A 57,671-nucleotide genomic window follows, 5' to 3' on the forward strand; every position below is an offset into this window, starting at 1 on the left:
CTCTACCAATCTTTTGAATGAATAAACCCTGTACTCCGGGTCAATATCAGAATTGTCCTGAAGAAATTTTTCCAATCTGAATGACAACAGATCGATCACACTCATGATCTCAGCTACGCCTATCTTCACTTTTCGTAAATCTTTGTTGTGCAACTTCAAAGCTGCGTTCAATGATTGATCGTACAAATCCATCATTTCCTGCCATGAATCGAACAAGCTTTTGCCGGCCTCTGTCAATTCCACTCGCTTGGTAGATCTGTCAAAAAGCCTGATGCCAATATCCTTTTCCAAATTATATATCTGTTTGCTGACAACTTGTTGCGAAATATTCATGGTACGTGCAGCTTCAGTAAAATTTAAATGTCTGGCAACCTCTAAAAAATATCTGATTTGAACAAATGTCATCCTGCTCATCCTCTCATAACATCATCCCGATTTAGTGTTCATTTTATTTAAATAACTTTATGTTGTCAAATAGTACCCACTTCTAGATTTTTAACCAATAAAACTCAGCAGACTTGAATCGAGAAATATATTTTGGAACAAATCCCTTTAGTTGATAAAATTTATTATACCTAGGTATATTTTTGTTGCTTTTTATACCTAGGTATAATACTATGGTTTTATAAATTATATTTTATGTCCAATTTATAAAACGCATTTAAACTAAAAAGGAGTGATTTATGTGATCGACAATACCGAGTTGTACAGCAAAAGAGTTAAAAGAATGAAAGATGCGATAGAGCTCAGGGAACCTGACAGAGTTCCCATATTTGGTCTGGTGGATAATTGGGCGCTGTCTTATAACGGCACTACCCTAAAAGAAGCTCTCGCAGACATCGAAATTGAATATCAAGCTTATTCTAAAGCGCTGACTGACTTTCCATTTGATGCTGCATTGGCACCTGGTGTAACATTTCCACTCAACTTCGTTTCTTCCCTGGGAGGAGGAATATACAACAATAATATGGAAACAGTTCAAATTGCCACAGGCAAATCTGAAATCATGAGTGTAGATGAATATGACGATTTAATTGAAGATCCCTTGAAATTTTTTCGAGATGTTATTATTCCAAGGAAGCACTCCATATTCCAATCCGGAACAACTGAAGAAAAATTTGGAAAATTTGCCAATTCCATTTCAAAATTTCTTGAATTTGGACAGAGCAGAGAAATGCTTATCGACCGTTATAAGGTTGAACACGGACTTCCAATAACTACAGGTGCCACATTATTTATGCCCGCCGATATAATAATGGATTATTTCCGAGACTTCAAAGGCATCACGAGTGACATAAAAAGACACCCAGACAAATTAGCTGAAGCATGCATGTCGATGCTGGATGTTTTGGTTCCTTATACTTTTGGTTCAATGATGGGAAAAGATCCTGATTCCACTTATATTCAACTCTTCTTGCACCTGCCGCAGTTCATAAGGCCAAAGGAGTTCGAAAAAATATATTGGCCATCATTTAAAAAGTACATAAATATCTTCGCAGCACAGGGATTCAAGATTTTGATCCTTTTTGAGAAAAATTGGGAGCATTTGCATGAGTATCTTCAGGAATTGCCAAAAGGCAGTGTAATAGCCTTTTTTGAAGAAGATGATTTGCGTGTGGCCAAAAAGAAATTAGGAGACAACATTTGCATTGCAGGTGGATTAAAGACAAACAACCTGTACTATTCTTCCAAAGAAGAATGCATCGACATTGCCAAAGGTTTGGTGGATGATCTAGCACCGGGCGGTGGATTCGTATTCTCTCCTGACAAGGTCTTGGTCAGTGCAAACGATGCCAGGCCTGAAAATCTTAAGGCGGTCACGGAATTCATAACTGAATACGGCATATACAAATAAATCAATGGGAGGTAATTTAAATGAATGAAATGGAACTACTGTTCAAATTGGCCAGGGAGAATATTTTTTCTCAATTCATCGAGTCTGAAGAGGGGCTTGACGGCATTGAAAAGGCTCTAATCTTATTGATGACCATAGCGTAAAAAAAGCCATTGCATTATCGATAAATTCGATTTTGCAATGGCTTTTAATCTAGAGGCAATATTTTCTTTTCCGAATCAAATATGTTCAATTTACTAAAATCAATTTTGTTTACGTACTTGTCAATATTTTTTAATGATTTTTCAATAGTGTCTTCATCGATGTTCAATAATTTCAAATTCAGTCTCGAATAATAATCTCTGACTTCATCATCGCTGATTTCAAAGATTTTGTTTCTTCTATAGTATTCCAATTGCTTTTCGCTGCTTAGGATCACCACCAGATCCATAAAATATTCCTTCTGCTTGATTTCAGACTTTTGTTCATCGGCCTTGGAATCTATCTTCGGATAAAGGTGTACAATAAAATCTTCAAATAAAACTTCAATTACCACATCTGTCGACTCATAAAACAATCTTTTGAATTTCTCGTCAATTTGTATGTTTTTCAAAACGATATAGACGTAAAACAGCAAGATTTCCGTGTCCGGCAATTCTATTTTCAGATTCATTACCTGGTCATGCAGGCATTTAAAGTAATTTCTAAATATTTCTTTTAAAATCGCCCTTTTGTTTGTAAAGTAATAAAAAATGTTCGAATGATGCATGGAGACTTCTTTTGCAATCATTCTAGCTGTTGTTTTTTCATAACCATTTTCATAAAAAAGATTTTTTGCTTCGTTTAAAATTGATTCTTTCAAATTGTTCTGAGCCATTTCGATCACCCTGTCCGATTAATAATATCATAAATCTTCATACTTCCAACACAACAATTCAATTATAAACCATTTTCAACAGAGTTTGAAGCTCAAACTTGAACGCCGCCCTTCGAATGTTTTTATTCAGACATCTGTTAAACCGTTCTGTTAACATTCATGACAAACAGGGTATAAAGAAATCAAGTTGATAAAAAGGGGCGATTATAGTGGCAACAGTTTACGTAAAACCTGGGGCTTGCGGGTTAAATTCAGTTATTACCGTCAAAAGAAAAAAAAGCGAAGAAAGCGACTATCTGGTTGAGATTCATATTGAAAGCGAATCGGATAATATTAAAAGGTTGGCCAAAGTTTTGACCGAAGTGGATGGTATGGAAGAATCCTTCAAAAATTTTGCAACTTCAGAGGTCTATAGACTTGGGGCAAAATCAGGATTGCACCTGGCTTGCCCAGTGCCAAGCGGCATTATAAAGGCCATTGAAGTCGAGTGCGGTCTTGCCCTACCAAGGGATGTGGAAATCAAAGTCGTCAGGGATTGAAATATTATAGATTGACACAACTTTTATGTAGTTGTGTCTTTTTTTTTTATTTCCGAGGACACAGTCAACCCGAATATTGTCCTTTTAATTCATTGTGTGCATATGTCAGATAAGAATATAATAATATTAAACTAGTTTACATTATCAATCCGCAATCTTCTATAGTGACTTAAAATAAGGAAATAGAGAAGAGGTAAAATATGAATTTAGAAATCACAGGAAGAATATATGACATCCAAGGATTTTCAGTACATGATGGACCTGGAATCAGAACAAGTGTCTTTTTAAGCGGCTGTCCGCTTAGTTGTCTATGGTGTCATAATCCAGAAGCGATTCCCTTTCAGTATGTACTTTCATATACTTCGATTAAATGTATTGGTATCGAAAAATGTGGCTCGTGTATGTCCGTTTGTAACTTCGGAGCTATTAAAAAAAGTAAGTTGTCCAATTCACAATTGCTGGAGGATAAAATCACTCATGTTGAAATAGATCGCACCAAATGTACAAACTGTTTGAAATGCACAACAGTTTGTAAGGCGAAAGCTCTAATTCCATCTGGGCAGGATATGAAACTCGGTGAGATTATGAATAAACTCATGAAAGACAAAGCCTATTTTAACGGTTCGGGTGGCGGCTTGACAGTGTCGGGAGGTGAAGCATTATCTCAAATTGAGTTCACCGTCGAACTTTTAAAAGCTGCCAAATCTGAAAATATTCATACTTGTCTTGATACTACTGGGTTTGCTTCTTGGGAAGATTTAAAAAAGACACTACCTTATGTCGACTTGTATCTATATGATCTTAAACATATGGATAGCAATAAGCACAAAGAGTTCACAGGTGTACCCAACGAAAAAATATTGTCAAATGCTACAAAACTGGCAAAAGAAGGCGCAAAAATCCAGTTTAGATTTCCAATAATCCCGGGAATAAATGATTCAGTCGATAATCTGAGAATGACTGGTGAATTTATAAAGGAAATTGAATATGCTGTGGAGTTGCTTCAAATTCTTCCATATCACAGATTGGGGCTCCCTAAATATGATCGACTTGGTAAAATCAACATTCTTAAAGACTTGGATTCCCCCAGCGATGCAGATATGGAAAAACACAAAAATTTTCTTGAAGCTTATTTCCCAAATATTCAAATACATTAAGACTTCAACACTTCAACTTAGTACACTCAATTTCAAAACTGAGTTAATGAGCTTAAATTGCTGCAACACATTATAATACGAGGAGTGATACCATGTTCAAATTTGCACCTGTGAGTCCCCGAATCAATACCCTTATGGAAAAACGCTTAGCCGCCAATAAAGGGCGTACTATCCTTGATGCTGAAAGGACCCAAATTTATACAGAATATTACAAAGTCCACGAATCCGAACCCATTATGCTGAAAAGAGCACATTGCCTCTATGAGTGGTGTTCACGAAAAACAATTCTAGTCGAAGATGAAGATATCTTTGTTGGACAAATTGGAAGGACTTATCGATCATTAAATAGTTTTGTAGAGTGGGATGCAACTTGGTTATATGAGGCAACACACGATGACGATACAAGTTTTAAAAAAGCATGGCAAGGAAGCGACAGTTTTGCTTACATGAGTGATTCAGACAGGGAAATTTTTCGTGAAGCTTCAGAGTACTGGCTGGACAAATCGTTATCTGCACGTTATGTAGAATCGATTCCACCTATTTTACAAAAATTCCAAGGGAATGGTTGCTCAGATTTTTTCGCACGAAAACCAAACTTGGGTGGTGTTCCACAAGGCCACTATTGCCCCAACTTTCAAAAAATTATTTCTATAGGTTTTGGCGGTATAAAAAAAGAGATCCAAAATAAAATGGACGATCTTCAAGGTAAAATCTATGGAAAAGATGCTTACAAGTTTTTATTTTATCAATCAGCAGATATAGTTTGCGATGCTGCAATTCTATTTTCCAAACGTTATGCCGAAGAATGTAACAAGCAAGCTCAAAATCACACTGACCCAGTGAGAAAAGCCGAATTGAAGCGGATGGCGAATTCCTTAAACTGGATTATGGAAAATCCCGCTCGAACAGCTTGGGAGGCGCTCCAAACTGTAATACTATACCAAATCATGCTTATAGCAGATGGTCAACAACACGGATTATCTCAGGGAAGGATCGATCAGTACGCCGGGTGGTTTGCAGAAGAAGAATTAAGTGCCGGCACACTAACTTTGGAAGAACTTCAAGATTACTCTGATGCTTTTTATCTCAAGCTTAATGACAATCTGATACAAGTCAGAATGAGTTCAAATGACATGCTTTCTAAAATGTACAGCGGAAAAGGTTATTCTTACAATTCAGGCGGGCATCATTTTACTTTGGGCGGGGTGAAAAAAGATGGAAGTGATGCCTCGAACGCTCTAACTCGCTGCATGTTAAATACCACCGGGAGAATGTTTTTGGCAGATCCTTCTGTAGATATACGAATCCACAAAAATACTCCTTCAGATGTATGGGAGCTGGCAATAGAATCCAGCAAGGCTTGTGGTGGTGTCCCCTCTTTTGAAAACGATGATTTAATTATACCTATGCTCGTTAAACGCGGCCGTTCATTAGAAGATGCAAGGGATTATTGCATTATAGGTTGTGTGGAACCATCTGGATCTGGAAACGAGTGGTCCGCCAGCGGTGGTCCTGGTTCTGAAGTTTTCTTTAACTTACTGGGTCCGGTAATTATGGCAATTCATAATGGCAAAAATCCATTAACAGGTTTTGATGGAGGTTTGAAGACCGGATATTTATACGATTATGTTACTTTCGAAGATTTCAAATCAGCTTTCGAAGCACAGTTGAAGTATTTTCTTGATTGGCAAATCACTGGCGGGAATTGTTTTGAGCTAATGTATTCTCAGTATTTTCCGGCTATTGTTGCCTCAACAACCATGGATAATTGTGTTGAAACCGGTAAAGATGCTTTACAGGGTGGTTGTAAATATAATTCAACCGGTTTGACTGGATGTGGCATCGGCAATGTTGCGGATAGTCTAATGGCTATTAAAAAGCTTTGTTTTGACGATAAAATAGTAACCACTCGAGAATTGTATGATGCTCTTATTGCGAACTGGGAAGGTTATGAAGATTTACACCAACAAATTACTTTTGATATTCCTCATTATGGAAATGACATCGATGAAGTGGACCAACTGGGCGTTTGGGCAATGAAACTTGCAAACGATCATGTTTCAGCTGCTACCAATCCCAGAGGTGGCAATTGGGCATTCGGTACTTTCACTATGACGGTCCATGTAGATTATGGTTCAAAAACAGATGCTACTCCTGATGGCCGAAAAAGAGGCGAAGCCCTTGCAGAAGCTATTTCTTCAAGACAGGGTTTCGATAGATCCGGTGTCATATCTTATTTGAACACGGTAACAAAATTACCACAAAATATATTAGGAAATGGAGACCAAATGAATCTAAGATTCAGTCCTTCATGCGTTTCTGGTAAAGAAGGAGTTGAAAAACTTCGTCACCTGATTTCTACATATTTTGATGAGGGGGGCATGGAGGTACAATTCAACGTTGTTGATACTCAAACCTTGTATAAAGCCCAAGAAAATCCAGATGATTATAGAAATTTAATAGTACGTATCGCAGGGTTTTCAGTCTATTTTGTCGAAATGCCCAAAGTCCTGCAAGATGACTTCATCTCAAGGACTGAACATATGGCTATATCCTAAAAACAGATGGGTTTTAGAAATTTCTAAAACCCATCTGTTTTATACTTTCAATCTAGAAAATTTTTCGCGATATTCACTCATGCTTATTCCTTCATTTTCTTTAAATTCTTTGTATAAAGTTCTTACCGAATTAAATCCTGTCAATTCTGAAATTTTTTCTATTGAATGGTCGCAATCTATAAGATATTTTTTGGCGTAACCAAGCCTGATTTCAATTAAAGTTCTGTTGAATGAGGTATTAAAATATTTTTTGAATATTCTATTTACATGTCTTGGTGTAGTGTGGAACATTTCAGCGATTTTATCCAAAGTTATTTTCTCTTGGAGATTGTAATGTATATACTTTGTCATCAGCAAAGCTCGATTTTCATATTCAAAATATTCATTGACCCCGTTGTCATTGCCATCCAAAATATTTTGGATCATCGTTACCAGAATAATGGACAGGAGACCTTGAAGTTTTATGTAGTAAAAGTGCACATTTTTTAAGAACTCATCGCAAAGACAATCTATCAAAGATATTACATCATTTGTATCTTTGACGATCCAGAATTTCTTATAGTCTTTCAAAATATTTATCAATTCTTCTATTTGGTATTCAATTGCAGTCGATTTACAATTATCGCATTTATTATTAATGATTTCAAATGTTATGATAAATCTTTCATTCTCCAATGAAGTATCTGTGATTACACTATGTTCAACGTTAGGCGATATATATAATATATCATCCTTAGCCAACTCAATTTCTTCACCATCAATATTCATGTTCATCTTACCATTTAATACGTAGTATAGTTCATGCAAATTATGGCTATGTAAAAACTCGATTTGTTCATGGCTCATAAATTGAGCATTGTGAATTACTATACTGTAGGAGTCATAATTTAAAGTCATGCAGGTACCCATTAAATCGTTGAATTTTCTGCGTTCTTGATAAGACAATGTCATTCAATCAACTCCTTGTTCTAGAATACATTTACGATTATCAATACTTTTTGAATTACCGATCTTAAAAACAAAAACATACTGCAATTTTTATAGCTGAGAAATTATTAACTATAATTATATACTCTACTGTAATAAAATTAAAGAATTTTGTATCTGCTTAATAATTTTTTATGTTTACTTAATTTTTAAAGAATATGATTAATAACATTCTAAAACAACCTAAAGTTTTGGTTTTCAGGTTGTTTTAGAATTCTTGTTTGATTTCAGTGGAGAAGCTTATTTTATCAGACTTCTATCTCATTTCGACTTATAACATCATTTTGCATCGCTTCACTCAATTCGTTGAAATACGCTGAATAACCTGCAATACGTACTACCAAATCTCTGTAAGAATCAGGATCTTTCTGAGCTGCTCTCATTACCTCTGTACTGACAACATTATATTGAACCTCCATGCCTTTATTATTAAAATAAGTCTTTGTCATATCTTTTAAAGATTCTTTAGATCTCTTCGTACTCAATGATGTAGGATGAATTTTTAAATTTAAAGCTATCCCGTCCATATACTTTCCATGATCGATACAACAAGCTGAATTATATATTGCAGTAGGCCCATTTTTATCTCGTCCTTGGCCGGGAGACATGGCATCCGCTAAAGGCTGACCTGTATTTCTACCGTCAGGAGTGGCATTAGTAACAGCTCCTTGGACCACATGTTGTGCCGCTCCATAAAGCCCTGCTTTATATATTTTTGATCTTTTACTAAAACATTCACTACAATTATCATAGTAAATATCTGTTACCCACTTCATAATCTCATCTGCATACGGGTCAGCATTACCATAGTGAGGAACTTCGTTTAAAATTTGCTGTTGTAAGGGTTCATATCCTTTCCAGTCAGTCATCATACCGTCGTATATTTCTCTGGCAGTGCATAATTTATTATCAAACACCATATATTTAATAGCTGATAGCGAATCTGCAACTGTAGCCAACCCTGTAGCTGTACCTCCATATGAATTATATTTTGCCCCTCCTATCGTACAGTCCACACCCGATTCCATGCAGCCCTCTATTGATATCGACAATGCCGCCGAAGGAGCATAGAAACCTGAAAGATTTTCCACATAATTTTGAATTGTAACAGACCACTTATGCAGGTAATCAAACTGTCTTTTATAAGCTTTTTTTACTTCTTCGAATGATTTCATATCGTACAGGAATCCAGTTTCCAATCCACCTGCCTTCCCATTCGAAGGGTTAATTCCGTTATTTAGTGCGGTTAGCAAAACATTGCCGTGACTGCCAAGACCTGCTTTACCATGCAAGCCATTACCTGCCGGATAATCGTTTCCTGAACCAACGATTTCTTGACATCCAATTATGCTATAATCTCTTGCATCCTCCAATTCCATTCCAAGTTCTTTGATCAATCCTGGAATTATTACATCATCATTTTGAAATAAAGGTAACCCTCCAACCAGTCTTGTTGTTTCTATAGCTAAATCCCAAAGTTTTTCGGGTGAATCCTTATTGATCCGCAATGAAACAGTCGGATCGTGCAGCGACAATCTCCCCAAGGTTTCTAAAACCATATATGTTACTGGATTTGTGGCATCTTTTCCAGTTTTTTTGTCAATTCCACCGATAGTTGTATGGTGGTATGTTACTCCTACACCAGTATATGCCGCAATCTTAGGATTGGATGCTCTGTAAAAACAATTAGATTTTAAAAAGAATGCATCGACTATCTCTTGCGCCTCATCCAGTGTCAACCTTCCTTCAGTAAGATCGGATTGCAAAAACGGCCATGTATATTGATCAAATCGCCCAAATGCCAATGCCGGATGTCTTGCTTCCATATATAATACCACCTGGTACATTATTGTTGCCTGACAGGCTTCCCAGAACGTCCTTGCAGGATTTTCAGAAATCCAGTTTAATCCTTCAGCCATCTGATTAAGCTCTTTTTTGCGCTCCAAATCAACACATAATTCAGCCTTTTTATAGCATTCCCTGGCATAATTTTTTATCATTTCACTGGCACCATCACATATTATTGTTGCCGCCTTGTAAAACATATATTTTTCTACATTATCCCCCATTAAATTTCCTTTATGTTCATCTATCCAATCTTGTGCTTCTTTTTTGATCGATGAGTAGCCTCTGTTAATAATTTTTTCATAACCGGCAACAAGATGACCCGTATGTATAGGCGCTCTCATCATTGATCCCATTTCCAGAATACCTAAATTTGCCACTTCTTCAAATCCATCTGGAGACCATGAATCAAAATATTGCGTGATAGTTTTATCTTTCCAAAAATCACGAAAACTCATGAACTTATCAATTTCCTCTTTGCTCATGCTCAGATGTACCCCTGATTTATCAGTCCTGTGGTATAACCCATCGTCCCAAAGCTCCCATAAAGCCATTTCTTCCAATTCCTTCCAAAGCCAACTTGCATCCCATTCGGGCCACATTCCAGATCCCAAGAAGTCTTTTCCAATATTTCCAACTATGATCTCAAAGTCTTCAACTCGACAAGTCATATTAGCGCATATCTCAGATGTGGCCAATGGTATTTTTATACTAGGTGGAACTTTTTCGTACTTCTTATAAGCCTGAGTAATCAATTCTACCCTCTCAGCATCTACCGATATCACCCTGTCTCTAACCAAACGTCTCATCAACTTTATTCTCTCTGTTACAGGTCTAAATTCGTACATTTTTACTCCCCCTCTATATTAATTAAATACAAATCGTATTTGTGACAAACCTCTATCCGACTTGTTTTTTATTCGATTATTTTGTAAGTTTTATAATTAATTCAAACTCAAACTTATACTACAATGATATTAGGGAAACAATCTTCTCAAATTTCTTTTTAAATCAATAAAAACAAGGGCATTCTAAAATCACGTCAAATGTCAGATTTTAAAATGCCGATATTCAGATCAATTACTTAGTGTTGTCAAAGTGAAGTATAATATCATGTCTTCAACATATTGCATGGTTTCGTTCACATCTTCTTTAGCTTCATTAGGAATATTATATTTTTCTAAAGTTTCATCCAGGTCTGTATAATATTCACTTTTTATTTTTTTATTCACAAAGATCTCCTCCTAATGTTTTCCATATTCATGTATCGTATCCAACAGCGGCTGAAAATTGTCCCAGTTGATTTGGGCAGCTCTTAGAATAGACTTATCAAAATTAAAAATATATTTCCCGTCGACGGCAAGGATGTCCAAATATTTTTTTGCTGCATCGCAAACCTCCTGTTTTGTTCCTTTTTTCATAAGATTAACTGGAAATAATCCCGAAATAATATGTTTTTCTCCCACTGTCTCTCTAATAATTTTTGGATCTCCATATTCGAATTGAAGCTCGCAACCAGGTGGCAATTCATTCAAGTAATCTAAAATATGCATCCAATTTTCTTCACAAAATATATTTATGCCAAATCCTTTTTCGTATATAGCCCAAACTGTTTCTTTAAAAGATGGCCACCAAAATTTTGCAAAAAATTTCTCGGTCATATATGTAGGCATATGAAGCGCAAAGAAAATTCTAGTTAATCTATTAGGATTTTCCACATGTCTTGGACAACCTGATTTAATCATCAATGGGGTGATTAGATTCACTGCTTCGAGAACTTCTTCAGGTCTTCTTCTCATGTCGACCAAAGCTCCCGTGAATGATCTCAAATAATCGGCAAAGTAATCAAATGGTGCCCGACTGATCCCGACAAAGGTCGGCAGCTTCGATTTATTGTGTTTCTCAATCAATTCTGCATTGCCTCTGGCAATTTTCCCATTTATATCATCTGAAGCTTTTATCGTCTTTGCCATAGCAAGCGCAGCCTGCATAGGTGGAGCGTCAAATTCCGTAAATACCCTGGGTATAACTGTTTCCCAGATGAATTTTAGTGGGTCTTTCAAAAGCTTGTCATACTCATCAGGTTCCATACCGTGTACATTGGGATGTTGAATAAACCCATCGTCTCCCATTACATTCGTTCTACTACCTGTAAATTTGTTTAACCAAGGTGTCCCCGGCCAAGTCCCTATTAAATTGTAAGTGTCATATTTAGCATTTATCTTATCAGTAGCATCTAAAACCTTGGTAATACCATATTGCGAAGTCCTTAAATCATATCCTGCCAACTCGAGTGCTGCACATGCATTGACCCCTAACTTTTCTGGCACTCGATCAGGCCTTTCACCGGAATAAACATCAGTAAATAACTTCGTTTTGTATTCGCTGTTCATCAATTCTTTAGCCATTGTGTTGCTCCTCTCTCATGATTAACTTGAAATAATTTTGCCTAAATGCTACCTATTATACGTACATGCCGCCGTTTACATTTAATGTATGACCAGTTATGAATGAAGACTTGTCAGATGCTAAAAAAACTACTGCATCTGCAACTTCTTCAGGTAAGCCACCTCTCTTAAGTGGTATTCTGCCAATTAGTTGGTCTTTGATTTTTTCTGGTATTCTTTTGGTCATTTCAGTAAGTATGAACCCAGGTGCTACGGCATTTACAGTTATGCCTTTTTTGCCCAGTTCTTTGCTCAAGGTTTTTGTCAGTCCAATGACTCCTGCCTTTGCTGCTGAATAATTAGCTTGCCCAAAGTTACCTTCTTCACCTGCCACTGAAGTTATGTTCACGATTTTCCCATAACCTCTGGGTATCATGTGCTTAACAACTTCCTGTATGCAGATAAACATGGATTTAAGATCGGTTTCTATTACAGCATCCCACTCTAAATCCGTCATCTTGGTGATTTGTGCGTCTCTTGTAATTCCTGCATTGTTAATAAAAACATCGACTTTACCAAACGAATCTAATGTATTATCTATCAGATCCCTTACTTCGTTTCGGTCCGTAACATTGCACTTTACAGAAATGGCAATTCCACCTGCTTGAATGATTTCATTTTTAACGGAATCGCATGCTTCATGATTAATATCCGTAACTACGGTCTTTGCTCCTTCTTGTGCCAACTTCAAAATCATTGCTTTCCCAAGTCCTTGAGCAGATCCCGTGACGATTACTACTTTGTCTTTTAAACTCATATGATCCCACCTTCATCAAAGAAATTTTTAATTTGATCCCAATATTTCTTTTAATTCATTCCAGTTCTCTTGAAATATTCTAGGATTCATTAATTTTAAATTCGATGAAATTCTCGGTTCAAATTCCATAGCCGACAAAATATCTTTTTCTAGATTAACTCCCGGAGCTATTTCAGTCAAAGTCATCTCACCATTTTCAAGTTTAAATACAGCTCTTTCCGTAATGTAAATGACAGGTTGATCGATTTGGGAGGCGTACTCTCCACTAAATGTTATGTGGTCTACACGTTCTACAAACTTCTTCACTTTTCCATCTTCCAAAATTTTAAGTTCTCCATCATTAATGCTATATTTGCCACCCCCTGCTGTAAAAGTTCCGCAAAAAACAACTTTTTTGGAATTTTGAGAAATATTTATGAATCCACCGGACCCAACCACTTTAGTACCAAATTTGCTCACATTTAAATTCCCTTTTTTATCTGTCTGAGCTAAACCCAAAAATGTCGTATCCAAACCCCCACCATCATAGAAGTCAAACTGGGCTTCATGTTCTATTATTGCATCCGCATTATAGGCGACACCAAAGTCATCTCCTCCTCCTGGGGTTCCACCATATGTGCCTAGTTCCGTAGTCATTATCAAATCATTTACGATACCCTCTTCAGTAGCTACTCTGGCAACTCCATCAGGCATTCCAATACCCAAGTTTATTATACTGTTGGCTTTCAGCTCCATAGCCGCTCTTCTGGCAATGATCTTCCGTTCATTCATAGGCATTGATTTTAGTGAATCCATGGGAATTTTTATATCCCCAACAAAAGCTGGGTTGAATTGTGTGCCGATCGTTTGCATGTGATTTTCAGGCCTGGAAACTACAATGTAATCAACAAGCGCACCAGGAACTTTTACATCAAGGGGGTGTAATGTTCCAGATTTTGCCAAATACTCGACCTGCGCTATAACTATTCCCCCTGAGTTTTTGGCTGCTTGGGCCATTGGCAATGCCTCTAACAATAATCCTTCTTTTTCCATTGTCAAATTTCCATTTTCATCAGCCGTTGTTGCTCTGATAACCGCCACATCTACTGGAAAAGTTTTGTACCTAAGCCATTCCTGCCCATCAAGTTCTAGCAACTCGACCAAATCTTCTTTAGTACACTCCGTAATTTTCCCACCTTGCAATCTAGGATCAACGTAAGTTCTGAGACCAACTTTTGTTATCACTCCGGGTTTCTTTCCGGCAATTTCCCTCCATAAATGAGCCATAACGCCTTGGGGCAGCAAATAAGTTTCAATTTTATTACTGGTGATCAATTCTCCCATGCGAGGCGCTTGACCTGTATGTCCCGAAATCAATCGCTTTGTTAACCCCTCATGAGCCAAATGATTCATACCTTTTGTCTTTCCATCTCCACACCCACAACTGTGAACTGCTGTGAGATTTTTGGGATATCCTGTCTCTAAATATTTTTTCTCCAATTCAGATGCAATTTCTTCAGCAAAACTGCACAGACCTGCCGTAGTCCATACTACTGTCGATTCACTTTTTATCATTTCGACTGCTTCACTTCCAGAGATTTGTTTAGCCATTCGTATTTCTCCTTTCGATGAGTTTGATACTGTTAGATTGTCTATAAACAATTTGGATTTCTCAAGAGCAGAGCTACCCCCATACCCCCGCCTGTACAGGCACTTGCTATTCCATACTTACAATCTCTCTCTTGAAACTCATATGCCAACGTCCCAGCCAATCTAGTTCCAGTCATGCCCAAAGGATGACCGAAAGCAATTGCTCCTCCATTTACATTTAATCTATCATGAAGTTTGGTGCCCAAGTAATTCCCCAACTCTTTGCAGCAACCTAATACCTGCCCTGCAAAAGCTTCGTTGATTTCCAGCAACCCAATATCTTCCAAAGTCAAATTTGATCTTTTTAACAGCTTGTTTATAGCTCCAACAGGGCCCATTCCCATGATGGTCGGATCAACTCCATGAACATCATAATCTTCTACAAATGCCAAGGGCTTTAATCCCAATTCCATACATTTTCTCTCGCTCATTAATACACAAGCCGCTCCTGCATCATTCATGCCAGATGAACTGCCTGCAGTTATTGTTCCATTTTTCTTAAATACCGGCCTCAGTTTTGATAAAGCCTCAATAGTCGTATCCATCCGCGGATGCTCATCTTTATCAATTAATACTGTTCCTTTTTTATTTATTATTTCTACCGGGATAATTTCTTTAGCCATTCTCCCAGATTCGATTGCATTTTTTGCTTTCATTTGACTATTGTAGGCAAACAAATCTTGCTCTTCCCGCTTAATTCCGTATTTTTCTACAATATTTTCACCTGTTATTCCCATACTTTCTATTGCTGGATATCTGTGTAAAGGCGCTGTATTTTTCGCATATTCTTCATTAGAGCATAAAAGATTACCATTACCATTCTTCATTCCTTCGTATCTAACGGGCAATGGAAGATAATAGGGTACTCTTGATAAGCTCTCGGCTCCTCCAGCAATCATTATATCTCCGTGACCTGTTTTTATTTCCAATGCAGCGTTTATGATAGCTTGTATTCCCGAACCACAAATCCGATTTACGGACATGCCGACACATGTTTCATCCAACCCTGAATCCAGAGCTACGTACCTTCCGATGTTGGCCACGTCCGCAGATGATATTACGTGCCCAAAAACAACTCCCTCTATATCCTTTTTCGATATCGAGGATCTGTTTATCGCTTCTTCAACTGCGATAGTAGCCAACCTTTCAACCGGCACTTCTTTTAATCCTCCTAGAAATCTTCCTACTGGTGTTCTGGCAAAACTTGTTATAACTACTTTATTCATAGATCATTATCTCCCTTACAATAGTCATACCATCCTTTACCGGCTTTCTTTCCGATACGACCTGAATTAACCACCCTCTTCAATATTGCCGGGGGAGCCCAATTAGGTTGTCCCATTTCCTTATACATGTACTCCAGGGTGTCGTATGCTATATCATTTCCTGTATAATCCATTAATTCAAAAGGTCCCATGGGATGATTAAGACCCAAAGCCATTGCCTTGTCTATATCATCTACAGTGGCAATCCCTTCTTCCAAAACCATAAATGCCTCTCTGAATTGAGCTAGCATCAATCTGTTAACAACAAAACCCGGAGAATCTTTTTTAACTTCTATACTTTCTTTCCCAATGGATCTTACTAAATTCTTCAACTCCGAAACTACATCGTCATTAGTATAATAGCCTCTAATTATTTCAACCAGCTTCATCACAGGCGCCGGATTGAAAAAATGCAGTCCAACAACTTTTTCAGGCCTTTTAGTTCCAGATGCAATTTTTGTTATTGACATCGTTGATGTATTTGTAGCGAATATGACATTCTCATTACATATCTTATCCAGTGTCGAGAATACTCGAGTTTTAGCATCCAAATTTTCAATAATAGCCTCAATGATCAAATCAGTATCTTTCATATCTGTCAAATTTGAGGAAATACTTATATTCTCAGTCAATTCTACTTTCTCAGCTTCAGTAATTTTGCCTCTTTTGATCTTGCTGTCTAGTATCGTTTCTATTGATCTGATGGAATTTTCGACTTTTTTCTCATCAATATCATTTAGAATTACTCTGTAACCATACTGAGCCAAAATATGTGCTATACCTGTTCCCATTGCTCCAGAACCTATTATGCCAATTTTTGTAATCGTCACTATTTACACCTACCCTTTGCTTAAATACCAAGATAATCAAAAAGCTATTTCATAATTATTTAGCATATTCCCTTTTTTTGAAAAAACGAGTTTGACGATACAAACTCGTTTATTATCACTATAAGTATTGAAAGATTTGTAGATTAAATTTTATGCTACACTGTCTTGTCTTTCTTGTATCTCGTCTTTCATTTTTTTCAGATCTTCTTGTTTGAGATTATAGAAGTTTATGCAAATAAACCCAAATACAGCTGCTACTGCCGGTATTATTGTTGCAATGACTGCAATCCCGGATTGTATGGCTGGTGTAGGATCCATGCCCCCTACATAACCGATGGCAGCTAAAGCATATGCTGAAACACTTCCTGATATAACCATCGCTACCTTAATTGGGAATGCCGATAATGACATTACGATACCTTTAGCGGATTTTCCTGTTTTCCACTCGGCGTAATCAGCACAGTCTGAGTACACAGCTCCTGATATTGAAAATCCAAATCCGCTGGAAACAGAGGCAAGACCGCTTAGAACAAGGAATGCCATCGGAGCTCTACCAATAAAATATGCAAGTACAAGGAACAACGCCTGACCGGATAATCCTATAACGTATGTTTTCTTCGTACCCATTTTTTTTGCAATTTGAGGTCCAAGAAGATTACCAACAAGTCCCCCTAAAGTAAGGCTTAAAAAATACATGGACACAAGGCTCATATCTCCAGCTACATATTGATAGAAGAAAACTGCAAAGCTGGCCAAACCCAATGCAGCAGTAAATCTTCCAAGTTCCGCCAACATAAGAATTATAAGATATTTATTGGTTACTACTTGCTTGATCATTTCTCCGAAAGTCGGCACATTTTTCTGTGGCCATCTTCCCGGAACGTCTACCGGTTTTGCTGCTGCTGCAGAAACCATATATGTAACCCAGTTAAACGTGGCAAATATCAACATGTAAAGAAAGAATCCCTTTGCATTTCTTGTTGCCTCACCACCTAATGCTATTATGATTGGTAACGATATCAAACTGAACAACAAACGACTTGTAGTATTCATCTGATTTGTTCTACCGGCTATCATTATTCTGCTTTCCGGGGTGTTTCCCATTGCTGGCAACAAAGCAAACCTTGCCGAATAGGAGAAGTTAACGAATATATGGCCAAGCATGTAAAATACAGAGAAGTAAATCGCCATTGAGATCTCATTCATTCCCTCAGGCACTCTAAACATTAAAATAAAACAAATTGCCACAACTGCAGGTGCTATCATCAACCATGATCGATACTTACCCCAAGGCAAATTTGATTTTTCAATAATTGCGCCGGTCAACGGCACTGAGATAGCATCTACTATCCTGTTGATCAAAAGCATCGTTCCTACAATTGCCGGTCCCAACAATGCAATGTCAGTTAAAAAATAAGTATAATAACTTACTGCGACCTGCATCATCAAACCAAATCCGATTTCCGCCGTACCATAGGCTGTGGCCCTTGCTGAAGTCAACTGAAACTTGGAGCTCTTAGCAACATTCTCACTCATAAATCTTCCTCCTTTTTTTTCCATACTCAATACATATAGCTTGGAGCTTATAGAAAATTCCTTCCCTTGATCAAGATCAGAAATTTTACATCTTCGTCAGATTTCAACGTTGCGATTTCAATCTCTTGTGAATGATTTAATCTTAACTGATGGCAATTTTCTTAACAATGAATTAAAAGGACATGTTTTGTATCTATTTTGTCCTTTTACAATTTTAAAAATTATTATATTTTTATTATTATATTTAAATTGCATAACTTACTTAAATCACAGATCACAAAAGGGATAGGTAGGGACAAATTTGATGTATATGTGTCCCGATAATTTATTGCCAAGTAATTTTATAAATGATAGCCTAAAAATGAATTTATTTCGTTAAAAATTGAACCAGGGAGGAAGTGGAACATGTTTAAAGCTATCCGAATAGACAGAAATAACAACAAAATTGAAATCGAAGAATCAAATTTACAGTACAAGAGTCTCGGTGGCAGAAGTTTAATAGCCCAATTTTTAAACGATGAAGTCATACCAGCTTGTGACCCATTAGGAGCTGCATCCAAAATAATATTTTGCACAAGCCTTTTTGCGGGAAGTGGATTGGCATGTGCAAACAGGTTGTCTGTAGGTGCTAAAAGTCCGTTAACTGGTGGAATCAAAGAATCAAATGTTGGTGGAACAGCCGCCGCTGCATTTGCAAGTCATGGGATTCGAAGTTTGATTATAGAAGATATTCCTGAAAACAAGGAAGATTTTGTCACTATATTGATAAAATCAGATGGAAGCGTATATCTTGAAGATGCGACAAATTTTATAGGGATCAATAATTATGAATACGTTGAAAATATGCAGAAAATTTATGGTGATAATGTCTCTGTGATTTCTATAGGAGTGGCTGGTGAACGTCTTTATAAAAATTCTTCCATTCAAGTTACTGAATTTGGAACGAATTACCCCTGTAGGGCAGCAGGAAGAGGTGGATTAGGCTCAGTTCTCGGATCAAAAGGTGTTAAAGGTATTGTGATTCAAAAACCCGATAAGAAAAATTCACTCGACATATCAGATAAAGAGAAATTTTTGATTCAAAGAAAAGAACTTAATCAATTATTGATAGAATCCTCCGAATCAAATCCCTTTTCAAATGTAGGTACTGCTTCTACAATAGATTTTGTAGGACCTGCCGGTATTATTCCGACACACAATTTCACTGGAACTATCTCAAAAGAAATAGAAAACCTCAAATCAGACAAATTCATGGCATTTGTCAGTAAGAACAAACAGCCATGCCAAGCGGGATGTCTAGTGAAATGTTCAAATATAATAAATGATAAAAATGGAAATTTTCTAACCGGAGGATTTGAGTATGAAACCATCGCACTGTGCGGTCCGAATTGCGACATTTACGATTATGAATCAATTGCGTACATGGACAGAATGTGTGATGATTTGGGACTTGATACAATAGAAACTGGAGCTACTATGGGAGTTTGCATGGAAGCAGGAATCATTCCATGGGGTGATGTAAATGCCACTATGAAACTATATCAACACATAGCTGACGGTACCGAATTGGGAAATCTACTGGGGCAAGGTGCAGATCGAGTTGGTAAGCATTACTGCGTTGAAAGAATACCGACCTGTAAAGGTCAGGCGATGCCCGGCTATGATCCGCGGGGTACGATAGGTACCGGATACACGTATGCCACTACCCCAATGGGTGCTGATCATACTGCCGGAATAACACTCGGTGAAGAAGAGTCAAACAATGTCGAAGATGCAATAGAGCACTCCAAAATGATGCAAGAAATTTTTGCTGTTGCAGACAGTACCATGTGTATGATGGCCATGGCAACTTTTGCAGGACATTTGGATAAATTAGCTTCATTGTATAATGCAATTTATGGAGATACCATCTTACCTCAAGATTTTCTTGAATTGGCTAAAAAAACTATCCATTTGGAAAATGAATTCAATAGGAAAGCAGGATGGAAGCCTACAGATAATATAATCCCTGATTTTTTCAGAAACGAACCTTTACCTTCTACCGGTCGCACATTTGATATTTCGCAGCAACTATTGGAGAAATGAGATGATTTCGATAAATTTCAATGGTTTGAATTTTATGTTCAATCAATCTATGACAATTTCTAATTTGATCTCATTAATGAAAATCAACGGCTTTGTTGAAAATTCATCCCATTTGATAAAGGTCAATGGTAAGTTGATCACACCATTTTCTATTCATCAAACAACCATCAGTGATGGTGATGTTATAACTACAAAACCATTGCCTGTTGGCGGGTGATTCAAGTCCAGAAAAACAAAGGCTCACCAATAGGCGAGCCTTTGTTTTAGTTTAATTTCAACTGATTTCTCAATGTAACGACCACTATTTCAGGTCTGTTAAATACCCTAAATGGCACGATGCTGTTTCCCAGACCCCTGCTGACGATCATCGAAGTATTTTGCTTTAAATATAAACCTTGGGAATACTCGGGAAACAACCCTTGGTTGGGTGCAATCAAGCCACCGACAAAAGGCAATCTGAATTGTCCACCATGTGCATGACCGCTAAACACCAAGTCTATTCCACTATCTGCATAAACGTCAAAGAGTTCAGGTCTGTGTGACATCAAAATATTAAAATCTGTAGTTTTTTTCTCGTTCAATTCATTTAAAATATCTACTGCGTATTCATTGCTATCGGCCCTTAGGTATGTGTCTTCATTTTCTATGGATGCCGGGTCTCTCATGCCCATCAATCCTACAGAATTTTGGTCCTTGATCAACTTCACGTAATCATTGTCCATAACTTTTACATTGATACCGGTTAATTCCAACTTGAGATGTTCATATTCTCCAGAGAGTTCTTCATGATTGCCGGAAACAAAATAGACGGGTGCTGTCAATGTCATTCTTTTCATAAAATCTATAGCTGAAGTCAGATTCATTTTTCTCCGGTCTATCAAATCTCCAGTCACAATTATCACATCCGGATTTTGTACTTTTATCAACTTATCGAGTCTGCCGTTAAAATCTTTGTTGTGCAAATCTGATACTTGAACTATTGTAAACCCTTCAAACCCGGCAGGTATATTGCTATTCGCATATTCAATTTCTGTAATCACGATACTATTGTTTTGCCAAAATAAAAACAGTGCCAGTAAAACAATAATCAAGATCCATCCAATATTCCTTCTGATTCTCAAGATTACACCCCTCTCAGACTCTACAAACAAACGACACAAAGATTTTTAAAAGATCAAATTTCTTTAATTATAGCATTATTGTCACTTTTTAAAATTAAAATATATAAAAAAACCAAAAATATAAAGGCATCCGCCAAAATTTTCGACAGATGCCTTTAACTCCCTTTTTCCCTGTTTGTTTCTAATTAAAAGATTTCCTTGCTCATTTTGTCTATTTCTTCGCTGACCTTGGCATATGCTCCTGGGAACAAGCTCTCCGGTCCTCCCATGGTCAAGCAAGGTATAAAATAGTGTTTGCCGTTATTTTTGCACGCTCTTTCAACATGCTCGGATATAAGCTCCGGTGTCCATCCTGGAAAATCCAAAGTGCCGCTGTCCAAATCACCCATGAAGGATATCTGACCGCCATACTTTTCAACAAGCTCAGGCACGTTGTTCGTTGTCATGCACCCCTGCCAGATGTCAACCCCCATCTCTATCATTTCAGGGACAAGGTTAGCCGCAAAGGAGTCACTATGGTGTACGATCACCTCTACTCCATTGTCTTTCCAGAAGCCGTAAATTTTTTTATATGCCGGCAGAAAGAATTCGTCAAATATTTCTGGTGACACTAAAGATGATATTTGGCTTCCCCAATCGTCGTGATGGAACAAACAATCAGGTTTGATCCTGTCAACCAGCAACTGTGCAAATTCCAACTCAAATCCGGTTATGTAATCAACCAGTTCATGCATCGCTTCAGGTTCTTCATAAAGTGCCATGAGCGCATTTTCCATTCCCATCATATGGTGAGTCATTTCAAATACCCCAGGAGCCATCATTGCAGTGACAAACTCTTCATTTCTGTCTATGGACTCCGCATGTGCTATCGCCGGGGCCCAAGACTCGTCATCCGTAGGTATTACAGGTTTTTTTACATAATCTTTCCACTTTGTAATATCCTTGATGACTATATGCTCCTGATCATGGACCGGAAATCCTGCAACCTGGCCTTCTACAAATCTCCATGTTACACCCCATCCGTCCTGATTTTCCTGTCCCGGTTGCAACATCAATGCCTGTAGTGGAAAAGCAGCTTCAAAAATCATATTCATGAATTCGTATTGCTTGACGAATCTGTCAGGATTTCCTCCCTTTATAGTTTCCATTAGATTTTGTCTCTTGGTCAACATATTTCAAACCTCCCCGGTTTTTATTTCAGCAACAAGTTACGCTTTAACCAACTCTTTCGCTTTTGTAACCGCACCGCCGGCATCAGGAGCATATCCGTCTGCTTTGCACTCGGCTGCATACTCGGGTGTTACAGGCGCTCCGCCTACCATGACCTTGAATCCTGCGTCCTTAAGAGCCAAGGATGTCTGTTTAAGTGCCGGCATGGTGGTGGTTAGAAGACCAGAACAGGCTGCCAACACCGCATTGTTTTCTTTTGCCGCTTCTACAAATTTATCAGCTGGAACATCCACTCCAAGATCTACGATGGTGAATCCTGAGCTTTCAAGCATCATGCTTACAAGATTTTTTCCTATGTCATGGAGGTCCCCGGCTACTGTTCCTATTACGCATGTTCCCAAGGATACGGAACTGTCGCCTGCCAGCAGGGGCTTTAATACGTCTACACCTTTACTCATGGCCTTTGCCGCTATCAGCATTTCAGGCACGAAGATTTCTCCGGCAGAGAATTTGTCTCCAACTACTCCCATGGATTCGATCATAGCATCAAGGATTTCTTTCGGCTGTTTGCCTTCGTCCAGTGCTTCCTGAACCAAACCTGCTACGACTTTGGTTTTACCTTTTGATACCATTTCCTGGATCTCTTGAATTTTTGACATTTGTGTTCCTCCCTCATTTAGTGGTTTAAAATTAATATCAGCACGTGATTGCGTGCTGGTTATAACTTGAATATTGTAATATTGTAACTTTGAATAATTATGTATATCGTTCTCTATGTACAAATTTTATCAACTTAAATTGTAATTGTCAACGCTAAATTTTAAGAAGACATAAATTTCTTATTCTTTTAAAAATATCCTTTGATCGAGCGTTTAATATTTTTATCAGTTTAAATATTTCTGGAATTTTTCTTTACACTATGGTATTTTAAAATCAAACAGCTCTCCATTCCCGGAGTTTAAAAAAATAGGAAGCTATGCTCTGAGGATGAAGTGTAATCGATTAACTAAAGGAGGCATTTAAAATGAATTTAAGAGAAAATGTAATGGCAGTCTTAAATGGAAAGCAACCGGATTATTACGGGGATCTTATGAATGCGGTGGAATTTATCTTTGACCCTGTGTTCATGCAGGATGCCATGATTCCTCAAGACGGATCTGAGCACGTAGATTCATGGGGGACTGTACGAATTTTTCTTCCGGGCGCTCCCGGCCCGCATCCTCACTTGACAAAAGAAAATATAGTTATAAAAGACATTGAAAAATGGGAAGAGCAGCTCGTGATCCCTTCGATCCAAGATCTTGATTGGTCCGCGGCACGTGAGCAGTCTCTATCCATAAACAGAGAAGAAAAGCTGGCATGCATATTTTCTCCTGGTGGTCTGTTCGAACGAAGTCATTTTTTGATGGGCATGGAAAATGCCTTGATGAATTATCTGGAATACCCGGAAGAAATGAAGGCATTACTCAGGAAAATCGCAGATTACAAGATAGAATTCATTAGAAAAGCAGGAGAAGAATGTCATCCTGATATCATATTTTATCATGATGACTGGGGTACAAAACAAAATCTGTTTCTTCCCCCTCAAGTTTGGAGAGAAATAATCAAACCGCTGCAAAAAGAGATTTCCGACGCAATACACGAAGCCGGAATGATCTACATGCACCATGCAGACTGCATATGCCAACCCATAGTTGAAGACATGGTCGAAATTGGCATCGATATCTGGCAAGGAACTATTGCCCAAAACGATATTGTAGAGATCCAGCGCATAACCAAGGGAAACCTTCCAATGGTCGGTGGGATCGATGGGCCTAAAATAGACATCGAAAATATCACCGAGGAAGAAATCCGTGCAGAGGTAAGACGAGCCATAGACACATACTGTCCGGGCGGGCCATTCTTTCCCTCCATTCCAAACGGAATCTGCTTCAGAGAGTGGAACAATTCTATTGTTATGGATGAACTGGAGTCATACGGCAGAGAATATGCGCAAAAACATCCGGTCAATTGCTGACACAATAATACAGGGAGTCGATGTTTTCGACTCCCAAAAAATTATGAATTAAAGTTTTCTTCCCTCAATACACTTTCCACTACGGAAACAAAATCCTCTTCGGCTCCCCATGAAAATTTAAAGATCGGACCTTGTCCTCCACCTGCTCCAATGGCGTCAACAATGATCTCATCTTTGTTTCCTACAACAGCAACGGTAAGAGTTGCTCTATTCGATGCCCTCATGAAATATTTTTCGTAGACTAGAGTACATACGGATACGTCTCCGATGTGATGCTCGGCATAATCCACCAGTTCCACGCTCATTCCGCTATTTTCGACTTTCCGTGATATCAGATTTGTGATCCTGGTAAAATCTCCGGTTCCTTTCATCGATAATTTAGCCAATTAAATCACCTCCCGACCATTATCTTATCACAGAAATACTTATATTTTCCCAATCTCTTATTCATTGTGATCTTATATAGTGCTTTTTACAGGATATTTCGATTATTTCATATCATTCAAAAAAACGACTTTGTTATTGAAAACAAAGTCGCTTTTTTATAAATCCTTATATGCGTTCATTCCTCAAATGCCACGCGATTTTTGAACTTTCTTCAAGTTCCTCCAGTGCATAGAAAGCTTTTAGCACATCTTCCGCAGCTACAATGGGACCGTGGTTTTTAAGCAAGTAGCCGTTACCTTCATTCATTGCCGAGCAAAAATTGTCGAATAATTCTTTCGTGCCCGGTGCCGCATATTCGACTAAGGTTATTTTTCCAAGTTTCATATCCAGATATGGAGTGTGAGACGGGATCAAGTCTCTTTTGTCTTCATGTTTCAAGCAAGACCAAAGCGTAGAGTAAAAACTGTGTGTATGTATGACTGCTCCATTTCTAGAATCTTTGCTGTACATAAACAAATGCAGCGGAAACTCTTTGCTGGGTTTTGGACCATCCAAATGTTTCCCATCAAGATCCAAAACCGAAAAATCCTCTTCCTCCAGTGTCCCAAAACACGTATTTGTGGCAGAGATATAGACTTTGTCCCCATCGCGGAAACTGATATTAGCAGAAGAGCCTGAAACCTTGTTTCTTTGAAAAAGATTCTTAGCTACCCAAATAGTATCTTTTTTCTTTTTTTCCAATTCGTTTCCCATTTATTCATCTCCAGTCAAAGACACAGCCAGTTCAAAAAAATCTTTCTGGCCAAAATTACCAGATTTAAGAACAAGCCTGACAGTTTGATCGGACAAAGGCACCATTACGGGCACTCCAGGAGCAATACTTTCGCCTATTTGATAACCTGCAAATCCCAAGGTTTTTGTTACGGCACCCGATGTTTCTCCACCTGCTACAATAATTCTGGTAAACTCGTTGTCAAAAGCCTTTTTCGCAAGGTATGCAGTAGTATCTTCAAGCATTTGAGACACTTTCTCCTTGCCGTGCTTCTGAGCTCTATTTACATTTTCCGGATTATCGGAACTGTATATTAAAACGGAATCATCGTTGTTTTCCAAAACCCAATTCCAAACATCCTCTTTTTGTACTTTTCCATCCAACATGGCTTCGGGATCTATTTTATAAGATTTATGTCCTTTTTCCTGATAATCTGTTATCTGCTCCAAAGTTGCCTTTGAACAGCTTCCAGCCAACAAAATTGCCTTTCCCGTGGTCTTCATGGACGGTACAATTTTACCTTTTGACTCCTTGGAAAATTGGTTTCCCAAATGATATAAAAGCCCGGAACCGCCAGTCATGAATTTCATGTCATCAAATAACTCCACTATGTCTTTTCCGTCATTATCTTCAATATAATCCGGTATTACATAAAAATGATCATTTTCTGACTTCAATTCATCTAAAAATGACTTTGCCTTCGACTTGTCATTTTTCATGATTTCGTAATCTAGTTTGAAAGCTTTATACTTACCCTGTGGCTTTATCAATTCCGACAGATCGGAATCCCACATCGGAGTAAGAGGGTGATCCTTCATATGTGTTTCATGTAAAGGCACGCCATTTATAAATAGATTACCACCCTTGACCACTCTTCCGTTTACAGGTAGAGCAGGACATAGAACCGTACTTGGATAATTGTATTTTTCAAGTACAGCATCGATTATTGGCCCAATATTTCCTTCTTTGGTTGAGTCGAATGTTGAGCAGTACTTCGAATATAAGATTTCTGCGCCCTGACTATTTAACCAGTCAAATGCTTCCATAGATTCCTTAACGGCCATATCTTTCTCTTCCGTTCGCGTTTTAAGGGCAACAACTACAGCTGCATTTTCTTCCAATGCAATGTTTTCTTCTGGCACGCCGTTAAACAAATATGTTGGCAAACCAGATTTTACTAAAAACGATGCTGCATCGCTGGCACCAGAAAAATCATCAGCAACGCAACCTATTGAAATTTTGTTCATATTCATCCTCCATCTTCCCATTATTTACTATCCTACAAAAAGCAAGGTTATGGCAGGTACAAAAGTTACAAGCATGAGTACGGTGATCATGATCAACCAAAATGGCATGAGCTTTTTAGAAAGTTGTAATATAGGTGTTTGGGAAATGTTGCTTGCCACGTACATTGCTGTTCCTACCGGCGGTGTCAACAACCCTATAGTTAAATTGATGACCATCATTACACCGAATTGAACCATATCTACTCCCAGACTTGTTGCAACAGGTGCCAATATAGGTGCCAAGAGCATAATGGCTGGCGCACTATCCAAAAACATGCCCGTAAACAGTAAAAGTCCATTTATAAGTATAAGAAGAAGAACCGGATTTTCTGTGACTCCCAACAAAGCTCCTGTGATTGCTTGAGGAATCTGCTCACTTGAGAGCAACCATCCGAACAATGAGATTGCAGCTATTATTGTAGCAATAGTTGCCGTACTGATCGCAGCTTCAAAACAGATCTTTGGCAGATCCTTTATAGTTATTTCCTTATATACAAACAAACTTATAAGCAGACAATAAATTGCTACCACCGCTCCACCTTCAGTTGCGGTGAACATTCCGCCTCTTATGCCGACAACTATTATTACAGGCATAAACAAAGCCCATATGGTTTCTTTAAAATTCTGTCTTCTTGCCGCCCAGCTGACCTTACCTTCCTTGGGGTAATTGTTCTTTCTGGCTACGTAATACGAATAAAGCAAAAAACCTCCACCTATTAAAATACCGGGAATAATTCCAGCCACAAACAAGTCGCCGATTGATGCCTGTGTTGTAACTCCGAAGATTATCAATGCGATACTTGGTGGTATTATCAGTCCTATACTGCCAGAAGCTGCAACCAAAGCTGCAGAAAAACCCTTGTCATAGTTTCGTTTTGTCATTTCGGGAACCATTATTGAACCGAGAGCAGCAGTATCGGCCACACCGGATCCGGATATACCGCCCATTAAAACACCGCTTATTGCAACTACGTGGGCTAGAGAACCTCTGACATTACCTACAAATGACAATGCAAAGTCTATGATTCTTTTTGTTATACCACCATGACCCATTATGGATCCTGCAAACATAAATAATGGTATGGCCATTAACGGGAAAGAATCAAGAGCCGTAAACAGTCTTTGGCTGACTATTATCAAAGGATAATCTGCTGCGATAACAGCTCCTATGGATGACAATCCCAATACAAATCCTATTGGCACACCCAAAACCAAAAATAAAATGAAAAGTCCAAATAATATACTACCCATTGATATCGTCCCCCTTTGCAAACATCTGTAAGGTCTGACTAATTACAAAGTATACCAGTATTATTCCTGATACAGGAATCACTGTGTATAAGTATTGCATTGGTATTCCCAAAGTTGGACTTTTTTGTCCTACTCCAAGAGAAACCAATTTATATCCGCTGTAAAACAACACTGAACCAAAAAAACCAACAAGCAGATTATTTAATACCATTAGCGTCTTTTGGCTGACACCTTTTAAATATTGAACCAAAACATCCAAAGCCACATGAGATCCTTTTTTCATGGCAACAGTCATTCCCAGAAAAGACATCCAAACGAAAATATATCTTCCCAACTCTTCCGACCACGTCAGTGAACTCCCTACGACATATCTAAATACAACTTGTGCGAAGATTACCGCCGCCATCATAAACATTAAACCGGCACACACAATGTAAAGTATTTTCATTAAAATTTCGTCTAACTTTTTCATCGTATCCTCCATTTGCTTAAAAGTAAAACAAGGAGTATAAACGTCAGACAGCAACGCTTATACCCTCTGTTTATACTATTATTCTATAGCTTCTACAATATCATTGTACAAATCGATATCGATGGTTTTTGCAAATTCTTCATGAGCAGCTTTTGCTGCTGCCGCAAATTCAGCAGTATCTGGAGTAGTAACAGTCAAACCTTCGTCAACCATTTTATCCAATAATTCTTGAGTCGTATCTTCCAGAAGACCATTTTCAAATTCTGTTGAAGCTTGAGCGGCCTCCTCTACAATGGCTTTCTGCTCATCAGTGAGACTTTGCCAAGTAAGATCGCTCATGGCTATGGTCACATACTCATATTTATGTGCAGTCAACGCCAGATAGTCTTGAACTTCGTGAATTCTACCACCGTAGATGAACGGGATAGGATTTTCTTGAGCTTCGATTACCTTTTGCTCCAATCCTGTGTACACTTCATTCCATGCCATAGTTGTAGGAGCAGCGCCCATTGCAGCCCATGTATCTGACATAGCCTTTATTTCAGGCAAACGAATTTTTAAACCTTGAATATCTGCAAGTGAATTGATTGGCTTGTTGCTGGTCACATGTCTGGCGCCTCTATCCCAGAAAGTAAGGATTCTTATACCAGAGGCATCCAACACTTTATCAGCTATTTGTTGACCGATTTCCCCGTGAATAACTGTGCTGTATTCTTCATAGTTGTCAAACAAGTATGGTAGTTCGAGCAATTGTATTGATGGCTCAAAATTTCCAAGAACGCCAGCTATTAGAGCAAAATCCAAAGTACCTATTTGAAGACCTTCGGCCATATCTCTATCTCCACCCAGTGTTGAATTTGGATAGATCGTTACAGTCATGGAACCATTTGATTTCTCTTCAACTACTTCTTTGAATTTCAAAGCGCCTTCATGCCAGATGTCATTTTCTGATTGGATGTGGCCAAGTTTCAATTCAACTACTTCTTCGGATCCAGACCCTCCATTTCCAGAGTCCCCATCGTTAGAACATCCCGTCAACACAAATGCAAGCATTGACAAAACCAACAAGTAAACAATAATTTTTTTCATTTTCTTTCCCCCATTAAATTTATTTTGTATTTGTGGTTACAATAACCTTTACAACATTTTCTTTTTTCTCACTCAATATGCTCAATGCTTCCTGCGATTTTTCCAACGGAAGAACCTGAGTGACAAAATCTGATAAATCTACCCCACTATTGACGATTTCTGTCGCTTTAACAAAATCCTTGGTCTCATATGTCATTGCACCAAACAACGTAAGTTCATTGAATACAAAGTTGTACGGATAGACAGGGATTTGTTCGGTGATCATTGAAACCATGCCTACCTCTCCACGTTTTCTCACTATCGAAGAGGCTTGATCAACTATATTTTTTGCATCTGCCACTATTAGTGCCACATCCACTCCTCTGCCATTGGTAAAGTCTCTGATTTCCTTTACCACGTCATCTTTCAATGGATTTAGTGTTAAAACTGCGCCTTGTTTTTTTGCCATTTCCAAATTGAATTCCTGGGTGTCAGTACAAATTATATTTTTATAACCCATTTCTCTTGCAGCTACCAAAGTCAATAATCCGACTGTTCCTGATCCGAGTATCGCCAAAGTGTCTTTTTCTTTAACAGTGATCCTATCCACTGCATGAACCGCCACTGCCAGGGGCTCTATCAAAGTAGCTATTTCATAACTTACTCCATCGGCAATTTTGTGGACGTATTTTTCAGGTGCATTAAAGTATTCTGCAAACGTACCGTTCCAACCTGTAGTTCCAGGAGCTACTTTGGCTGTACATAAATTTACCAAATCTTGCTTGCAAAATTCACATTCACCGCATCCTATATGGGGTTCAACTGTTACCCTGTCACCTATCTTTAAGTTCTTGACATTATTTCCTACCTTCACTATATCTCCCGCAACTTCATGACCCAATATGGCCGGCGGTTTTCTAAAAGGATGTGTTCCCTTGAAAAGGTGCAGATCCGATCCACATACACCTACCGTTCTAACTTCAATTAGAACCTCATCATCCTTGATTTCCGGAACTGGAATATCTCTAATCTCAACTTTTTCTTTGTCTACAACATATGCAGCTTTCAAAATATCCTCTCCTTTCAATTTACATTTGCAATTATATATTTAAATACTATTTCTTCTCAACGGGTAACCGTTTACAATTTGTTTCATTTTGCAACTATTTGATTTTATTCAATCGCGCATTTGTTAATTTTAAAACATAATCTATCTATTTAAAGTAAAACATGTTAAGATATATGTGCATATTGAAACATAGGAGGTTCTACCATGAAAAAAATCCGCATTTTAGCCATTGCCCCTTACGAAGGTCTTAAAGATCTGATCAATGAAGTTTCTCAGGAAAACGATCTTCTCAAGGTGACTTCATACATCGCCGACATGAAGGAAGGAGCGCTTTTGGCAAAAGAAATGCAACATAAAGGTTATGACATCATCCTGTCAAGAGCCGGTACCGCCCAGCTCATAAGACAAGTATCGGAGCTGCCTGTGATTGATATTAAACTATCGATACTTGACATGATGCGTGCGATCAAACTGGCACAAGGCTATTCTGGAAAATTTGCGATAGTTGGGTATAAAACCATTACTAAAATCGCCTATCAGATTTGCGAGCTTTTACAATACAACATTCAAATAAAGACAGTTTCTGAAACAGAAGAAATAAATGATATCCTTCTTGACCTTCGAACCGATGGAGTGGGATTGATAGTCGGCGATGTTATTACAAATACTCATGCAAAACAATTGGGTCTAAACAGCATTCTTATAACAACCGGAGCAGAAAGTATCAAAAATGCTTTTGAAGAGGCTGAGATACTCTTTAATTCCATTAAAAAGACAAATTTTAAAAGCGAAATATTGAAGAGCATTTTAAATCACACCAGTTCATCCATCGTTTGCTTTAATGAAAACGATTCCGTCATATATTCCGATTTTAAAGACAATATCACAGGATTAAATGAAATAATGGAAGATCTGAAAATTCTAAAAAATCAATTGCTGGACAAATCTCATGTAAAGATTTTGAAGAAGTACAGTCATGAAAGTTATTTGATCAAAGGATATCTACTTCAAATAGAAAAAAAGAAATATTATACCTACTACATAGACAAACCTTTCAATACTGTCAAACTTTTTGATGAAGCGGTTAAATTCTGCAATGTAGACGACTACCCCTTAATCAGCGCCATATCGTTTAAATCCGATTGCAATATCTTTAAAGACGCTGTAGACAAAGCCTTGAATTATGCAAAATTAAGATCACCAATTTTGATCGTTGGAGAAAAAGGAGTCGGAAAAGATACTTTTGCACATACGATCCATCAAAATAGTGCCAACAGCAAAAATCCATTGATAATATTGGATGCTAAATATATAAGCAGAGAAAAATGGAATGAGTTTTGCAATTCAGAGAGTTCCCCTTTTTTAAATTCCGAATTTACGATTTATATAAAAAACATCCAACTAATTGACAAGGATTCACAAAACACCTTGGAATCATATTTCGGCAGCACCGATATTCACAAGCGAAACAAATTGATTTTTTCAACAACCAGTTCATCGACTGAGTATTCAGATGAAAGACCACTGATATATTACATTAAAAACGCCATGCAAACCATGCAAATCAATGTACCCAACTTAAATCAAAGGCGTGACGATATCCCAAACATGGTAAGCCTGTATCTACATCAAATAAATCTACAATACGGCAAAAACGTTGTCGGTTTCACAAAAGAAGCTCTTGCTCTGTTAAAAGAATTCGAGTGGAGCGAGAATATAGATCAACTCAAGAGAATAATACGAGAATCGGTAGTTTTGGCATCATCTGCGTATATCAACGAAGAAACTATGAAGAAAATTTTAACTGATGAATCAAACAGGAAACCAGTCAGCACGATTCAGGAAATTGATTTGAGCAAAACTCTCGAAGACATCAACAAAGACATCATCGATTTTGTAATGAAAGATGAAAACTACAACTTGACCAATGTAGCAAAAAGACTCGGCATAAGCCGCAGCACCTTATGGAGAAAATTCAAATAACTATTTCCCGGGCAATCAAATTACGATTTGGTTGCCTTTTTCTTGTGTAAAACTCGATTTCAGTTCAATTCATTTCAACACCCCTATTCTTCCCAGTCTTTTACATCATCCATTTTTTACAATAATATGTTATACTAATAATCGGGAAATGTTTATATCACATGTTACTCTTTACTTAGAAGGAGGAATATTTAATGTCAAACACCGAGAAAACGTTTTCATCAAAAGCCTTGGAAGTAAACTTGTCAGAAACCAGGGACGACTCCATAACCATCCCACCCGAGCAGATTTGGTTTGGGGAATTGTCAAAATCACAGTGGGGAGTTTACAAAAGGACCCAAGAATTCCTTTCCGAACTAAATCATAAATATCGAAACAACGAATATATAATCGATTCTCTACAGAGGATCTGTCTTGGAGATCTGTGGATCTACAATTCTAATAAAGAATCTGAAAGGGCTCTTTCCATATTGCTGGATATCATCCGATCTATAACAACAACTGTGGATGAACCCGGCCAAAAGGAGCGCCTGATTCAGATTTTATTGCGTTTTTTGGATCGATTGGTCAGTTTGGAAAATTTTCCTGATGCAGTCGTAAAAAACACTTTGGAATTCATCGAATCAGATATGAAAAAAGATGCTCTTCCATACATCAAAAGCTCCGGCTATTTTAAGACATATCTCAAAAAAGTGGCCGCATTCCCCGCTTTTGTTGATCATGTGACAAAAATCACAGGCTTTGCCATTGAAAAATCAATAGAATACTGGGAAGCGACATCAAAAGCGGAAGAGTGGTTCAAATCAAAGGAACAACTTTTTCAATCGATGACCTCGAATGAAATTTCTACCATAGGCCGCCCCTTTTTCAGGGACCTAAGAAAGAAAAGAAAAGAAGCTAAAAACTTTGACGACCTTGAGAAATTGATGTTTTTCAATGATATCTCAAATTATTTCAGAAATTTTTCAGAAAGTTTCACATCCCATTTGGAAGCGGTCTACTATATATTCTATCTGCTCCACTTGCCGGGAATGTCTTCCTTGAGCGACCATCTAATGTACGACTTGAACAAGAACCTCCGCAACATTTTTGTTGATCTTGACCTTGAGGATACCATTGAATTCATCAACGGAGTTATGGAAGAATTCAATGAGCTCAAATCCGAACACAGCGGTACAGTCTTGGATTGCATCGTGACCCTGGGCAGAGAAATCATATATACAGGCGATGCTGAAAGCATAAATCACTTTATCAAGTCGCTCATGGGGTTGGGCTTCAATTACCCGGGTAAAATCACTCTTACCAATGACTGGCAAATCGAGTTGGACTCCAACCATGTGAAAAATATTCGCATATGGCTGGATTTGATAGAAACCAATCCTTTGAAAACCAAAGAACTATTGGCCGCACTCATTCTTCATTTAAAACTTGGCGGAGTGTTTATCTCGGATACTGATCTGTTTCAAAGGGATGTGACCAAACTTCTCAACGCTGACATCACTTACGTTTACAGAGAAATAAAACAGCTGGCCAGGATTTTTCCTGTATTCTTTAGAGAAATCGGGGCAGAAGGAGATCTTCGTGAAATAACCACCGCTATAGACGAATACTCAAAGCGCAAAGACAGACTGATCCACTTTTTGAGAAAGCAGGTCCATACGGAAAGCAACAACTCCCATATAAACTTGACGGCTCAAATCATAAATTATTGGTATTATGGAGATAAATCTTGTCTTAAGGGACTGATCCCGGACAACGTTTACGATACACTTGTTCCTTCGTCCCACCACTTTGAATCTCCTAATGTCACACTCAGGGCTTTGGGGGAAAAACTACGGTTGGGACCCGATGGACTTATGGAGCTTGATCTCGAAGTTATAAAAAAGAGTTTGGATGATCTACCGGAAGAATCCCAAAAAGACGTCCAAAGAGTATTTTATATCTTCGAGGTGCATTCCCTGCTTGAAGAAAAATATTCTTTTGAATCTGCAGATGTTTTGTCGCTATTGAACACTCACGCCACAATCGCAAACACAGATTTGACCACTTTAGAAGATGCCTTGGAAAGAGACGATCACTCACTTGCTGTAGAAGAAATCTACAACATTATGAACCGTTTGAAGGAAATCATCTTGGATCCGAAAAAAAGTGAAGCTGTTGAAAATATCTACTACAAGCGCCATATAGCAGCAGGTATCCCATCCATGTACGGTGAATACAAGGAACCAAAATTTGACGCCCTCGGCCTTACATACAGACTGGAAAGAGTGGTTTCGAGCCTTATGGATCAAGTGGTTAGATCCTTCAACTTTGAATATATCACGGCAAAAACTTTTCGTCAGATATACGATATTCTGATTTTATTTAAAAACGGTCTGGAATTGGACGGGATCTACAATCAGGGTTTAAATTCCCATTTGGACATGCTTAAGTTTGGACTTGCCTCTCCCAGTTTTTCAGTGGACCAGTACATCAACATTTTCGAATTTATGGCAGATGACATGAAACAGATCATCCAGGAATATTTCTTTGACATATTCCACCGACCAATGAAGAGCATAATACCCCAAATATTCAACCTCGACGGTCTAAAAGATCAAGATATTTGCAGAAAACGGTACTTGATGGAATCGGAAAAATTTCTTCGGGATAATTTATCAACGGCATTTTTAGTGCAAGATCTGGACAATTTTGTGACCGATATAATCAATGCATTAAGAAATCTCATCGAGACTTATTCAGGCGACCTGATTCAAAGCATGATGCATTTTGATCCGGATCTAACTTTTAGTTCACTGCTGAAAACTACCGATAAAATAGACAACCCCGTTTTCCTGGGAGCCAAGGCGTATTTTCTAAAAGTCCTTAAAAATCACGACTTTCCGGTTCCAGCAGGATTCATCATATCCACAGAAGTTTTTCGTCACAAAGATACCATTGACGAAATTCCGGAAATGGCCAGGGATATGGATTTGAAGATCGACAAGCACATTTCCGAAGTGGAATCTTTCACAAAAAAATATTTTGGAGATCCAAATAATCCGCTGTTCTTTTCCGTCAGATCTGGTTCCTCCATTTCAATGCCTGGAGCAATGAAAACATTTTTAAATGTGGGCATGAACGACGAGATAGCCGAAGAGTTCAGCAAAAAAAAGGGTTGTGCTTGGGCAGCCTGGGATTGTTACAGAAGATTTCTACAGAGCTGGGGGATGGCTTACGGCATCGAACGCGATGTGTTTGACCAAATCATCAATGATTTCAAGTCTCTGACTGGAGTTGATTATAAAGCTGATTTCAGCGCAATCCAAATGAAGGAATTGGCTTTCTCTTACAAAGACCTGTTATTGAAAAACAATATCGAAATCGTCACCGACCCTTTCAAACAATTGAAGGTGGCAATAAATTCAGTGATGGATTCCTGGTTCTCAAATACTGCAGTGAACTACAGAAGTCATTCTCAAGTCGCCAATGAATGGGGAACAGCAGTCATAGTGCAAGAAATGGTTCTTGGAAATATTTCACCATATTCAGGATCAGGAGTCATATTTACAAGCAGCCCTTTCAACGGTTATTCAGGAATGAATCTATATGGTGATTTTGCACTTTGTTCGCAAGGAGAAGATATAGTCTCAGGATTGGTAAATACCTTGCCGATAACTGAGAAGCAGAGAAAAAAACACTACAAAGACAGCACAATATCCCTTGAATCTGCGTTCCCTGATATTTATGAATCACTTAAAGACCACGCCAATCGACTGATCAACGATTACGGATTCGTACATCAAGAAATCGAATTTACTTTTGAGTCGAGAGATCCGGATGATCTATACATCCTGCAAACGCGAAACCAAAACTTAAAAAAGAAAAGAACTTACACCACTTTCGTTCCTTCTCTTAAGAAGATGGAGAAGGTAGGTTCGGGAATAGGTGTAAGCAGTGGCGCATTGTCAGGACTTGTTGCATTCAACATGGATGATATCAATTATCTTAAGGCAAAAAACCCCGGCGGAAAAATAATCCTTGTCAGACCGGATACTGTTCCTGACGACATTCCTCTGATATTCGACAGCGACGGTCTAATCACTGCCAAAGGCGGCGTAACCTCACATGCAGCTGTTACCGCTGCAAATATCGGTAAAATATGCATAGTAAAGTGCAAAGATTTAAAGGTCAACGACAAGGATACTTCCTGCGAGATCAACGGACATGTCTTCAAAGCTGGAGACGAAATATCCATTGATGGCAGTATCGGAAATATTTACAGAGGTTCCTATGACATATCCGAAAAATAATAAAGCGAAAGGAAGATAGATGATGGATTTGAATTTACAGAACAAACGGATTTTGGGTATAAACGGACTGGGCAGGATAGGGAAACTCACCCTTTGGCACCATTTGAATGAAGGCCATTTTGACAGAGTCGTCATGAACGCCGGAAGACAAATCGGAAAAGGAGTTGAAGACGCCATACATTATCTGACCACAGATTCCACTTACGGCACTCTGGACAAATTCCTCTACGGTTACAGTGGAAAAAAATGCAGTGTCAGGATAATCGACAGACAAGAAAGCCTGTTTGAAATTGAGGGCCTGCCGGTTAAAATTCTCACCAGGGAAAGAAACCCAAAAGACATAAACTGGAAAACAGAAAATGCGCATATCGTAATAGATTGCACAGGCAAGTTCTTGGATCCCACTCTCCCGGCCGACCATCCCGGTGGAAGCGTTAGAGGCCATTTAGAGGCAGGAGCTGAAAAAGTCATAGTCAGCGCTCCCTTTAAGATATCAAACTCTTCAACCAAACTGCCGGAAGACTGTTCAACTTTCGTCTATGGTGTCAACCATACGGAATACGATCCATACAAACACCACATCATATCCGCAGCAAGCTGTACAACCACCGGCCTTGCTCATATGATGAAACCCCTGGTCAATACCATGGAAACCGCAAAAATCTTGACTGCTTCGATGACGACCGTACATGCAGCGACAAATAATCAAAATATCCTGGATGCACCTCCAAAAACCGGAAGCAAGGATTTAAGAAAAAACAGATCCGCACTCAATAACATGATACCAACGACTACAGGAGCCGCAATCGCATTGGAGGAAATCATTCCAGAGGTGAAATCTATTGGATTCATGGCGGATTCCATAAGGATCCCGACCAATACGGTATCACTGATTTCGCTGAATCTGACTTTTTTGACCGAAAAAGATGAAAAGGGCAACCCAATAATCACTCAGAATTTTATAAACCAAATCTATAAAACGGCTGCGGAAGGCGACCAAAAGGATCTGCTTCTATTTAGTGAAAATCAAAACGTGTCCGGCGACCTAATGGGCACCAGGGCCGCAGTTGTTATAGAGGGTCTGGAAACCCATACCAGGACCGGTTTTTTGAATCTTGACGAAGAAGATCTAACCCTTCCCCTGACTCATGCAAAGATTTTCGGCTGGTACGACAATGAATATGGTTGCTACGTGAATGCTCTTGGCAAACTGACAAAGTTTGTTGACAAAAACCTTATCTGAATTATTTTATTCAACTCCGTCCAATCCATATCGTTTAATAAGGCGATGTGCCTTGGACGGGGTTATCTCAAGGGCTTGTGCTAATTCTCTAACGCTGTTGTTTTCCTTGTATGATTCTTCAACGAGTTTTCTTTTATACCTCTCTACAAGTTCGTCGAAGCTACCTGTTCTTTCATCTATTTCGAGCATGTCCAAATCTTTTTCCTTCTCGATTTTGATCCTCATTTCTTCGGGCAATTTCTGAACCTCTATGCTGTTTCCAATGGTGGTCACCACCAGTCTCTCCACCACATTTTTCAACTGTCTCACGTTTCCAGGCCAATCGTATGTCATCATGGCCTCTACTGTCTCACTTGTGAATTTCTTGGTCTTTTTGTACTTTTCATTGTACATTTTCAAATAATACTTTGCCATGGGTAAAATATCATTTTTTCTTTCTCTGAGCGGGGGTATCACTGTATGAAAGGTACTTATCCTCCAGTAGAGATCTTCTCTGAACTTTCCTTCTGAAACGAGTTTTTTCATATCCTTGTTTGTGGCTGTAATTATTCTGATATTCACATACTCCATTTTATTGCTACCCACCGGTATAAATCTCTGATTTTCCAGCACATCAAGGAGCTTGGCTTGCAAATGAAGGGGAATATCCCCGATTTCATCCAAAAACAAGGTTCCGTTGTTGGCCATTTCGATCAGCCCGATTTTTCCTTTCGAACTGGCACCGGTAAATGCATGGGCTACGTATCCAAATAATTCTGATTCCAGCAGGGTTTCAGATATTGCTGTGCAATTCAAACTGATGAACAACCCCTCCCTTCCGCTGTTTTCGTGTATATATTCGGCAACGTGAGTTTTCCCCGTCCCCGATTCTCCCAACAGTAAAACTGGAATGGTAGATTGAGCCACCTGTCTCAGTTCCGTGATTATTTCCCAGTAGTTGAAACTATGGGATATTATGGGCACTCTGCTGGATTTGAAACGGCTTCCTTTTCTGGATCTCTTAAGGTCATCTTCTTTGTACGAAACGTCCCAATGATCTATCGTCCTCTCCTGAACAGCCCCTATGATCAATTCAACCTTCGATTTGTCTTCACTCAAAACCGGAGTTAATATAGTGACCAGTTCCTCGTCTGCAGGTATGAATCTTTGCTTGGCAAATATGGTCCTCTTTTCCTTGATGGCGTAGTCCAGCACCATTGGTGTCCATTTTCCCTGAAACACATCCTGATTTTTCATTCCTATAAAATCTTCCGGCTTGATCCCATAATGCCTGACGCATGCGGGGTTTACGTAAACGACAGATCCTTCCCCGTCATTGACAAAGATTTCATTATAGCAGTTCTCCAGGATGTCCAGCAGAGTCTTTTTAGGAAGGTTCTCCAAATATTTTAAATGTTTTTCGCTATGAACATGCGGATTTTGTTTCATTTTAATCTCCTTTTTAAAAATATGTTTCATTTTTACAAAATGCTGTTTCGTTTATGATACACCCATATTACCCTTGCTGTAAAGGGCTTTTGGAGTTCACACCGATCATTCTTCTTATTGTGTGTTTCATATTTGATACAAAACAAGTCCCAAATCCAAGTTTTTACCGTATTTTAGGGCTTTTTTATTGGCACACTTCTTGCAAATAACTATAGCAAGCAGCTGCAATGCCAAATTTATATAAGGGAGAATAGAAAATGAGAAGAAATTCTTTAGTAGATCTTTTTTACAACGAAGAAGACGTGGAAAGAATGCATCAAAACGTAGTAAGGGTTTTGAGTGAAGTCGGTGTTAAGTTTGAGAGCGAAGAAGCTCTGGAAGTCTTCAAACATCACGGCGCCAAAGTTGATGGCGACGTGGTTTACATATCCGAAGGGATGCTCGAAAATTCATTGAAGACTCTTCCTAGAAATTTTGAACTTATCGGCCAGGGAAGCAACGTAACTGTAGGTCTTGATCAGGAGCCTGTTGTAATACCTACAAACGGGACCCCTACGGTACTTCACTTTGACGGCACGTATGCAGACACGTCCATCGATGACCTGGTCAACTTCTACAAGCTTATAGACACCAGTGAAGTCATGAAAATAACAAGCGAGATCGCAGTAGACTTAAAAGGATTCGAACCGGTCAATGGCAGCACTTTGCTCCCTCAGACTTCATTGTTGCTCAAGTACAGCTCAAAGCCCATCTACAATATACTTGGAGCAACCATTTACAATTACCCCCACGGATCCCTTGAACAGGGCGCAAGGGAAAATATTCAATTTGTTAAAAAATATTTTGACATATGGGACAAATACGTAGTTTACAGCGGCACCTGTGTTTTGTCACCCTTGGCGGTCAACTGGGAAGCCATGGCTCATTTTATGGCATTCATCAAAGAAAAACAACCTTTAAGCATAACTGCCTGCTCCATGACAAACCTGACAGCTCCGGCATCGTTGACTGGATCCATAGTTCAAGACTGTGCCAATATCCTCTCTATAGTAGTACTGGCCCAATTGATGGAACCTGGTCTTCCTTGCCTGTATACTTCACTTTCGTCCATGAGCGACATGAGACACATCCAACTCTGCATGGGTGCCCCGGAGTTTCTTTTAATAACCTTGGGCCACATCGCTCTGGCAAATTACTACAACATCCCTGCAAGGGTCGGCGGAGCTTTGGGAGATGCATTCGAAGCCGATTATCAGGCAGGCGTCGAATCTTTTGTTGGCTTGATGGGTCCGATGCTGACTCAAACCGCCATGATACCTCACGGAGCAGGCACCATGGGCAGCTTCAATCTGACAAGCTATGAGAAATTCATAATGGACGAAGAAAGCATCCGATATCTGCTCAGGTTGAGAAAAGGCGTGGACAACACTGCAGAAAAAACTATATCTGCATTTGAAGCCATTGAAAAGGCCGGTCCTAGAGGAAGTTATATGAAGGGAAGAACTCCAAGGGAGTATAGGGAGGAACATTATCTTGCTTCAGATATCTTTAATAGAAAAGGTTGCAAGGACAACACAATTGAAGAGCAAGGCACCATCCGAGACCGTGCACTGGCCGAATACAACAGACGTATGGAATCTTACAAACTGCCGGACATCACCTCGACCCAAAAGAAATTGCTTAACGAACAACTACCGTCAAAATTTAAATTTTAACTATGAAAGGACATGGTAAAATGAAAAAATTTAATGGTCACATGAAACTCACCGACATTTCAAAGATGCACAAATTCTTTTTGATCGTCCTTATCAGCATGGGCAGTTCCATAATATACCTGCCCATTTATTTGAAAAACGTATTCTACGAACCTCTCCTTCTCGGGTTGGGGATCAACAACGAACAACTGGGTGCTTTAGTTGGAATGTATGGCATCATGGCAACGATCCTATACATCCCTTCAGGGATAGTAGCCGACAAGATCCGGGTCAGAACATTAGCTTCAGTCGGTTTTGTATCGACTGCCCTGGCAGTTTTCTGGTATGCTTCCATGCCGAGCTACGGTGTACTGCTGTTTATTTTCGGCCTACTGGCAGTTACCACCATTCTCATTTGGTGGGGAACCAGATTTAAGTTGGTGCGCTTGGTATCAAGCGAGGCCGAATATCCCAAGAATATCGGGTTCAGCTACGGTCTTTACGGTATCGGTGGACTTTTATTCAATATGGTGGCCCTGGGAGTTTTCAACAGCATTGCCGACCAGACCCAGGGGGTAAAAGTAGTTTTGACCTTCATGGGTGCCATAATCTTGCTTTTGGGTATACTTTCCTACTTGTTTATCCCTAAATTTGAGGGAGAAATCAACACAGAGAGCAAATCTTTAAATCTGTCTGAATTTGCAGAGGCCATAAAACATCCCGGTGTTTGGTTGACATCCATTTCCATGTTCTTCGTAATGTTCGTATATATGGGAATGAACTACACTACACCATATTTCACAGCAGTTTACGGTGCGCCTTTAGCATTGGTATCCATAATTGGAATGATTCGTACTTACGGCATTACCTTGATTTCTTCTCCTGTACTTGGAAAGATAGCGGAAAAAATCAACTCACCGGCTAAAGTCATAATGGCTGTATCCCTTGTTGCCGGAATTTGTTACAGCGTTTTCATTTTTGCTCCAAAAGCCGTAGGATTCACCTTTGTTATAGCCGTTACCATGATCGTTCTCGGATTTGTGGGCAACGGAGCATTTGGAATAACATCTTCACAACTGACTCAAACTCATGTTCCCGTTCACATTTTCGGAGCGGCCACAGGCATTGTGTCGGTTGTAGGGTTCCTGCCGGAAAGTTTCATGCATCAGTGGTTTGGTTACCTTATGGACTCCCAAGGCGATCGAGGATTCGACACCATATTCAAGATTTTGTTCGCTTGTGCGATCTTGAGCATACTATCCTCATTGATGGTCAAGCGATATGCCCAGTCTCAAGCAAAAGCAAAAGAAATTGACAAAAATACCAAAGAAGTTGTAGCATGATTTAGAATATAAGCCGAGGCATCCTGACTGCCTCGGTTTATATTTATATATTAAAGCATATGTCTATAATTGTTGAGATTCTTCGGATCAACCTCAGAATGACGATTCATAGGTTCTGTCATACTGAACAAAATTGAATCATTTCACCTTTTTTTATCAACCTGAATAAAGCAAATCATCTGCCAAATTATTGATCTTCACATCAATTCTATTATCCGCTATTGACAAAACCTCTTCAGAATATAACAATAAAAACGACCTTCCAAAAATTTTTACAGAATAATCGTCGTTTTAATGCGATATTTCAATCATTTGATCGTATATATAATGAATGGCGGAAAGGATGGGTGCATTTGCAAGACGATATCTTCATAGAAATCTACAAAAAATACCATGTGTACGTCTACCGCTATCTCATGGGACTCACTTCAAATCATCAGACTGCTGAAGATCTGACACAGGAAACATTCGTCAAAGCCTTGTGTGTTTTGCAATCTCCCGGCACAAACATCAAGGCATGGCTATTAACTGTCGCCCACAATCTGTATGTAGATCACGTAAAAAAATCAGGAAGACTAGATTATAAAAACAACGACTTTTTCAATTCCATGGAAACCGGCGATTTTTCAAATAAACTGGTGGAACAGGAAAATAACAAAAGACTTTTGACAATGATTGCAAATCTACCTGAAAACCAGCGACAAGCTTTATTGCTTTGCGTTATTAACGGGCTAACCCACATACAAGCTGCTAAAATACTAGGCATTTCAGTATCTTCAGTAACAAATTTGATTTATAGAGCTCGAAAAACTTTAAGGGCGGAGAGGAATAATAATGAGTGAAAATTTTAGAGAAATGCTGGATCTGTACAAGTCGGGAAAGCTTGAAGCACAGGAAGCGACAAGGCTTGAAAATGAAATTACTAAAGTATCCGCAATCATGGATTATTTAAATGAAGAAGATGAAACTCTCTGGAGTGAATTACAGGATTCTTTATCTAAGGGAGATCTGGAAAACAACACAAAACCCGCGAATTTCAAACGCAAGGTGAATATTCGAATTATAGCCACCACAGCCGCCACTGTTATTTTTATAATGGCACTAACTGTATTGCTGACTTTTTTTGCCGGCAGGGCAACCTCTTCATTATTCGGTTTTGATTACAAGGAAGCTTACGTAGAACGGGCGACTTTGGCTCAGATCACCGAGATGTTCCATCCAAATTACGACGTCGGTTCAAGTTACGGCACTTCCAGTCTCTTTGCACGTCAGAGTATGGGTGTGGATTTAAATAACACCGTAGGCCACACACAGATAGACAGCAAAGAAATCGTCGTAAATTACCGCCTGGGGAGCCCTAAGTCTTCAAATATTTCGGACAGCATGCTTTTCTATTACGAGAAAGAAAATTTTGCCAGCTTGACAGGTATTCCATCTGACCCGGTATCCGGCTTTGATCCCCTAGAAACTGCCCCGGCAGGAACAAAGGCCAAAGTGCTGATCCTGTTTAAAACCGAGTTGACTCCAAAGGAAATAAATGACAATTTTATCGAGGAGCTCGATACTGATCCAAATGATCCATTACAAATCACACCATTGACTCTGGTTTCATCAGAGATCGTGGTCGCAAACCCTTCGTATTATGGATATACTCCTGTTTATCCTTATGGTGAAGACCAGAAGGACGTGAATGAAAATCGCGGCGAGCTTCAGGCAGTTTTTGAATCCTATGACAATCAGGCACACACGGATTCCCTTGTTAAAAATTTACAAATGCTCCAAACAAACGACGCTTTATTGGCAACTCTTTATCATGATGAATTGCTCGCTTTAATGGATATTGACAAAGCCATCGAGGAAATCGAACAAACAGGTGTTAAATACTTCGGCGCATTCATTACAGCTGACACAAAAGACATTTTAAAATTCAAGGGTGACCCGATTGTACACAGCATAAGTGTCGAAAACATAGTTTTATGGTAAAAGACTTTAATACTTAAAAAGGAATGGTATTTGTCAGTAGATTTAAGACTGGGTGCTATTGATTTTTTCATTAATTTAGAATATAAATAATAGGTACGGAAAGGATGATTTTCATGGCAAAAAAATGGTACCCTGTTATTGACCGAACAAAATGTAGTGAGTGCGGAGCATGTATCGAACGATGTCCTAATGATGTTTATGCAAAAGGAACTACCAGGCCGATGGTAGCAAATCCAAAGTTTTGCACAGCCTGCATGGCCTGTCAAAGAGTTTGCCCCACATATGCTATAGACTATCTGGGAGACACTTGTGGCGATGTAGGTTGTGGATGCAAATTTCGTGTATAAAAAAGAAGACTTATAAGTATACCTACCGGTGACATTATCACAAGTTAACAACACATCATGAGTTGAACTCATTGACAGTTTCAAACTTATATGTTAAAATTTTTTCAATTGAATATCGTTTAAGTAGATTATGTGCATAGCACAGGAAGTTGGGTGAAATTCCCACGCAGGAACGCTGCTGTAATAACGGAGCTGTTTTTCAAGAGTAACTATTCTCGACCACTGGAAAAATTTCTGGGAAGGTGAAAAACTTTGCGATGATGTTTAAGTCAGAAAACATTTACTTAAATTATAAGCTGCATATAATATTTTAACTCTTCGATTTCAAGAGGTGCACTGCTTTGCTATTGAGTGATTTGCAAACTGCTTTACAGTTGCATAGTTACAGTTTTTAGTAAGCGTCCCGTATTGACTTTAAGAGTTAATACGGTTTTTTTATTTAAATCCTTACTCAATAAATTTGATAACTAACTCTTCTATATATGGTTGTTAAATAGGACTTCGTTCTAAACCAACAATTTAATAATTGACAGATGCGATGAGGAATGTATTGATGTGCATGAACTCTTAATCTAAGGCGGTGCAAATCCGACACAAGTTTTTCTTGCTGTGAATACCCATAGGGTAAAGTCAGCACAGGTCGTATTGATTTATGAAAATTCCTTGTCGAATTGCATTCTGTTATATATTTCTGCAAAATGCCCTTCCCTTGGAATGGGCATTTATTGTTATTGTTTAGATTATTGTAATTAAATAAACGACTCAAGAAAGATTGTAGGTGTGGTTGGAAAAGTGAAAAATACAGACTATTCAAATCAACAAATCGTTACAATGTACGAAAAACTAAAAAAAATGCAATCAGGTTTCGACGATTCACAAGAAAGATGTCATGGTAATTTCTCGGCCGTTTGGGGACCATTCTCGCTATCAACTAAAAGCGGAAAACAGTTGTATAATTATTTGTCAGATGAAGATCTTTTAGATGTGTTAAGAAATAAAGCGGATAAATTAGGACGGTCTCCTTCTCAAAAGGAAATCTTTTGTGTATGGCGCGAATATATTAAAACTCGCTTTAAGAAGTGGCCCCTTGCTTTGAAAGCGGCAGGGCTACCTACATCTGCAGGAAAAGGCGGACTAACTCTGGAACAAAAAAAATCCAAAGATGAACGGATAGTAGCTTTGCTAGAACAAGTTCGAGCAGAAACATTGCGTTTGGGACGAATTCCACATCCACAAGATTTACCGGATGTGTGTTCTGAGCTGAATAAATACATGGATAAATGGGCTGAGGTTCTTACAGCTGCGAATGTTCAGAAAATTTTATTCTCTAAAAAATCTGTTGAAATAATCAAAGATTTGGAAGACGAATATGTATCTCTACTAGCAACTCTGAAAAAACAGGCAGTATCATTGGGACGCGCACCTTTACATACGGAAGTTGATGCCCAAATAAAAAGAAAACTGATTCTACGTTGCGGTTCATGGAGAAATGCTCTGCATCAAATAGGTTTACAACCGGTTATGAGAATCAATCCCTTTTCCTCTACTTCCCTAAGTGGAGTAAAGCAACCCTCATCTCTTAACCATAGTAATTCATTGCACGATTGCTATTACAAAATCCTTAACCTTGATAAGCAAGCCAAACAAGACTTGATATTTGTTTTAAATCTATATAAAAGATTAGGACGCACGCCAAATAAAAAAGAAATTCCCGTAGATATTAGAAAGCGCCTGCAAACCAAATGTGGATCATGGGCAAATACGCTGTTTCAAATCGGTCTGATCCAGACTTAAAATGTGAATCTAAATTAATATTTCGATTCGATAATCTACAAATTTAGGGGGACTTATTTGTGAGTATGCTAACGATGGCTTCAAAATGTACCAATAGTGAAAACAAAAAAAAAATAATGCGAATCATGCTGATTCTTACTCTTGTATTTACAACGGTTTTCATCTTCCTGCTCAGTGTATCAGTGGGATCGGTAAAGATAGGCATATCTGATGTTGTACGTGTATTTTTAGGGCTGGAAGTTGAAAACGACACATATCGGTCGATCATCTTAAATATCCGTCTGCCAAGAGCCCTATCCACTATTCTAGGCGGGGCATGTCTTGCCATATCAGGACTTTTGTTGCAAATCTTTTTTAGCAATCCAATTGTCGAACCCTATGTGTTAGGCATTTCATCTGGTTCCACTTTGTTCGTGGGTTTGGTTGTATTGGGTGGTTTCACTTTTGGGATGAAATCAACTACACCGATGTTTTTATTTACAGGTGCCTTTATTGGAGCCATGCTTGTAATGTTAGTCGTTATATCTGCTACAAAAAAGGTCCGCAACATAACTACTCTCCTAATCATTGGCATAATGACGGGTTTTATATGCAACGCTGCCACCAGCATTTTGACAGCATTTGCAGACAAGGAACAGGTTCACGGTTTTGCCATGTGGTCGATGGGTAGTTTTTCCGGCTTTTCATGGGCTCAAACAAAATTTTTATATGCTATAGGGCTACCACTCATTATCGCATCATTTTTTTTAAGCAAACCATTAAACGCTTTGTTGTTTGGGGATCGCTATGCCACAACTATGGGGTTAAGCATCAAGAGATTCCGAATAATCGTAGTCTTTATTGCCAGTGTTTTGACAGCTGTCATTACTGCATTCGCAGGTCCCATTTCTTTTATTGGGTTGGCAGTTCCTCACATTACTAGAATTATGTTCAAGTCAACCGACAACTCTGTTTTAATCCCAGGCGTTGTTGTCGGCGGAGCCCTGATGACAAGTATGTGTGACCTAATTGCTCGAATGGTCTTATCTCCAACCGAATTGCCACTTAGTGCGATAACCTCATTAATCGGCGCCCCTATTGTATTGTTTTTACTTTTGAGAAAGGATGCTGCAATGTGAATAAAACTATTTCCACAAAATCTTTGCAGGTAGGTTATGGTAACAAAGTCGTAATTGACAACGTAAATATTCAAGGATTGAAAGGACAACTTATCTGTCTTCTAGGACCAAATGGTGCCGGCAAATCAACCATACTAAGAACTTTGACCGGCTTATTAAAACCGGTCAACGGAACAGTCTACATAGGCAACGACAATATTAACACGATCAAGAAAAATGACCTGGCAAAAAAAATGGCCGTGGTATTGACAGAACAATTATCCTTGAACATGATGACTGTTTTTGAAGTCGCTTCTATGGGTCGTTATCCTTACACGAATTTTAGGGGAAAATTAACAGATCATGATGTCCACATTATCGATAACGCTCTTGCTTCCGTACATGCATCCCATCTACGCAACAGATACTTTTTCAATCTTAGTGACGGAGAAAAGCAAAAGATAATGATAGCAAGAGCTCTGGTTCAAGCCCCGGAATTGCTGGTGCTTGATGAACCTACCAGTCACTTGGACGTAAAGCACAAAGTGGAGGTGATCAATATCCTGCGTAATTTATGCCTTGAAAAAGGAATTACTGTGATCCTTTCTTTGCATGACATCGATATTGCCATCAAAGGTTGTCAACAGATTTTATTACTCCAGAATGAAAAAATCGTGGCGCAAGGCACTCCTGAAGAAATCATAAAATGCGGAACGATTCAAGATCTTTATGAAATCAAAGGTGCAAATTACAGCGAGCTGCTTGGGAGCATCGAGTTCAATAATTCAACTTGTGCACCTGAAGTATTCATTTTTGCGGGAAATGGCAGTGGAGTTGGAATATGTCGAGCTGTTGCTCGGGCAGGATATGGTATTTATTGCGGAATACTACACAAAAATGATGTTGATTTTCATATTGGTCAAGCTTTAGGTTGCCACATTATAGCAGAAGAAAGTTTCGAGAATATAAGCGAACAAAAGTATAATCTTGCACTGGAAAAAATAAAGGAAGTTCCCTTTTTGATTGACACCGGGTTTCATGTAGGATCTATGAATCAACTTAACATAAAACTGCTAGAAGAAGCAGCAAAGATAAACAAGACTATATTTTCTTTGTCCCCGTATAGCGACTTTCAAAAACGATATGGGTCCTTTTCAAATAAAATAGTACCCTTTAAAAACATCGAAGCTGTAATTCAAAAAATGACCGAAATGAGGAATGATGCTTAGTGATGATCTATCAACTAGAGACCGGAGATAAAATTCATAGATACAACCGCTGCCTTGTTGCTAAGTTTAGCGGAAAGAGACGTGTGCTTAGTACATCGAGTCACAACGGAGGTTATCGTGAAGATCTCTCAGCTATTTTCAATCGCGACGTGAATCCCGGCGTCGGCAAGCTAAGTGAATACTGCAAATCCAGTGAAGAAGAGAAGAAAAAATTCATTATTGACGAACTAGGTCTTGATTATACCTCTGTCGCTTATATGGCCACAATCGTCTCTATGGACCATGCGGCAATCAAAACCCTTAAATACGATACCTTATCTGTAACTGCCATTGCTACAGCCAGCCTGGAAGTGAACGGTGGTCGAGTCGGTGAGGAAGCCACTTGTTATGAAAATTGCGGCGAAAATGTGCCTTTAAAACCCGGCACAATCAATATCATGGTTTTCTGCAATCGAGATATGACTTGCGAATGCATGGCGCGTTCCATAATGACTTCAACTGAAGCAAAAGTTGCAGCCTTACAGGAGTTAATGGCATCTAGCCTGCGTTCTTCAGGCATTGCAACTGGTTCAGGGACAGACAACATCATGATAATTGCAAATGCAGATTCAAACGACAAACTCACATATGCGGGAAAACATGGAAAATTGGGGGAACTTATTGGTCGCACCGTTATGGATGCTGTAACGGAATCTTTAGAAAAGCATATGAACTTATCTGCGAATAGTCAACACAGCGTACTCTCCAGGACCAAACGCTATGGCATAGATGAAAAAAGTTTGATTGAAAAAATCGAAGTGATTTGTCCTTCCCTCGATATTTCAGACGTATTGCACCTAGTCCACACAAAAGATAGAAATGGTGTTCTGGTTGGACTTACTTCTCTTTACATACATCTGATGGATCAACTCAAATGGGGACTTATTTCCGGCAAGACTGCTTCTCAGTGCGGAGAGATTCTCTTAAATCAAATTTCTACCTGTCTATCCAATGAAACTATACCGGAAAATGTTTTTTCCGAAAACATCAATTCAATGGCTGAGTTATTTACCGCGTGTTTTGCAGATGCAGTAGTTTGTAACTTGACTAATACAAATAATTTAAACCAAGGAGATGTCACAAGATGAAAAGAAAATTTACGAAAATGGTTGTTCTATTTTTAGTTACTGCACTTCTGCTTTCTATTAGCGGTTGTGCTCAGAATGCAGAGACAAAAGCTTCATCTGAAAGTCCTTCAAATGGCGATACACCTGAAACTGCAATCACAGATATAAAATTAGAATTTGCCAAAAACTTTAACGTGCAATATTTTTCAAACGGCATGAAAATTGTAACAGATGCCATGGGTAATAAGATGCTTCTTTTAAATGAGGGTCAAACAGCTCCCATTAAATTCGATGATTTACCAACGGTAACCATTCCTCTTCAAAATACGGTGTACACAAGCACTACTCAAGTCGGTTACCTGAGAGCTTTCAATGACGATGCTCTCTTTGACAGCATTTCGGGTGTCCGTCTGACTGCAGATGAGTGGGACTTTGATGCTATGAAATCAAGAATGTTGAACGGCAAAATCGTCGATATTGGAAGCAATACAGCGATGACAACCACCTACGATCATGAAATCATACAATCGCTTAATCCCAATTTGTTATTTTTAACAGGCGGCGGAATGAATGCTGATATAGAAAAATTAGTAGGTATGCTCGATCAATCAAACATACCCTATCTGATTGACGGATCTAGCGGTGAGGATGATTATAGAGGAACGATGGAGTGGATCAAGTTCTTTGCAGCATTCTATAATTTGGATCAGGAAGCTGAAACATATTTTGAAGAAGCAATGTCTCGTATTGATGAGGTTGTGGCAAAGACAAAAGACCAGCCTAAACCAAAAGTTGGATGGGCCATTGTAGCCATGGGCAAAGCTTATGTAGAAGATGCTGGCTCTAAATCAGCAAAAATGATACGTGCGGCTGGTGCTGAATATCTGTTCGATGGAATCGGAGATGATACCAACAGCGTTACCAATATTACAATTGAAGAACTTTACGAACTTCTTTCCAAGGGAGATATCCTTATAAACAGAGGCATGCCTAAATATGGACCCGACAAAAAATCTATCACGGATCAGGCCCCAGCTTTAGCTGAACTTGAGATATTTGCACAAGATCGTGTCTGGCAAATTACAGATAATTTCTGGAATAGCTATCATAATATCGACAAAAAATATTTGGAATTAGCTGCAATTTTTCACCCAGATCTATTCCCAGATGTAGAATTTGAAAACTTTATCCTTATGCCTGACGTTGCCCAATAAGATTTATATCTTGTTTGTTACTATAAAACATAAAACGATAATACGGAGGTAATATATGCTTAATCTGGTGGTCATTATGACCAGTATGGAACCTTTCCATTTATTTAAACAAGCACAAAGGGAACTGGAGGACCAGTTCCCTGGTTTCTTCAATATAAATCTATATAATACGACAGAGTTGGATGAGACCAACAGCAAATTCGAGTCCTGCCTGGAAGAAACTGATCGTGCAGATTTTGTATTTATAAAAATACATGGTTCTCTTTCTTTTTTCAAGAAATTCTTACCGTACTTTGACCGTATCAAAAACAATAAAAACATTTTTCTCCAAACGACTATTCAAGAAGAAATCAACGAAACCTTCCCGAAATGTAGGATAATGCCGGAAGAATTCAAAACCATATACACCTATTACAAATCCGGGGGATATGAAAATGTATTAAATCTGGTCAAATGGATCGGCAATCGCTTTGCAAAAATCGACATCCCATTTATTGAACCAGCCTACTCCAAATGGAGCGGACTTTACGATCCCGATAAAAAAATAGAAGATGAAGAATCATACTTGAACAATATAATAAATACGGAAAAGCCTGTAGTGGGAATTCTTACCAATATAAACATTTCTCCAAAAGAAGTCCGAGTCCCACAAATCGATGCTATCTTTCATAGTGTGAAGGAAAATGGTGGTATTCCCTTGTGCGTTTATTCTGATATGCTTCCGGATGAAGACATCGGAAGTGAAGGTGTCCGGGTCGCCTTAGAACGATATATGATGCGCAATGGAAAGCCGATCGTGCAATCCATAATCAATACAGCTGCTTTCAGCCTCAGCATCCTATCCGAACCTGGAGATGGAACAAAGCCAAAAGAAAACAGTATTTTTGAGTTTATTGGCGTACCTGTACTTCAAGCCATGTCAACCATGCAGTCTTTCGAAGAATGGAAAGACTCCGTGCAAGGATTGGACGGACTTTCTCTGAGTTGGAGTGTTTTCCAACCCGAATTCGATGGTCAAATCATAACTTATCCAATTGCTACTAAAGAACTTACAGATACGGAAACCGGTCCAAGAAAAATTGTAGCACCAATAGAAGAACGCGCCAATCAGGTGGCCAAACTCGCTGTCAACTATGGGAAACTAACCAAAAAACCAAATAAAAATAAGAAGATTGCCATTATTTTACACAACAATCCTCCAAGCAACAGCACGATCGGAGGTGCTGCCGGGTTGGATACACCCGCTTCCGTTTTCGACATGATAACTAATTTAGAAGATAATGGTTATTTCACTTCCTATTCTTTTACTGATGGAAAAGATATAATCGACCGAATCATTGAAGGTCTTACTAATGACAATCGGTGGTCCTCCCCTGAACAAATCCTTAAAAAAAGCGTCGATACAGTTACAAAAAACCAATATAACGAGTGGTTCGACTCCTTTATACCGCAAGTACAACAAAACCTAGTCAAATACTGGGGCGATCCTGTTGGTGATTTTATGTCTGTTGACAACCAGTTATTAATTCCAGGAATAATCAACGGAAATCTATTTATCGGCTTACAGCCTCCCAGGGCATTTGAAGAAAAAGCGGAGGAAATGTATCACAGTACGGACATCCCGTGCCCTCATCAATACTTGGGCTTTTATCGTTGGATCGAACGGGTCTTCAAGGCCGATGCAATCGTACATGTGGGTACACACGGCACACTTGAATGGCTTCCCGGCAAGGAAGTCGGCTTATCGAAGGACTGCTTCACTGATATATGCATGGGCACGATCCCCCACTTATATGCTTATATAATCAACGCTGCTGGAGAAGGCACCCAAGCCAAGCGACGTTCTTATGCCGGCTTAGTCGATCACATGATTCCCTCTATGGTTGAAAGTGGAGTCTATGACGAATTGGCGGAAATGGACGAGTTAATGAAACAATATTATCACGTACGCGCTTCAGATTCCCAAAAACTGCCGATAATCAGAAGCCAGATTTTAAATCTGGCTATAAGAATGAACATGCATCTGGATCTTGATTTATCGACTGATCAAATGGAAAAAGATGCGGACGAATGTGTCAAACAAATGCACTCCTGGGTTAGCAATATACAAGCATGCGAAATAAATGACGGCCTGCATATATTTGGTAAAGTTCCCGATGGAGATCGATTTCGCAACATGCTAAAGGCTCTAGTACGAAACAGAAATGGTGATATTCCTTCGCTACGTCAAGGGCTATGCCAAATTTTTGGTCTTGATTTGGAAGAGTTGTTGGAACATCCGGAGAAAGCCACTCCTGACGGAAAATCTAATGGAATTCTACTTGGAGAAGTAGATGCTGCAGGAAGAGAAATATTCATGGAATTGGATAAAGCGTCGTATGACCCAACTGCAATAAATGCAATTCTCAATCGATACAAAAATAATAACGATCCTTCAGCCTTACGCACTTGCCTGGAGTTTGTTTGTACTGAGTTGAAAGATAAAGTTCTAGGTATTTCTCAGGAAATAGATCATTTTATCAAGGGGATCAATGGAAAATTTGTTCCACCAGGGCAGGCTGGTGCCCCTACAAGGGGAAATGCACGTATTCTTCCAACAGGCAAAAATTTTTATACTGTAGATCCTGGAGCGATGCCCTCCCGTTCATCTTGGGAAATTGGAAAAGTCTTGGGAAATCAGTTGTTGGAGAGATATATAAAAGATGAAGGTCAATATCCTGAAAGTATTTCTATGCTAGTCTATGCAACTGACTCCATGCGAACTTATGGGGATGACATTGCAGAAACTTTGTATTTACTGGGGGTACGACCTGTTTGGCTGGGAAATACCGAACGCGTAATTGGCATAGAAACACTTTCTTTGGAAGAGCTGGGCAGACCCAGAATCGACGTTACTTTGAGAATCACCGGATTATTTAGAGATGCTTTCCCGAATTTAATTGAACGCGTGGAAGATGCCGTAAATCTTGTTGCAGCTTTAGACGAACCTGAAGATAAAAACTATATTAAAAAACACGTACACGAAGAAGTCGCAGAGCTTCTTTCACAAGGTATCGATTTAGATCTCGCCACGGAATGGTCAACTCTGCGTATCTTTGGAGATGCGCCTGGTGCATACGGAGCCGGTGTAGCCAATGTGATCACCAGCAAAAGGTGGAATGACGTTACTGATCTCGGTACTGTTTACACTACTTGGGGTTGCCATGCATATGGAAAGAAAGTGCATGGTGAAAAGCTTCCTCAAGTATTTTCCATGAGAATGAAAAAGGCAAATCTAGCTGTCAAAAATGAGCCTACCAGAGAATTCGACATGTTGGACGGCGATGACTTTTTCAATTACTTCGGTGGTATGGTTGCTGCGATCACAACTCATAGTGGGACACAAAAGCGCGCATATATCCCAAGCTCTTCTGATACGGATCACATAGAAACTCTATCTCTGCACGAGGAAGCATCTCGGGTAATGAGAGCGAAAGTATGCAACCCGAAATGGATCGATGGTTTGAAAAAGCATGGTTATAGAGGTGCCTCTCAAGTATCGGGAATGGTCAGTTTCGCATTTGGTTGGGATGCTACAACAGACGTAATCGATGATTGGATGTATGACAGCATCGCAGAAAAATATGCATTTCATAAAGAAAATTCCGATTGGATGCGAGAAGTCAATCCCTGGGCTTTGCACGGTATAGCTGAAAACTTATTGGAGGCGTCACAACGTGGTATGTGGAATACAACTCCAGAAAATGTCGAAAAACTAAAACAAATCTATATGGAAATGGAAGGAAATTTTGAAGAAATGGAATAATCATAAATGCAACATAGAAAGGAGAGAAAAAAATTGAATTCCAATTGCAATAAGTTCCCATTTTCAGCTATTGTCGGGCAAGAAAGCATTAAAAAGTCGTTGTTGTGGAATATTGTAAATCCTAAAATCGGTGGAGTTCTAATCAGCGGAGAAAAAGGAACAGCAAAGTCAACACTAGTTCGCAGTCTCTGTGATCTAATCTTTACAATGGAGTTGATTGAGATTCCATTGAATACGACTGAAGACCGTCTTATGGGTGGAATTCATTTAGAACGCACTCTAAAATACGGTAAACGAAGCTTTGAGCCTGGAATCCTGCAAAGAGCTAACAACAACATTTTATATGTCGATGAAGTAAATCTTCTAAGCGATCCCATTGTAAAAAACTTATTGGAAGCTGCTTCCTCGGGGCTAAACAAGGTTGAGCGGGAAGGACTGTCCTTGGTTCACGATTCTAAATTCATCTTAGTGGGCAGCATGAATCCTGAAGAAGGAGGTATTCGACCCCAATTTCTGGATCGCTTCGGTTTATTTGTTGAAGCAAACTCGGAAAACGACATCAGAAAAAGAACAGAAATCATAAAAAGACGAATTTATTACGAAAATAATCCGTATGAATTTTTTAAGTCTTATCAAAAACAAAACCAAACTATTAAGACGCACATCGCACAGGCTCAAAATGCACTTCGTCAGTTAGTTGTTACCGAACACGCCATGAAGATCGCATCTGCTATTGCAATGGAAGCAAATTGCGCCGGGCATAGAGCAGAACTTATTCTTATTGAGACCGCAAAAGCTATTGCCGCTTGGGACTTTCGAAAAACATTGAATATTTCAGACATTAAAGAAGCCGCAAAATTTGTTTTGCCTCATCGTACACGGCAGCGCCAGGATCCTCAGGCACCTAATATTCATCAAGATACTCATGACGATGACAACGTTCAGGCCTCACCGGACAGTCAAGAAAACAACTCACCGCCTGAAGAGTTACCGACTCAAGATTCCTCTATACCACAACAGGAAAATTCTTTAAACGATTCCGATGAAATTGAACCTGATAAAATTGAACCTGAGGAGAATCAATTTTCAAATGACAGCGATAAAACAGAAGAATCCGGGGAAATTTTCGATGTTGGTCGTTGGCTTTCAGAAAAAAAACGAAAAAGCATTCACAAAGGTAGCGGTAAAAGAAGCGTAGTAAAAACTGATGCTCAGCAAGGTCGCCATGTTCGCTCGCGAATCCCCGCAACGGGCAATGTATCCAATATAGCGATTGCAGCCACACTTCGGGCTGCCGCACCTTACCAACTTTTCAGAGAAAAAAACGATTTAGCCTTTTGCGTAAAAAAATCGGATATTCGTGTGAAAATCAGAGAAAAACGTACAGGCAACACCATACTTTTTGTTGTAGATGCCAGTGGCTCAATGGGAGCCGAAAATCGGATGAGATCCGTCAAAGGTGCTATTCTTTCTCTTTTGAATGATGCTTATCAAAAAAGGGATAGAGTAGGCTTGATAGCTTTCCGAAGAAATTCTGCAGAATTGCTTCTGGGAATTACCAGAAGCGTTGAACTTGCACAAAAGGAGCTGCAATCTCTGCCTACAGGTGGGCGAACGCCTCTTGATGCTGGTCTTGACCTAGCATACGAGATAATTAAATCTGCAAAAATCAAAGACAAGGACATCCTTCCCGTTATTGTTCTGGTCTCTGATGGAAAAGCAACTTATAGTGAAAAATCAAAAGATTCCTTTGAATCTGCAATCGATAGTGCTCGACGGATCGGGGCAGAAAAAATCAAAACTGTCATCATCGATGCTGACCAAGGTTTTATTAAATTACATTTTTTGGAAAAGCTTGCTGAAGCGATGAATGCTGATTTATTAGAAATAAATGATTTACATTCTAAAACATTAACAGCAGCAGTAAAAATGTCTCTCTAAAAAAAGTCAAAATGGAGGAATTTACGTGATCATTTTAAAAAATTTGACAAAAACATACGGCTCTATCAATGCTATCGACCAGTTGAACCTTAGAATCCATAAGGGTGAATTTTTTGGATTGTTGGGCCCCAATGGTGCCGGTAAGACAACATTGATCCGGATGTTGAGTACTTTAACCCCTTCAACTTTAGGCAGTATTTCAATCGATGGAGT

General features: G+C 38.9%; 46 protein-coding genes and 1 riboswitch (2 of these 47 running past the window's edge). Of the genes, 24 read left to right on the plus strand and 22 right to left on the minus strand.

The genetic code is table 11. The annotated features are described in order from the left end of the window. Positions 1-405, minus strand: the 5' portion of a protein-coding gene (locus tag IWB18_RS00545; protein WP_195681628.1) for a LysR family transcriptional regulator. Its footprint begins 519 nt before the window's first position; the window shows 405 of its 924 coding nt (coding positions 1-405); its start codon is at positions 403-405; its stop codon lies off the left edge, out of view. Between the two features lie 280 nt (positions 406-685). Between IWB18_RS00545 and IWB18_RS00550 the strand changes: the two genes are divergently transcribed. Then, positions 686-1,855 (plus strand): uroporphyrinogen decarboxylase family protein, encoded by a 1,170-nt coding sequence (locus IWB18_RS00550; RefSeq protein WP_195681629.1) that lies wholly within the window; start codon positions 686-688, stop codon positions 1,853-1,855. 20 nt (positions 1,856-1,875) lie between these two features. Next, the gene (locus tag IWB18_RS12530; RefSeq protein ID WP_269747884.1) at positions 1,876-1,998 is read left to right on the plus strand and encodes a hypothetical protein; all 123 of its coding nucleotides are present in this window, start codon (positions 1,876-1,878) and stop codon (positions 1,996-1,998) included. Positions 1,999-2,042: 44 nt separating this feature from the next. Here IWB18_RS12530 and IWB18_RS00555 read toward each other — a convergent pair whose 3' ends face one another. Continuing rightward, positions 2,043-2,711, minus strand: a complete 669-nt coding sequence (locus IWB18_RS00555; RefSeq protein WP_195681630.1) for a TetR/AcrR family transcriptional regulator — start codon at positions 2,709-2,711, stop codon at positions 2,043-2,045. A 209-nt stretch (positions 2,712-2,920) separates the two neighbouring features. On the opposite strand from IWB18_RS00555, the gene IWB18_RS00560 reads away from it, so the two are divergent. From IWB18_RS00560 to IWB18_RS00570, 3 genes are all read left to right on the plus strand, one after another. Beyond that, positions 2,921-3,250 carry a DUF6951 family protein gene (locus IWB18_RS00560; RefSeq protein WP_195681631.1) on the plus strand — a complete coding sequence of 110 codons (330 nt, stop codon included), beginning with the start codon at positions 2,921-2,923 and terminating at the stop codon, positions 3,248-3,250. 200 nt (positions 3,251-3,450) lie between these two features. Next, positions 3,451-4,407 (plus strand): glycyl-radical enzyme activating protein, encoded by a 957-nt coding sequence (locus tag IWB18_RS00565; protein ID WP_195681632.1) that lies wholly within the window; start codon positions 3,451-3,453, stop codon positions 4,405-4,407. A 92-nt stretch (positions 4,408-4,499) separates the two neighbouring features. Continuing rightward, positions 4,500-6,965, plus strand: a complete 2,466-nt coding sequence (locus IWB18_RS00570) for a glycyl radical protein (protein WP_195681633.1) — start codon at positions 4,500-4,502, stop codon at positions 6,963-6,965. A 39-nt stretch (positions 6,966-7,004) separates the two neighbouring features. Here the strand turns inward: IWB18_RS00570 and IWB18_RS00575 are convergent, their stop codons facing one another. The 9 genes from IWB18_RS00575 to IWB18_RS00615 all read right to left on the minus strand — a co-directional run bounded on the left by IWB18_RS00575 (position 7,005) and on the right by IWB18_RS00615 (position 18,261). Then, positions 7,005-7,916, minus strand: a complete 912-nt coding sequence (locus IWB18_RS00575; protein ID WP_195681634.1) for an AraC family transcriptional regulator — start codon at positions 7,914-7,916, stop codon at positions 7,005-7,007. A 284-nt stretch (positions 7,917-8,200) separates the two neighbouring features. Further along, positions 8,201-10,645: a glycyl radical protein gene (locus IWB18_RS00580; RefSeq protein ID WP_195681635.1), complete on the minus strand. Its 2,445-nt coding sequence runs from the start codon at positions 10,643-10,645 to the stop codon at positions 8,201-8,203. A gap of 228 nt (positions 10,646-10,873) precedes the next feature. Next, a complete protein-coding gene (locus IWB18_RS00585) occupies positions 10,874-11,029 on the minus strand; it encodes a hypothetical protein (protein ID WP_195681636.1) in 156 nt (51 codons plus the stop codon). 12 nt (positions 11,030-11,041) lie between these two features. Continuing rightward, entirely contained in the window at positions 11,042-12,205 is a 1,164-nt protein-coding gene (locus tag IWB18_RS00590) for a uroporphyrinogen decarboxylase family protein (RefSeq protein ID WP_195681637.1), read from the minus strand. 55 nt (positions 12,206-12,260) lie between these two features. Next, entirely contained in the window at positions 12,261-13,001 is a 741-nt protein-coding gene (gene fabG, locus IWB18_RS00595; RefSeq protein ID WP_195681638.1) for a 3-oxoacyl-ACP reductase FabG, read from the minus strand. Positions 13,002-13,028: 27 nt separating this feature from the next. After that, entirely contained in the window at positions 13,029-14,591 is a 1,563-nt protein-coding gene (locus IWB18_RS00600; protein ID WP_195681639.1) for an acyl CoA:acetate/3-ketoacid CoA transferase, read from the minus strand. Positions 14,592-14,632: 41 nt separating this feature from the next. Beyond that, positions 14,633-15,856 (minus strand): thiolase family protein, encoded by a 1,224-nt coding sequence (locus IWB18_RS00605; protein ID WP_195681640.1) that lies wholly within the window; start codon positions 15,854-15,856, stop codon positions 14,633-14,635. Continuing rightward, positions 15,853-16,725: a 3-hydroxyacyl-CoA dehydrogenase family protein gene (locus IWB18_RS00610; RefSeq protein WP_195681641.1), complete on the minus strand. Its 873-nt coding sequence runs from the start codon at positions 16,723-16,725 to the stop codon at positions 15,853-15,855. Before IWB18_RS00610 ends, IWB18_RS00605 begins: the two co-directional genes overlap by 4 nt. Before the next feature lie 150 nt (positions 16,726-16,875). Beyond that, on the minus strand, positions 16,876-18,261 hold the full coding sequence (locus IWB18_RS00615; RefSeq protein WP_195681642.1) for an MFS transporter: 1,386 nt from the start codon (positions 18,259-18,261) through the stop codon (positions 16,876-16,878). Positions 18,262-18,666: 405 nt separating this feature from the next. On the opposite strand from IWB18_RS00615, the gene IWB18_RS00620 reads away from it, so the two are divergent. Next, positions 18,667-20,346: an aldehyde ferredoxin oxidoreductase C-terminal domain-containing protein gene (locus IWB18_RS00620; RefSeq protein WP_195681643.1), complete on the plus strand. Its 1,680-nt coding sequence runs from the start codon at positions 18,667-18,669 to the stop codon at positions 20,344-20,346. Between the two features lies 1 nt (position 20,347). Continuing rightward, the gene (locus IWB18_RS00625) at positions 20,348-20,563 is read left to right on the plus strand and encodes a MoaD/ThiS family protein (protein WP_195681644.1); all 216 of its coding nucleotides are present in this window, start codon (positions 20,348-20,350) and stop codon (positions 20,561-20,563) included. Positions 20,564-20,609: 46 nt separating this feature from the next. Here the strand turns inward: IWB18_RS00625 and IWB18_RS00630 are convergent, their stop codons facing one another. From IWB18_RS00630 to IWB18_RS00640, 3 genes are all read right to left on the minus strand, one after another. Then, positions 20,610-21,467 carry a metallophosphoesterase gene (locus IWB18_RS00630; protein ID WP_207740699.1) on the minus strand — a complete coding sequence of 286 codons (858 nt, stop codon included), beginning with the start codon at positions 21,465-21,467 and terminating at the stop codon, positions 20,610-20,612. Between the two features lie 185 nt (positions 21,468-21,652). Beyond that, entirely contained in the window at positions 21,653-22,639 is a 987-nt protein-coding gene (locus tag IWB18_RS00635; RefSeq protein ID WP_195681645.1) for a uroporphyrinogen decarboxylase family protein, read from the minus strand. 36 nt (positions 22,640-22,675) lie between these two features. After that, positions 22,676-23,296: a corrinoid protein gene (locus IWB18_RS00640; RefSeq protein WP_195681646.1), complete on the minus strand. Its 621-nt coding sequence runs from the start codon at positions 23,294-23,296 to the stop codon at positions 22,676-22,678. Between the two features lie 365 nt (positions 23,297-23,661). Between IWB18_RS00640 and IWB18_RS00645 the strand changes: the two genes are divergently transcribed. Further along, positions 23,662-24,654, plus strand: a complete 993-nt coding sequence (locus IWB18_RS00645) for a uroporphyrinogen decarboxylase family protein (RefSeq protein ID WP_195681647.1) — start codon at positions 23,662-23,664, stop codon at positions 24,652-24,654. Between the two features lie 41 nt (positions 24,655-24,695). Here the strand turns inward: IWB18_RS00645 and IWB18_RS00650 are convergent, their stop codons facing one another. The 7 genes from IWB18_RS00650 to IWB18_RS00675 form a co-directional block, all read right to left on the minus strand. Further along, positions 24,696-25,040, minus strand: a complete 345-nt coding sequence (locus IWB18_RS00650) for a DUF6054 family protein (protein ID WP_195681648.1) — start codon at positions 25,038-25,040, stop codon at positions 24,696-24,698. Between the two features lie 166 nt (positions 25,041-25,206). Next, the gene (locus tag IWB18_RS12440) at positions 25,207-25,794 is read right to left on the minus strand and encodes a class II aldolase/adducin family protein (protein ID WP_207740700.1); all 588 of its coding nucleotides are present in this window, start codon (positions 25,792-25,794) and stop codon (positions 25,207-25,209) included. Further along, positions 25,795-27,060, minus strand: a complete 1,266-nt coding sequence (otnK, locus tag IWB18_RS00655) for a 3-oxo-tetronate kinase (protein WP_207740701.1) — start codon at positions 27,058-27,060, stop codon at positions 25,795-25,797. Positions 27,061-27,087: 27 nt separating this feature from the next. Further along, entirely contained in the window at positions 27,088-28,350 is a 1,263-nt protein-coding gene (locus tag IWB18_RS00660) for a TRAP transporter large permease (RefSeq protein WP_195681649.1), read from the minus strand. Beyond that, a complete protein-coding gene (locus IWB18_RS00665; RefSeq protein WP_195681650.1) occupies positions 28,343-28,822 on the minus strand; it encodes a TRAP transporter small permease in 480 nt (159 codons plus the stop codon). Before IWB18_RS00665 ends, IWB18_RS00660 begins: the two co-directional genes overlap by 8 nt. Positions 28,823-28,900: 78 nt before the next feature. Then, the gene (locus tag IWB18_RS00670) at positions 28,901-29,911 is read right to left on the minus strand and encodes a TRAP transporter substrate-binding protein (RefSeq protein ID WP_195681651.1); all 1,011 of its coding nucleotides are present in this window, start codon (positions 29,909-29,911) and stop codon (positions 28,901-28,903) included. Positions 29,912-29,930: 19 nt separating this feature from the next. Next, the gene (locus IWB18_RS00675; RefSeq protein ID WP_195681652.1) at positions 29,931-30,959 is read right to left on the minus strand and encodes a zinc-dependent alcohol dehydrogenase; all 1,029 of its coding nucleotides are present in this window, start codon (positions 30,957-30,959) and stop codon (positions 29,931-29,933) included. A 204-nt stretch (positions 30,960-31,163) separates the two neighbouring features. Here IWB18_RS00675 and IWB18_RS00680 point away from each other — a divergent pair, with 204 nt between their 5' ends. From IWB18_RS00680 to IWB18_RS00690, 3 genes are all read left to right on the plus strand, one after another. Then, positions 31,164-32,942 carry a sigma-54-dependent Fis family transcriptional regulator gene (locus IWB18_RS00680; protein WP_195681653.1) on the plus strand — a complete coding sequence of 593 codons (1,779 nt, stop codon included), beginning with the start codon at positions 31,164-31,166 and terminating at the stop codon, positions 32,940-32,942. Positions 32,943-33,136: 194 nt separating this feature from the next. Continuing rightward, the gene (locus tag IWB18_RS00685; RefSeq protein WP_195681654.1) at positions 33,137-37,234 is read left to right on the plus strand and encodes a PEP/pyruvate-binding domain-containing protein; all 4,098 of its coding nucleotides are present in this window, start codon (positions 33,137-33,139) and stop codon (positions 37,232-37,234) included. 22 nt (positions 37,235-37,256) lie between these two features. Then, on the plus strand, positions 37,257-38,477 hold the full coding sequence (locus IWB18_RS00690) for a type I glyceraldehyde-3-phosphate dehydrogenase (RefSeq protein WP_195681655.1): 1,221 nt from the start codon (positions 37,257-37,259) through the stop codon (positions 38,475-38,477). A gap of 6 nt (positions 38,478-38,483) precedes the next feature. Here IWB18_RS00690 and IWB18_RS00695 read toward each other — a convergent pair whose 3' ends face one another. After that, entirely contained in the window at positions 38,484-39,905 is a 1,422-nt protein-coding gene (locus IWB18_RS00695; protein ID WP_195681656.1) for a sigma-54 interaction domain-containing protein, read from the minus strand. Between the two features lie 257 nt (positions 39,906-40,162). Between IWB18_RS00695 and mtcB the strand changes: the two genes are divergently transcribed. From mtcB to IWB18_RS00760, 13 genes are all read left to right on the plus strand, one after another. After that, positions 40,163-41,620 carry an L-carnitine--corrinoid protein Co-methyltransferase MtcB gene (gene mtcB, locus IWB18_RS00700; RefSeq protein WP_195681657.1) on the plus strand — a complete coding sequence of 486 codons (1,458 nt, stop codon included), beginning with the start codon at positions 40,163-40,165 and terminating at the stop codon, positions 41,618-41,620. A gap of 20 nt (positions 41,621-41,640) precedes the next feature. Continuing rightward, complete coding sequence (locus IWB18_RS00705; protein ID WP_195681658.1) at positions 41,641-42,942, plus strand: MFS transporter; 1,302 nt, start codon at positions 41,641-41,643, stop codon at positions 42,940-42,942. Between the two features lie 353 nt (positions 42,943-43,295). Beyond that, the gene (locus tag IWB18_RS00710; protein ID WP_195681659.1) at positions 43,296-43,784 is read left to right on the plus strand and encodes an RNA polymerase sigma factor; all 489 of its coding nucleotides are present in this window, start codon (positions 43,296-43,298) and stop codon (positions 43,782-43,784) included. Then, entirely contained in the window at positions 43,777-44,925 is a 1,149-nt protein-coding gene (locus IWB18_RS00715; RefSeq protein ID WP_195681660.1) for an anti sigma factor C-terminal domain-containing protein, read from the plus strand. The genes IWB18_RS00710 and IWB18_RS00715 overlap by 8 nt, the downstream gene beginning before the upstream one ends. A 113-nt stretch (positions 44,926-45,038) precedes the next feature. Then, positions 45,039-45,272: an ATP-binding protein gene (locus IWB18_RS00720; protein WP_195681661.1), complete on the plus strand. Its 234-nt coding sequence runs from the start codon at positions 45,039-45,041 to the stop codon at positions 45,270-45,272. 104 nt (positions 45,273-45,376) lie between these two features. Continuing rightward, a riboswitch (cobalamin riboswitch) is annotated at positions 45,377-45,574 on the plus strand. Between the two features lie 490 nt (positions 45,575-46,064). After that, positions 46,065-47,066, plus strand: coding sequence for a homing endonuclease associated repeat-containing protein (locus IWB18_RS00725; protein WP_195681662.1), 1,002 nt, complete (start codon positions 46,065-46,067; stop codon positions 47,064-47,066). A gap of 65 nt (positions 47,067-47,131) precedes the next feature. Next, the gene (locus IWB18_RS00730) at positions 47,132-48,184 is read left to right on the plus strand and encodes a FecCD family ABC transporter permease (RefSeq protein ID WP_225877726.1); all 1,053 of its coding nucleotides are present in this window, start codon (positions 47,132-47,134) and stop codon (positions 48,182-48,184) included. Continuing rightward, positions 48,181-49,392, plus strand: a complete 1,212-nt coding sequence (locus IWB18_RS00735) for an ABC transporter ATP-binding protein (RefSeq protein ID WP_195681663.1) — start codon at positions 48,181-48,183, stop codon at positions 49,390-49,392. Before IWB18_RS00730 ends, IWB18_RS00735 begins: the two co-directional genes overlap by 4 nt. 2 nt (positions 49,393-49,394) lie before the next feature. Beyond that, complete coding sequence (locus tag IWB18_RS00740; protein WP_195681664.1) at positions 49,395-50,519, plus strand: adenosylcobinamide amidohydrolase; 1,125 nt, start codon at positions 49,395-49,397, stop codon at positions 50,517-50,519. Further along, positions 50,516-51,712 (plus strand): ABC transporter substrate-binding protein, encoded by a 1,197-nt coding sequence (locus IWB18_RS00745; RefSeq protein WP_195681665.1) that lies wholly within the window; start codon positions 50,516-50,518, stop codon positions 51,710-51,712. Before IWB18_RS00740 ends, IWB18_RS00745 begins: the two co-directional genes overlap by 4 nt. A 55-nt stretch (positions 51,713-51,767) precedes the next feature. Further along, positions 51,768-55,517, plus strand: a complete 3,750-nt coding sequence (gene cobN, locus IWB18_RS00750) for a cobaltochelatase subunit CobN (RefSeq protein WP_195681666.1) — start codon at positions 51,768-51,770, stop codon at positions 55,515-55,517. Between the two features lie 6 nt (positions 55,518-55,523). Then, positions 55,524-57,458 carry a VWA domain-containing protein gene (locus tag IWB18_RS00755; protein ID WP_195681667.1) on the plus strand — a complete coding sequence of 645 codons (1,935 nt, stop codon included), beginning with the start codon at positions 55,524-55,526 and terminating at the stop codon, positions 57,456-57,458. 25 nt (positions 57,459-57,483) lie between these two features. Continuing rightward, on the plus strand, positions 57,484-57,671 hold the 5' portion of the coding sequence (locus tag IWB18_RS00760) for an ABC transporter ATP-binding protein (protein WP_195681668.1). 688 nt of this gene lie beyond the right edge of the window; 188 of the gene's 876 nt are visible here — the first part of the coding sequence; its start codon is at positions 57,484-57,486; its stop codon lies beyond the right edge, outside the window.

It is taken from the genome of Alkalibacter mobilis (genome assembly GCF_015594845.1).
Classification (GTDB): Bacteria; Bacillota; Clostridia; order Eubacteriales; family Alkalibacteraceae; genus Alkalibacter; species Alkalibacter mobilis.

Coding starts and splice junctions, on each gene's coding strand:
- IWB18_RS12440 (WP_207740700.1), bottom strand. CDS start 25,794: ATGGGAAACGAATTGGAAAAAAAGAAAAAAGATACTATTTGGGTAGCT.
- IWB18_RS00695 (WP_195681656.1), bottom strand. CDS start 39,905: ATGAAACAAAATCCGCATGTTCATAGCGAAAAACATTTAAAATATTTG.
- IWB18_RS00720 (WP_195681661.1), top strand. CDS start 45,039: ATGGCAAAAAAATGGTACCCTGTTATTGACCGAACAAAATGTAGTGAG.
- IWB18_RS00580 (WP_195681635.1), bottom strand. CDS start 10,645: ATGTACGAATTTAGACCTGTAACAGAGAGAATAAAGTTGATGAGACGT.
- mtcB (WP_195681657.1), top strand. CDS start 40,163: ATGAGAAGAAATTCTTTAGTAGATCTTTTTTACAACGAAGAAGACGTG.
- IWB18_RS00730 (WP_225877726.1), top strand. CDS start 47,132: ATGCTAACGATGGCTTCAAAATGTACCAATAGTGAAAACAAAAAAAAA.
- cobN (WP_195681666.1), top strand. CDS start 51,768: ATGCTTAATCTGGTGGTCATTATGACCAGTATGGAACCTTTCCATTTA.
- IWB18_RS00745 (WP_195681665.1), top strand. CDS start 50,516: ATGAAAAGAAAATTTACGAAAATGGTTGTTCTATTTTTAGTTACTGCA.
- IWB18_RS00685 (WP_195681654.1), top strand. CDS start 33,137: ATGTCAAACACCGAGAAAACGTTTTCATCAAAAGCCTTGGAAGTAAAC.
- IWB18_RS00565 (WP_195681632.1), top strand. CDS start 3,451: ATGAATTTAGAAATCACAGGAAGAATATATGACATCCAAGGATTTTCA.
- IWB18_RS00620 (WP_195681643.1), top strand. CDS start 18,667: ATGTTTAAAGCTATCCGAATAGACAGAAATAACAACAAAATTGAAATC.
- IWB18_RS00615 (WP_195681642.1), bottom strand. CDS start 18,261: ATGAGTGAGAATGTTGCTAAGAGCTCCAAGTTTCAGTTGACTTCAGCA.
- IWB18_RS00670 (WP_195681651.1), bottom strand. CDS start 29,911: ATGAAAAAAATTATTGTTTACTTGTTGGTTTTGTCAATGCTTGCATTT.
- IWB18_RS00640 (WP_195681646.1), bottom strand. CDS start 23,296: ATGTCAAAAATTCAAGAGATCCAGGAAATGGTATCAAAAGGTAAAACC.
- fabG (WP_195681638.1), bottom strand. CDS start 13,001: ATGAGTTTAAAAGACAAAGTAGTAATCGTCACGGGATCTGCTCAAGGA.
- IWB18_RS00715 (WP_195681660.1), top strand. CDS start 43,777: ATGAGTGAAAATTTTAGAGAAATGCTGGATCTGTACAAGTCGGGAAAG.
- IWB18_RS00600 (WP_195681639.1), bottom strand. CDS start 14,591: ATGGCTAAACAAATCTCTGGAAGTGAAGCAGTCGAAATGATAAAAAGT.
- IWB18_RS00705 (WP_195681658.1), top strand. CDS start 41,641: ATGAAAAAATTTAATGGTCACATGAAACTCACCGACATTTCAAAGATG.
- otnK (WP_207740701.1), bottom strand. CDS start 27,060: ATGAACAAAATTTCAATAGGTTGCGTTGCTGATGATTTTTCTGGTGCC.
- IWB18_RS00645 (WP_195681647.1), top strand. CDS start 23,662: ATGAATTTAAGAGAAAATGTAATGGCAGTCTTAAATGGAAAGCAACCG.
- IWB18_RS00605 (WP_195681640.1), bottom strand. CDS start 15,856: ATGAATAAAGTAGTTATAACAAGTTTTGCCAGAACACCAGTAGGAAGA.
- IWB18_RS00660 (WP_195681649.1), bottom strand. CDS start 28,350: ATGGGTAGTATATTATTTGGACTTTTCATTTTATTTTTGGTTTTGGGT.
- IWB18_RS00625 (WP_195681644.1), top strand. CDS start 20,348: ATGATTTCGATAAATTTCAATGGTTTGAATTTTATGTTCAATCAATCT.
- IWB18_RS00680 (WP_195681653.1), top strand. CDS start 31,164: ATGAAAAAAATCCGCATTTTAGCCATTGCCCCTTACGAAGGTCTTAAA.
- IWB18_RS00690 (WP_195681655.1), top strand. CDS start 37,257: ATGGATTTGAATTTACAGAACAAACGGATTTTGGGTATAAACGGACTG.
- IWB18_RS00570 (WP_195681633.1), top strand. CDS start 4,500: ATGTTCAAATTTGCACCTGTGAGTCCCCGAATCAATACCCTTATGGAA.
- IWB18_RS00665 (WP_195681650.1), bottom strand. CDS start 28,822: ATGAAAAAGTTAGACGAAATTTTAATGAAAATACTTTACATTGTGTGT.
- IWB18_RS00575 (WP_195681634.1), bottom strand. CDS start 7,916: ATGACATTGTCTTATCAAGAACGCAGAAAATTCAACGATTTAATGGGT.
- IWB18_RS00635 (WP_195681645.1), bottom strand. CDS start 22,639: ATGTTGACCAAGAGACAAAATCTAATGGAAACTATAAAGGGAGGAAAT.
- IWB18_RS00590 (WP_195681637.1), bottom strand. CDS start 12,205: ATGGCTAAAGAATTGATGAACAGCGAATACAAAACGAAGTTATTTACT.
- IWB18_RS12530 (WP_269747884.1), top strand. CDS start 1,876: ATGAATGAAATGGAACTACTGTTCAAATTGGCCAGGGAGAATATTTTT.
- IWB18_RS00755 (WP_195681667.1), top strand. CDS start 55,524: ATGCAACATAGAAAGGAGAGAAAAAAATTGAATTCCAATTGCAATAAG.
- IWB18_RS00740 (WP_195681664.1), top strand. CDS start 49,395: ATGATCTATCAACTAGAGACCGGAGATAAAATTCATAGATACAACCGC.
- IWB18_RS00555 (WP_195681630.1), bottom strand. CDS start 2,711: ATGGCTCAGAACAATTTGAAAGAATCAATTTTAAACGAAGCAAAAAAT.